This is a genomic window from Actinoplanes sp. KI2 (assembly GCF_025630775.1).
Taxonomy (GTDB): Bacteria; Actinomycetota; Actinomycetes; order Mycobacteriales; family Micromonosporaceae; genus Actinoplanes.
The window spans coordinates 111,466-166,535 of record NZ_JAOSZE010000010.1 but is presented as its reverse complement, the minus strand read 5'-3'; the positions used below and the strand labels follow the sequence as shown (position 1 = coordinate 166,535).

57 protein-coding genes and 1 tRNA gene (1 of these 58 running past the window's edge) are annotated in these 55,070 nt (G+C 70.7%); 11 read left to right on the top strand and 47 right to left on the bottom strand.

The features are described 5' to 3' along the window. From ODJ79_RS12920 to glyA, 11 genes are all read right to left on the bottom strand, one after another. On the bottom strand, positions 1-738 hold the 5' portion of the coding sequence (locus tag ODJ79_RS12920) for an LCP family protein (protein WP_263023626.1). Its footprint begins 369 nt before the window's first position; only the first 738 of its 1,107 coding nucleotides appear in the window; it begins with the start codon at positions 736-738; its stop codon lies off the left edge, out of view. Positions 739-841: 103 nt separating this feature from the next. Next, positions 842-2,284, bottom strand: coding sequence for a F0F1 ATP synthase subunit beta (gene atpD / locus ODJ79_RS12915; RefSeq protein ID WP_263023625.1), 1,443 nt, complete (start codon positions 2,282-2,284; stop codon positions 842-844). Beyond that, on the bottom strand, positions 2,284-3,213 hold the full coding sequence (locus tag ODJ79_RS12910) for a F0F1 ATP synthase subunit gamma (RefSeq protein WP_263023624.1): 930 nt from the start codon (positions 3,211-3,213) through the stop codon (positions 2,284-2,286). The genes atpD and ODJ79_RS12910 overlap by 1 nt, the downstream gene beginning before the upstream one ends. Positions 3,214-3,215: 2 nt before the next feature. Then, positions 3,216-4,862, bottom strand: coding sequence for a F0F1 ATP synthase subunit alpha (gene atpA, locus ODJ79_RS12905; RefSeq protein WP_263023623.1), 1,647 nt, complete (start codon positions 4,860-4,862; stop codon positions 3,216-3,218). Positions 4,863-4,952: 90 nt separating this feature from the next. Continuing rightward, positions 4,953-5,774 carry a F0F1 ATP synthase subunit delta gene (locus tag ODJ79_RS12900; RefSeq protein WP_263023622.1) on the bottom strand — a complete coding sequence of 274 codons (822 nt, stop codon included), beginning with the start codon at positions 5,772-5,774 and terminating at the stop codon, positions 4,953-4,955. Beyond that, on the bottom strand, positions 5,774-6,328 hold the full coding sequence (locus ODJ79_RS12895; RefSeq protein WP_263023621.1) for a F0F1 ATP synthase subunit B: 555 nt from the start codon (positions 6,326-6,328) through the stop codon (positions 5,774-5,776). The genes ODJ79_RS12900 and ODJ79_RS12895 overlap by 1 nt, the downstream gene beginning before the upstream one ends. A 34-nt stretch (positions 6,329-6,362) precedes the next feature. Beyond that, the gene (locus tag ODJ79_RS12890) at positions 6,363-6,587 is read right to left on the bottom strand and encodes an ATP synthase subunit C (RefSeq protein WP_026206045.1); all 225 of its coding nucleotides are present in this window, start codon (positions 6,585-6,587) and stop codon (positions 6,363-6,365) included. An 87-nt stretch (positions 6,588-6,674) separates the two neighbouring features. Continuing rightward, positions 6,675-7,451 (bottom strand): F0F1 ATP synthase subunit A, encoded by a 777-nt coding sequence (gene atpB / locus ODJ79_RS12885; protein WP_263023620.1) that lies wholly within the window; start codon positions 7,449-7,451, stop codon positions 6,675-6,677. Between the two features lie 30 nt (positions 7,452-7,481). Continuing rightward, the gene (locus tag ODJ79_RS12880; protein WP_263023619.1) at positions 7,482-7,643 is read right to left on the bottom strand and encodes an AtpZ/AtpI family protein; all 162 of its coding nucleotides are present in this window, start codon (positions 7,641-7,643) and stop codon (positions 7,482-7,484) included. Positions 7,644-7,925: 282 nt separating this feature from the next. Next, complete coding sequence (locus ODJ79_RS12875) at positions 7,926-8,426, bottom strand: hypothetical protein (RefSeq protein ID WP_263023618.1); 501 nt, start codon at positions 8,424-8,426, stop codon at positions 7,926-7,928. Continuing rightward, positions 8,423-9,712, bottom strand: a complete 1,290-nt coding sequence (glyA, locus tag ODJ79_RS12870; RefSeq protein ID WP_263023617.1) for a serine hydroxymethyltransferase — start codon at positions 9,710-9,712, stop codon at positions 8,423-8,425. The genes ODJ79_RS12875 and glyA overlap by 4 nt, the downstream gene beginning before the upstream one ends. Before the next feature lie 80 nt (positions 9,713-9,792). Here glyA and ODJ79_RS12865 point away from each other — a divergent pair, with 80 nt between their 5' ends. Continuing rightward, positions 9,793-11,277: an SDR family oxidoreductase gene (locus ODJ79_RS12865; protein WP_263023616.1), complete on the top strand. Its 1,485-nt coding sequence runs from the start codon at positions 9,793-9,795 to the stop codon at positions 11,275-11,277. A 41-nt stretch (positions 11,278-11,318) separates the two neighbouring features. On the opposite strand, the gene ODJ79_RS12860 is transcribed toward ODJ79_RS12865, so the two are convergent. From ODJ79_RS12860 to prmC, 6 genes are read right to left on the bottom strand one after another with little or no spacing between them, the layout of a single operon-like run. Then, positions 11,319-12,287: a hypothetical protein gene (locus tag ODJ79_RS12860; protein ID WP_263023615.1), complete on the bottom strand. Its 969-nt coding sequence runs from the start codon at positions 12,285-12,287 to the stop codon at positions 11,319-11,321. Continuing rightward, positions 12,284-12,604: a PadR family transcriptional regulator gene (locus ODJ79_RS12855; protein ID WP_263023614.1), complete on the bottom strand. Its 321-nt coding sequence runs from the start codon at positions 12,602-12,604 to the stop codon at positions 12,284-12,286. Before ODJ79_RS12855 ends, ODJ79_RS12860 begins: the two co-directional genes overlap by 4 nt. Before the next feature lie 47 nt (positions 12,605-12,651). Further along, entirely contained in the window at positions 12,652-13,617 is a 966-nt protein-coding gene (locus ODJ79_RS12850) for an L-threonylcarbamoyladenylate synthase (RefSeq protein ID WP_263023613.1), read from the bottom strand. Continuing rightward, on the bottom strand, positions 13,614-14,198 hold the full coding sequence (locus ODJ79_RS12845; protein ID WP_263023694.1) for a phosphotyrosine protein phosphatase: 585 nt from the start codon (positions 14,196-14,198) through the stop codon (positions 13,614-13,616). Before ODJ79_RS12845 ends, ODJ79_RS12850 begins: the two co-directional genes overlap by 4 nt. Positions 14,199-14,203: 5 nt before the next feature. Continuing rightward, positions 14,204-14,848 carry an L-threonylcarbamoyladenylate synthase gene (locus tag ODJ79_RS12840; RefSeq protein WP_263023693.1) on the bottom strand — a complete coding sequence of 215 codons (645 nt, stop codon included), beginning with the start codon at positions 14,846-14,848 and terminating at the stop codon, positions 14,204-14,206. Positions 14,849-14,885: 37 nt separating this feature from the next. Next, complete coding sequence (gene prmC / locus ODJ79_RS12835) at positions 14,886-15,761, bottom strand: peptide chain release factor N(5)-glutamine methyltransferase (RefSeq protein ID WP_411267308.1); 876 nt, start codon at positions 15,759-15,761, stop codon at positions 14,886-14,888. A gap of 82 nt (positions 15,762-15,843) precedes the next feature. Here prmC and ODJ79_RS12830 point away from each other — a divergent pair, with 82 nt between their 5' ends. From ODJ79_RS12830 to ODJ79_RS12820, 3 genes are read left to right on the top strand one after another with little or no spacing between them, the layout of a single operon-like run. Further along, complete coding sequence (locus ODJ79_RS12830; protein WP_263023612.1) at positions 15,844-17,349, top strand: sensor domain-containing diguanylate cyclase; 1,506 nt, start codon at positions 15,844-15,846, stop codon at positions 17,347-17,349. Further along, complete coding sequence (locus ODJ79_RS12825; RefSeq protein WP_263023611.1) at positions 17,346-18,641, top strand: PQQ-like beta-propeller repeat protein; 1,296 nt, start codon at positions 17,346-17,348, stop codon at positions 18,639-18,641. The genes ODJ79_RS12830 and ODJ79_RS12825 overlap by 4 nt, the downstream gene beginning before the upstream one ends. Next, positions 18,641-19,942: a PQQ-binding-like beta-propeller repeat protein gene (locus ODJ79_RS12820; RefSeq protein ID WP_263023610.1), complete on the top strand. Its 1,302-nt coding sequence runs from the start codon at positions 18,641-18,643 to the stop codon at positions 19,940-19,942. Before ODJ79_RS12825 ends, ODJ79_RS12820 begins: the two co-directional genes overlap by 1 nt. Here the strand turns inward: ODJ79_RS12820 and prfA are convergent. Beyond that, on the bottom strand, positions 19,939-21,030 hold the full coding sequence (gene prfA / locus ODJ79_RS12815) for a peptide chain release factor 1 (protein WP_263023609.1): 1,092 nt from the start codon (positions 21,028-21,030) through the stop codon (positions 19,939-19,941). The two genes, ODJ79_RS12820 and prfA, sit on opposite strands and share 4 nt — an antisense overlap. A gap of 66 nt (positions 21,031-21,096) precedes the next feature. After that, positions 21,097-21,321: a 50S ribosomal protein L31 gene (gene rpmE, locus ODJ79_RS12810; RefSeq protein ID WP_133874661.1), complete on the bottom strand. Its 225-nt coding sequence runs from the start codon at positions 21,319-21,321 to the stop codon at positions 21,097-21,099. A gap of 222 nt (positions 21,322-21,543) precedes the next feature. Between rpmE and ODJ79_RS12805 the strand changes: the two genes are divergently transcribed. From ODJ79_RS12805 to ODJ79_RS12795, 3 genes are read left to right on the top strand one after another with little or no spacing between them, the layout of a single operon-like run. After that, positions 21,544-22,620 carry an RNA ligase gene (locus ODJ79_RS12805; RefSeq protein WP_263023608.1) on the top strand — a complete coding sequence of 359 codons (1,077 nt, stop codon included), beginning with the start codon at positions 21,544-21,546 and terminating at the stop codon, positions 22,618-22,620. Beyond that, a complete protein-coding gene (locus ODJ79_RS12800; protein WP_263023607.1) occupies positions 22,617-23,510 on the top strand; it encodes an AAA family ATPase in 894 nt (297 codons plus the stop codon). The genes ODJ79_RS12805 and ODJ79_RS12800 overlap by 4 nt, the downstream gene beginning before the upstream one ends. A 2-nt stretch (positions 23,511-23,512) precedes the next feature. Further along, complete coding sequence (locus ODJ79_RS12795; protein ID WP_263023606.1) at positions 23,513-24,130, top strand: RNA ligase family protein; 618 nt, start codon at positions 23,513-23,515, stop codon at positions 24,128-24,130. Here the strand turns inward: ODJ79_RS12795 and ODJ79_RS12790 are convergent. From ODJ79_RS12790 to ODJ79_RS12765, 6 genes are all read right to left on the bottom strand, one after another. After that, positions 24,127-24,516 (bottom strand): VOC family protein, encoded by a 390-nt coding sequence (locus tag ODJ79_RS12790; protein ID WP_263023605.1) that lies wholly within the window; start codon positions 24,514-24,516, stop codon positions 24,127-24,129. The genes ODJ79_RS12795 and ODJ79_RS12790 overlap by 4 nt on opposite strands. A 139-nt stretch (positions 24,517-24,655) precedes the next feature. Further along, positions 24,656-25,825, bottom strand: coding sequence for a nitric oxide synthase oxygenase (locus ODJ79_RS12785; protein ID WP_263023604.1), 1,170 nt, complete (start codon positions 25,823-25,825; stop codon positions 24,656-24,658). 140 nt (positions 25,826-25,965) lie between these two features. After that, positions 25,966-27,909 carry a transcription termination factor Rho gene (rho, locus tag ODJ79_RS12780; protein WP_263023603.1) on the bottom strand — a complete coding sequence of 648 codons (1,944 nt, stop codon included), beginning with the start codon at positions 27,907-27,909 and terminating at the stop codon, positions 25,966-25,968. A 335-nt stretch (positions 27,910-28,244) separates the two neighbouring features. Next, positions 28,245-29,156: a homoserine kinase gene (gene thrB, locus ODJ79_RS12775; protein ID WP_263023602.1), complete on the bottom strand. Its 912-nt coding sequence runs from the start codon at positions 29,154-29,156 to the stop codon at positions 28,245-28,247. A 37-nt stretch (positions 29,157-29,193) separates the two neighbouring features. Continuing rightward, complete coding sequence (locus tag ODJ79_RS12770; protein WP_263023601.1) at positions 29,194-30,432, bottom strand: MFS transporter; 1,239 nt, start codon at positions 30,430-30,432, stop codon at positions 29,194-29,196. A 57-nt stretch (positions 30,433-30,489) separates the two neighbouring features. Then, the gene (locus ODJ79_RS12765) at positions 30,490-33,744 is read right to left on the bottom strand and encodes an efflux RND transporter permease subunit (protein WP_263023600.1); all 3,255 of its coding nucleotides are present in this window, start codon (positions 33,742-33,744) and stop codon (positions 30,490-30,492) included. A 119-nt stretch (positions 33,745-33,863) separates the two neighbouring features. Here ODJ79_RS12765 and ODJ79_RS12760 point away from each other — a divergent pair, with 119 nt between their 5' ends. Next, positions 33,864-34,322: a MarR family transcriptional regulator gene (locus tag ODJ79_RS12760; protein ID WP_263023599.1), complete on the top strand. Its 459-nt coding sequence runs from the start codon at positions 33,864-33,866 to the stop codon at positions 34,320-34,322. Here the strand turns inward: ODJ79_RS12760 and thrC are convergent. From thrC to argS, 5 genes are all read right to left on the bottom strand, one after another. Beyond that, entirely contained in the window at positions 34,308-35,357 is a 1,050-nt protein-coding gene (thrC, locus tag ODJ79_RS12755; protein ID WP_263023598.1) for a threonine synthase, read from the bottom strand. The genes ODJ79_RS12760 and thrC overlap by 15 nt on opposite strands. Before the next feature lie 73 nt (positions 35,358-35,430). Further along, positions 35,431-35,802, bottom strand: coding sequence for a VOC family protein (locus tag ODJ79_RS12750; protein ID WP_263023597.1), 372 nt, complete (start codon positions 35,800-35,802; stop codon positions 35,431-35,433). 3 nt (positions 35,803-35,805) lie between these two features. Then, complete coding sequence (locus ODJ79_RS12745; RefSeq protein ID WP_263023596.1) at positions 35,806-37,116, bottom strand: homoserine dehydrogenase; 1,311 nt, start codon at positions 37,114-37,116, stop codon at positions 35,806-35,808. Beyond that, complete coding sequence (lysA, locus tag ODJ79_RS12740; protein WP_263023595.1) at positions 37,113-38,498, bottom strand: diaminopimelate decarboxylase; 1,386 nt, start codon at positions 38,496-38,498, stop codon at positions 37,113-37,115. Before lysA ends, ODJ79_RS12745 begins: the two co-directional genes overlap by 4 nt. A gap of 3 nt (positions 38,499-38,501) precedes the next feature. Continuing rightward, the gene (argS, locus tag ODJ79_RS12735; protein ID WP_263023594.1) at positions 38,502-40,172 is read right to left on the bottom strand and encodes an arginine--tRNA ligase; all 1,671 of its coding nucleotides are present in this window, start codon (positions 40,170-40,172) and stop codon (positions 38,502-38,504) included. Between the two features lie 85 nt (positions 40,173-40,257). Between argS and ODJ79_RS12730 the strand changes: the two genes are divergently transcribed. The 3 genes from ODJ79_RS12730 to ODJ79_RS12720 all read left to right on the top strand — a co-directional run bounded on the left by ODJ79_RS12730 (position 40,258) and on the right by ODJ79_RS12720 (position 41,859). Beyond that, on the top strand, positions 40,258-41,064 hold the full coding sequence (locus ODJ79_RS12730; protein WP_411267307.1) for a DUF3105 domain-containing protein: 807 nt from the start codon (positions 40,258-40,260) through the stop codon (positions 41,062-41,064). Next, entirely contained in the window at positions 41,061-41,738 is a 678-nt protein-coding gene (locus ODJ79_RS12725) for a DUF305 domain-containing protein (RefSeq protein WP_263023593.1), read from the top strand. Before ODJ79_RS12730 ends, ODJ79_RS12725 begins: the two co-directional genes overlap by 4 nt. Positions 41,739-41,787: 49 nt before the next feature. Then, positions 41,788-41,859 (top strand) — tRNA-Arg (locus tag ODJ79_RS12720). A gap of 99 nt (positions 41,860-41,958) precedes the next feature. On the opposite strand, the gene ODJ79_RS12715 is transcribed toward ODJ79_RS12720, so the two are convergent. From ODJ79_RS12715 to ODJ79_RS12635, 17 genes are all read right to left on the bottom strand, one after another. Further along, positions 41,959-43,392 carry a tyrosine-type recombinase/integrase gene (locus ODJ79_RS12715; RefSeq protein ID WP_263023592.1) on the bottom strand — a complete coding sequence of 478 codons (1,434 nt, stop codon included), beginning with the start codon at positions 43,390-43,392 and terminating at the stop codon, positions 41,959-41,961. Positions 43,393-43,397: 5 nt separating this feature from the next. Then, the gene (locus tag ODJ79_RS12710; protein ID WP_263023591.1) at positions 43,398-43,589 is read right to left on the bottom strand and encodes a helix-turn-helix transcriptional regulator; all 192 of its coding nucleotides are present in this window, start codon (positions 43,587-43,589) and stop codon (positions 43,398-43,400) included. 329 nt (positions 43,590-43,918) lie between these two features. After that, positions 43,919-45,868: a DUF3987 domain-containing protein gene (locus tag ODJ79_RS12705; protein WP_263023590.1), complete on the bottom strand. Its 1,950-nt coding sequence runs from the start codon at positions 45,866-45,868 to the stop codon at positions 43,919-43,921. A gap of 33 nt (positions 45,869-45,901) precedes the next feature. Beyond that, on the bottom strand, positions 45,902-46,645 hold the full coding sequence (locus ODJ79_RS12700; RefSeq protein WP_263023589.1) for a DNA cytosine methyltransferase: 744 nt from the start codon (positions 46,643-46,645) through the stop codon (positions 45,902-45,904). After that, entirely contained in the window at positions 46,642-47,589 is a 948-nt protein-coding gene (locus ODJ79_RS12695) for a hypothetical protein (RefSeq protein ID WP_263023588.1), read from the bottom strand. Before ODJ79_RS12695 ends, ODJ79_RS12700 begins: the two co-directional genes overlap by 4 nt. Continuing rightward, on the bottom strand, positions 47,586-47,786 hold the full coding sequence (locus tag ODJ79_RS12690; RefSeq protein WP_263023587.1) for a hypothetical protein: 201 nt from the start codon (positions 47,784-47,786) through the stop codon (positions 47,586-47,588). Before ODJ79_RS12690 ends, ODJ79_RS12695 begins: the two co-directional genes overlap by 4 nt. Further along, complete coding sequence (locus ODJ79_RS12685) at positions 47,783-48,163, bottom strand: hypothetical protein (protein WP_263023586.1); 381 nt, start codon at positions 48,161-48,163, stop codon at positions 47,783-47,785. The genes ODJ79_RS12690 and ODJ79_RS12685 overlap by 4 nt, the downstream gene beginning before the upstream one ends. Continuing rightward, positions 48,160-48,522 carry a hypothetical protein gene (locus ODJ79_RS12680; RefSeq protein ID WP_263023585.1) on the bottom strand — a complete coding sequence of 121 codons (363 nt, stop codon included), beginning with the start codon at positions 48,520-48,522 and terminating at the stop codon, positions 48,160-48,162. Before ODJ79_RS12680 ends, ODJ79_RS12685 begins: the two co-directional genes overlap by 4 nt. Further along, positions 48,519-48,767 (bottom strand): hypothetical protein, encoded by a 249-nt coding sequence (locus ODJ79_RS12675; protein ID WP_263023584.1) that lies wholly within the window; start codon positions 48,765-48,767, stop codon positions 48,519-48,521. Before ODJ79_RS12675 ends, ODJ79_RS12680 begins: the two co-directional genes overlap by 4 nt. Before the next feature lie 141 nt (positions 48,768-48,908). Next, positions 48,909-51,065, bottom strand: a complete 2,157-nt coding sequence (locus ODJ79_RS12670; RefSeq protein ID WP_263023690.1) for a cell division protein FtsK — start codon at positions 51,063-51,065, stop codon at positions 48,909-48,911. Between the two features lie 59 nt (positions 51,066-51,124). Then, positions 51,125-51,514: a hypothetical protein gene (locus tag ODJ79_RS12665; RefSeq protein WP_263023583.1), complete on the bottom strand. Its 390-nt coding sequence runs from the start codon at positions 51,512-51,514 to the stop codon at positions 51,125-51,127. Positions 51,515-51,519: 5 nt separating this feature from the next. Then, complete coding sequence (locus ODJ79_RS12660; protein WP_263023582.1) at positions 51,520-52,134, bottom strand: DUF4097 family beta strand repeat-containing protein; 615 nt, start codon at positions 52,132-52,134, stop codon at positions 51,520-51,522. A 13-nt stretch (positions 52,135-52,147) separates the two neighbouring features. Beyond that, positions 52,148-52,591 carry a DUF3307 domain-containing protein gene (locus ODJ79_RS12655; protein WP_263023581.1) on the bottom strand — a complete coding sequence of 148 codons (444 nt, stop codon included), beginning with the start codon at positions 52,589-52,591 and terminating at the stop codon, positions 52,148-52,150. Beyond that, the gene (locus ODJ79_RS12650; RefSeq protein WP_263023580.1) at positions 52,588-52,764 is read right to left on the bottom strand and encodes a hypothetical protein; all 177 of its coding nucleotides are present in this window, start codon (positions 52,762-52,764) and stop codon (positions 52,588-52,590) included. The genes ODJ79_RS12655 and ODJ79_RS12650 overlap by 4 nt, the downstream gene beginning before the upstream one ends. Positions 52,765-52,862: 98 nt before the next feature. Continuing rightward, on the bottom strand, positions 52,863-53,717 hold the full coding sequence (locus ODJ79_RS12645; RefSeq protein WP_263023579.1) for an ABC transporter permease: 855 nt from the start codon (positions 53,715-53,717) through the stop codon (positions 52,863-52,865). Between the two features lie 16 nt (positions 53,718-53,733). Continuing rightward, entirely contained in the window at positions 53,734-54,108 is a 375-nt protein-coding gene (locus tag ODJ79_RS12640) for an RRQRL motif-containing zinc-binding protein (RefSeq protein ID WP_263023578.1), read from the bottom strand. Continuing rightward, positions 54,108-54,362 (bottom strand): DUF6284 family protein, encoded by a 255-nt coding sequence (locus tag ODJ79_RS12635; RefSeq protein ID WP_263023577.1) that lies wholly within the window; start codon positions 54,360-54,362, stop codon positions 54,108-54,110. Before ODJ79_RS12635 ends, ODJ79_RS12640 begins: the two co-directional genes overlap by 1 nt. Positions 54,363-55,070: the final 708 nt, after the last annotated feature.

Sequence of the window (55,070 nt, the reverse complement as noted above, 5' to 3'; positions counted from 1 at the left end):
GCCGTAGCGCTGCCGGACGTAGTCGAGCGCCTGCCAGCCGGCGAAGTGGTAGGTGCCGACCTTGTACTCGGCCTGCGGCCCGTAGTACGGGTGGGCGCAGGTGTCACCGGCGCACCGGGCGTACCTCGGGCGGGGTTTGCCGTTCGGCTGCAGGTGCTCGGACTTCACGTTCTGGTCGACCGTCAGGGTGACGCCGCCCATGGCGTCCACGATCCGCTTGAAGCCGCCGAAGTTGACGATCGCGCCGGCGTCGAACCGCTGGATGCCGGTGAGCCGCTGCACGGTCTTGGCCAGCAGGTCGAAGCCCTGCGCCGGGTCGTGCTTGCCGTCGCCGACCGCGCTGCCGTACCCCATCGCGGCGTTGATCTTCGAGCGGTCGCCCCGGAACCCGGTCTTCGCGAAGGGCGGGATGTCCACCACCAGGTCGCGCGGGATCGAGAACAGGTACGCCTGGTCCATCCCGGCCGGGACGTGCACCACGATGATCGAGTCGGAGAGCGGGGTCTGCTCGTCGTTCCGCGGGTCGATGCCGGCCAGCAGGATGTTCAGCGGGCCCTTGATGTCGGAGACCTTCTCGGGCTCGTCGAACAGGTCCTTGGTCTGCACGGCGCCGGCGTACCGGGCGAGCACCAACTGGCTGGCGACCAGCGCGCCGCCGCTGAGGAACATCAGGACGCAGCCGACGATCGCGCAGAGCCGGGCCCACAGCGGCGCGCGACGCTTGCCAGGCTTGGCCATCACAGGGTGCCCAACGGCCGCCGGGTACCCCGGGAAACGGATGAGCCGCACCCACCTTCCGGCGGATACGGCTCATCGCGCGAGCGAAGCGGAGCCAGCTAGCTCAGCCCTTCATGAGCTCGTGCGCGTTGCGCTCGAGGTCCTCCAGGCCGCCGCACATGAAGAAGGCCTGCTCGGGGAAGTGGTCGTACTCGCCCTCGCTGATCTTCTTGAACGCCTCGATGGTCTCCTTCAGCGGGACCGTCGAGCCGGGAACGCCGGTGAACTGCTCGGCCGCGTACGTGTTCTGCGAGAGGAAGCGCTCGATGCGGCGGGCCCGCTGCACCGTGACCTTGTCCTCCTCGGAGAGCTCGTCCATACCGAGGATGGCGATGATGTCCTGCAGGTCCTTGTACTTCTGCAGGATCCGCTGCACCTCGCGGGCGACCGTGTAGTGCTCGGCGCCCACGTACTCCGGCGCGAGGATCCGCGAGCTGGAGGCCAGCGGGTCCACGGCGGGGTAGATGCCCTTGTCGGAGATCGACCGCTCGAGGTTGGTGGTCGCGTCCAGGTGGGCGAACGTGGTGGCCGGCGCCGGGTCGGTGTAGTCGTCGGCGGGCACGTAGATCGCCTGCAGCGAGGTGATCGCCTTGCCCCGGACCGAGGTGATCCGCTCCTGCAGCTCGCCCATCTCGTCGGCCAGCGTTGGCTGGTAACCCACGGCGGACGGCATGCGGCCGAGCAGGGTGGAGACCTCGGAACCGGCCTGGGTGAACCGGAAGATGTTGTCGATGAAGAGCAGCACCTCCTGGTTCTGGACGTCCCGGAAGTACTCCGCCATGGTCAGCGCGGAGAGCGCCACCCGCAGACGGGTGCCCGGCGGCTCGTCCATCTGGCCGAAGACGAGGGCGGTCTTGTCGAGAACGCCACCCTCCTCCATCTCCAGGATGAGGTCGTTGCCCTCGCGGGTGCGCTCACCCACGCCGGCGAACACCGACGTACCGCCGAAGTTGCGGGCAACCCGGATGATCATCTCCTGGATGAGCACCGTCTTGCCCACGCCCGCGCCGCCGAACAGGCCGATCTTGCCACCGCGCACGTACGGCGCGAGCAGGTCGAGCACCTTGATGCCGGTCTCCAGCATCTCGGTCTTCGGCTCGAGGTCGGCGAACGCCGGCGGCTTGCGGTGGATCGACCAGCGCTCCTTGATGTCCAGGGTCGACGGGTCGGCGTTGAGCACGTCGCCGAGGGCGTTGAACACGTGGCCCTTGGTCACGTCGCCGACCGGCACCGAGATCGGCGCGCCGGTGTCGGTGACCTCGGCGCCCCGGATCAGGCCGTCGGTCGGCTGCATCGAGATCGCGCGGACCAGGTTGTCGCCCAGGTGCTGGGCGACCTCCAGGGTCAGCTTCTTGGTGCCCTCGGAGAGGGTCACCTCGACATGCAGCGCGTTGAAGATGTCGGGCATGGCGTCACGCGGGAACTCGGCGTCGACGACCGGGCCGATGACCCGGACGACGCGGCCGACGCCGGTCTCCGCCTTGGTGGGCTCAGCAACAGCAGTCATCACACATCACTTCCCGCCGCGGCCAGCGCGTTGGCGCCGCCGACGATCTCACTGATTTCCTGGGTGATCGCAGCCTGCCGCGCGGAGTTCATCTCGCGCGTGTACCGCTTGAGCAGGTCGTCCGCGTTGTCCGACGCGCTCTTCATCGCCCGCCGCCGGGACGCCGACTCGCTGGCGGCCGAGTCCAGCAACGCCGCGTAGATCCGCGTGTTGAGGTACTTCGGCAGCAGCGCGTCGAGCAGCTCGTCGGCGTCCGGCTCGAACTCGTACGCGGGGCGCAGACCCGGCTCCGCCTCGCGCTCCGTGACCTGCATCGGCGCCAGGAAGTGCGCCTCGGCACTCTGGGTCATGAGCGACTTGAACCGCGTGCTCACGATGTGCAGCTCGTCGACGCCCTGGATGCTGTCCGGTCCGAAGTGCGCCTCGGCGTCGTCCGCGCCCGCCACGAAGGCCTCCAGCAGCGCGTCGCCGATCCTCTTCGCGTCCGCGAAGGACGGCCGCTCGGAGAACCCGGTCCAGCTGGCCTCGATCGGCCGGTTACGGAACCGGTAGTAGCCGACGCCCTTGCGGCCGACCACGTACAGCACCGCGTCCTTGCCGTCCGCCTTGAGCCGCTGGATCAGCTGCTCGGCGGTGCGGATGGCGTTGGCGTTGTAGGCGCCGGCCAGACCGCGGTCACTGGTGATCAGCAGGACGCCCGCGCGCCGGACCCGCTCGCGCGGGACCAGCAGCGGGTTGTCGATCGTCGCGTTGGACGCCAGTGCGGTCAGGACCTGAGTGATCGCCTCCGCGTACGGCTTGGAGGCGGCCACCCGCTCCTGGGCCTTGGCGATGCGGCTGGTGGCGACCAGCTCCTGCGCCTTGGCGATCTTCTTCGTCGACCGGACGGTGCGGATGCGCCGCCGGAGGGCCTGTACCTGACCGGCCATGACTAGCCCTCGTCCGAGTGGTGAACCTCGCGGGTCACCGTCTCGCGGGTCTCGCGACCCTCGGCGAGCGCCTCGGCGTCCGGCTCGTTGAGCTTGATGCCGGTGTCGCCCTGCTTGAAGAGCTCCTTGAACTCGTCCAGGCCGGACTTCAGGCTCTCGATGTTGTCGTCGGTCAGGTTGTTCGTCGACTCGATCGCGGTGTACGTGTCCTTACGGTGCCGCTTGATCCACTGCAGCATCTCGGCCTCGAAGCGGCGCACGTCGCCGACCTCGATGTCGTCCAGCTGCCCGGTGGTGCCGGCCCAGATGACGATCGTCTCGTCGGTCACCGAGTACGGCGAGTACTGCGGCTGCTTGAGCAGCTCGACCAGGCGTACGCCCTTCTCCAGCTGGGCGCGGGACGCCTTGTCCAGATCGGACGCGAACGCCGAGAACGCCTCCAGCTCACGGAACTGGGCGAGGTCGAGGCGGAGCCGGCCGGACACGCTCTTCATGCCCTTGACCTGCGCCGAACCGCCCACCCGGGACACCGAGGTGCCGACGTTGATCGCCGGGCGGACACCGGAGGCGAACAGGTCGGACTCCAGGAAGATCTGGCCGTCGGTGATCGAGATGACGTTGGTCGGGATGTAGGCCGAGATGTCGTTGGCCTTGGTCTCGATGATCGGCAGGCCGGTCATCGAGCCGCCGCCCAGCTCGTCGGAGAGCTTCGCGCAGCGCTCGAGCAGCCGGGAGTGCAGGTAGAAGACGTCGCCCGGGTAGGCCTCGCGGCCCGGCGGGCGGCGCAGCAGCAGGGACACCGCGCGGTACGCCTCGGCCTGCTTGGTCAGGTCGTCGAAGACGATCAGGACGTGCTTGCCGGCGTACATCCAGTGCTGGCCGATGGCCGAGCCGGTGTAGGGCGCGATGTACTTGAAGCCGGCCGGGTCCGAGGCGGGGGCGGCGACGATGGTGGTGTACTCCATCGCGCCCTGCTCCTCCAGGGTGCCCTTGATCGAGGCGATGGTGGTCGCCTTCTGGCCGATCGCCACGTAGATGCAGCGCACCTGCTTGGCCGGGTCGCCGGAGGCCCAGTTGGCCTTCTGGTTGATGATCGTGTCGATCGCGACCGTGGTCTTCCCGGTCTTGCGGTCGCCGATGATCAGCTGGCGCTGGCCGCGGCCGATCGGCGTCATGGCGTCGATCGCCTTGATGCCGGTCTGCAGCGGCTGCTTCACCGGCTGCCGGGCCATCACGTTCGGCGCCTGCAGCTCGAGCTCGCGGAAGCCCTCGTTGTCGATCTCGCCGCGGTCGTCGATCGGCCGGCCCAGCGGGTCGACCACGCGACCGAGGAAGCCGTCGCCGACCGGCACCGAGAGGACCCGGCCGGTCCGCTTGACCTGACCGCCCTCCTCGATACCGGCGTAGTCACCGAGAACCACGGCGCCGATCTCGCGGACGTCGAGGTTCAGGGCGACACCCAGCGTGCCGTCCTCGAATTCGAGCAGTTCGTTCGCCATGGTCGAGGGCAGGCCCTCGACGTGCGCGATGCCGTCGCCCGCATCGGAGACGATGCCGACCTCCTCGCGGGAGACCTTGGGCGTAACGGACAAGACGTAGCGCTCTAGCGCCCCCCGGATCTCGTCCGAGGAGATGGTCAGCTCGGCCATCCTCTGCCTTCTCTGTCTAGCTCGGGACGTCGCCGCCGCCGAGGGGCCTGCTCGATCAGCAGCTACGCCGCGGACCGAGGGGAAGAAACACTATTTAGCGAACGCCTGCCGTGCCGCGTTGAGCCGCGACAGGATCGTGCCGTCGTAGAGGTCGGAGCCGACCCGGACGCTGACACCCCCGAGGATCGAGGGGTCGACGTCCACCTTCAGCGAGACCGGCCGGTCGTAGAGCTGCGCGAGCTTGGCAGCCAGCGCCTGCTCGTCGGCGTCGCCCAGCGGGCGGGCCACCGTCACGTACGCGACCTCGCGATCGCGTTTCGCGGCCGTCAGCTCGACCAGCCTGGTCAGCGAGGAGTCGAAGCGGCGACCGAGGAAACCCTCGAGTGCCACCTCGACGAGCCGGAGCGTCGCCGGCTGGGTCTTGCCCCTGAGCAAGTCCTCCACCAGCTTAACCCGGCTCGCCGTCGGCGCACCCGGGTCACTCAGCGTGACGGCAAGCTCGGCGTTGCCATCGACGATCTGCCCGAAGCGGAACAGCTCGTCCTCGACGTCGGCGAGCGTGCCCGCCTTCTCCGCCGACCGCAGCACGGCCTCGACGCCGAGACGCTCGGTGGCGTCCAGCAGGTCGGCCGGCCGGGAGAACCGGCCGGAGACCAGCGTGGTCAGCGTGTCGACGGCCGCCTCGGACAGCTTGCCGGCCAGCAGCGAGCGCAGCAGCTCGGCCCGATCGGCACCGGGCCGCGCCGGGTCGGTCAGCGCCCGGCGCAGCGCGGGCTGGGCCCGCAGCAGACCGGCCACCGACAGGATCTCGTCAGCGACCGTGGCCAGCTGCGCGGCCGTGGCCGAGCCGGTCCCGGCGGTGAGCTTGTCCACCGCCGAGAGGTAGGCCTGCTGGCTGACGCTCGACGCCATCAGCGTCCGCCCGTCGAGCCGGCCGAGTCGAGCTCGGCGATGAAGCGCTCGACCGTGCCGCGGCTGCGCGCCTCGTCGGCGAGCGACTCACCGACGATCCGGCCGGCCAGTTCGACGGCCAGCTCGCCGACCTCGGACCGCAGGTCACGCACGATGCTCTCGCGCTGCGCGGCGAGCTGCTCACGGCCGGCCGTGATGATCCGGTCGGACTCCTCGCGAGCCTTCGCCAGCACGTCCTGGCGGATGCCCTCGGCGTCGGCCCGGGCCTCGTCGCGGATGCGAGCGGCCTCGGTCCGGGCCTCGGACAGCTGCGCCCGGTACTGCTCGAGCAGCTGGTTGGCCTCGGCCTGAGCGGCCTCGGCGCGCTTGATGCCGCCCTCGATCGCGTCCACCCGCGCCGCGAACGTCTTCTCCATCTGCGGGAAGACGAACTTCATCAGCACGAAGCAGAGCACGCCGAACGCGATGGTCCCGAGCAGGACTTCCTGCCAGATCGGAGAGATCGGGTTGTGCTTCTCGGTGGTGGCGGCCTCTGCAAGCAGAGTCGTAATCATTTACAGAACCTCCTTCGAGGCGGAGGAGTGTTGCTCAGCCAGCCCAGATGAAGCCGAAGGCGATGCCGAGGAGCGCGAGCGCCTCGACCACGGCGAAGCCGATCCAGACGTACGGCAGGGTCAGGCGCGAGGACTCGGGCTGACGCGCGGTCGACTGGATGTAGGCCGAGAAGACCAGGCCGACGCCGATGCCGGGGCCGATGGCGGCGAGACCGTAGCCGATGGCGGCGGTGCTACCGGTGACAGCAGCGATATCCATCATTTTCAGTTCCTCCAGGTATCTCGCGTGAATCGGTTTCACGCGGGACGACAACGGGGTGTTACTGGTGGTGCAAGGGGGTGGTGCTCAGTGCTCGTCGGCGAGCGCGCCCTGGACGTAGCTCGCCGTCAGCACCGTGAAGACGTAGGCCTGGAGACAGATCACCAGGAACTCGAGGAAGGTCAGGGCGATGGTCATCACCCACGACACCAGCGAGAAGGGGAGGAACCAGATGTTGGCGTTCAGCATCGCGAAGCCGCCGAGCGTGAACACCAGCAGCAGCATGTGGCCGGCGAACATGTTGGCGAAAAGTCGGACAGCCAGCGAGAACGGCCGGACCAGGAAGTTCGAGAAGAACTCGATCGGGATCAGCAACGGCAGGATGAACCACGGCGCCGGCGGAATGAGCGCGGTCTTGAAGTACTTCACAAAACCGTGGTGCCGGATGCCGACCCAGATGAACAACACATAGCTGATCACCGCGAGAACCGCCGGGAAGGCGATGTGCGAGTTCGGTGAAATCTGAACGAACGGGACGATGCCCCAGAAGTTGTTCAGCAGAATGAAGGAGAACAACGTCGCCAGGTACGGCGCGAAGCGCACGCCGGCGGGGCCGATCATCTCGATCGCGATGTTGTTCCGCACGAAACCGTAGACGCTCTCGGCGAGCCACTGCCTCTTGGTCGGGACCAGCTGCGGCTTCCGGTAGGTCACCAGGAAGAAAATGATGATCAGCGCGGTCGTGAGCCAGACCAGCGCGGTGATCTTGGTGAACCAGGGATTGTCGTGCTCGCCCCACGGCAGGATGCTCGGCAGGTAGAAGTCCTCGACGCTCGGCGGGAACGGAACGTCTGCGAGGACCATCGATTGAACGGCCACCGTAGCCCTTTCCTGTCAGGCGCCCAGACGGCGCACGATGAGGTAGACACCACCGGCCATGCCAACGACCGCGCCGATGCCGGCGAAGATGCCCCTGGTCCCCACCCAGTGGTCGACCAGCCAACCGATCCCGCCCCACACCAACATGCCCGAGATGAGGTAAGCGACGGCCGTCATGCCCATACCCGTATCGGGTGGCTTAGGACCGTCGTCCCCATGGGGATTCTTGGGAGGTTCCTGACCGGTCATGACGGCCCGAACGATATCAGCAGGGGAGACGAGGCTAAGCGGGACCCCCCGCACAACCGCAGTTGTCCAGGCGTCAGGGGTCTCGCAACTGGATGGACACGGTACTCCCCCTTCGCGAGAACCGGACACGCCACGTCGTTTCACGTCACCGTTTCGTGGTCAACAAACCACGAATGAGGCGTTTACCGAGGTTAAACGGTATGTAGAAGATCACTTTGGGGGACGGATCGCGGTGAACCACCAGGCCTGCACACCCGTCCAGGCGATCACCCCGGCCACGATCCCCCAGCCGAGTGCGGTCTTCCCGGTCCACGCGGTGTTCACCCCGTAGGCCAGCGCCACCCCCAGAACCACGCATTTCAGCACGTACGTAAGCATCGCCAGCGGCATCAGCAGGGCCGGGCGCACGGTGTCCGCCCACGCGATGACCAGGGTGGACATCGTGTAGCTGATGGTCACGATCAACACACCGAGCCCAGCGCCGACCGCGGACGCGGCCCCGCCGGCGAGAAATCCGACCGAGGCGGCACAGAGCAGCAGGGCCACCGAGACGGCGCTCAGGAACGGCAGGTGCGCCACCCGCCACCGTGGATCGGCGGGCAACGGCGGCAGATCGGGCAGCGGCGTGTCGTCATCCCCCAGATCAAAACCTTGCCTGGGTACGCCCGGCAGCGTCACCGCCGGCTCGGTGCCGTTAGACCGCTCAGTCATGCCATCACTTCCTGCCGTGCGTACGCCGGGAACCTCTCGGTCAGCGCCGCTACCTCGTCCGCGACGTCGGCCAGGCGGGTCGCCCCCGCCGACGTGTCCGGATCACTGCGTACCGCGGCCCCGATCAGCCGCCCGACCAGCCGCATCTCATCCTCGCGCATCCCCTGCGTGGTCACGCTCGGCGAGCCCACCCGGATGCCGGACGCCACCGCGGGCGGCTGCGGGTCGAACGGTATCGCGTTCTTGTTCAGCGTGATCCGGGCCAGGTCACACCGCGTCTCCGCGTCGCGCCCGGTGACACCCAGGTCGCGCAGGTCGGCGAGCACGAGGTGGGTGTCGGTGCCCCCGGCGACCGGGCGCATGCCCTCGGTGGCCAGCGCCACCGACAGCGCCCGCGCGTTGTCGACGACCTGCTGGGCGTACGCCTGGAAGGACGGGCCGGACGCCTCCCGCAGGGCGACCGCCTTGGCCGCGATCGCATGCATCATCGGACCGCCCTGGCAGAACGGGAAGACCGCCTTGTCGACGCGCTGGGCGAGGCCGGCGCGAGACAGGATCATGCCACCGCGGGGACCGCGCAGCACCTTGTGAGTGGTGCAGGTGACCACGTCCGCGTGCGGCACCGGCGACGGGATCGCCCGCCCGGCCACCAGGCCGATGAAGTGCGCGGCATCGACCATCAGGTAGGCGCCCACCTCGTCGGCGATCTCCCGGAACCGGGCGAAGTCGATCAGCCGCGGGTACGTCGTGGCGCCACAGATGATCAGCTTGGGCCGATGCGCGAGCGCCAGGTCGCGTACCTCGTCGTAGTCGATCTCCTCGGTGTGCGGGGACACCCGGTAGCCGATCGGGTGGAACCACTTCCCGGAGAAGTTGACCCGGCTGCCGTGGGTCAGGTGCCCGCCGTGCGGCAGCTCCATGGCCAGCACGACGTCGCCGGGCTCGGCCAGCGCCGCGAACGCCGCCAGGTTCGCCGAGGCCCCCGAGTGCGGCTGCACGTTGGCGTGCTCGGCCCCGAACAGGTCCCTCGCCCGATCGATGGCGAGAAGCTCGGCCCGGTCCACCTCGCCGCAGCCGCCGTAGTAGCGCGCGCCCGGGTAGCCCTCGGCGTACTTGTCGTTGAGGGTCGAGCCGAGCGCGGCCAGCACGGCCGGCGAGGTGAAGTTCTCGCTCGCGATCAGCTGCAGGCCGCCGCGCTGCCGGGCCAGTTCATCACGGAGGACATGGGCGATCTCCGGATCCTCGCGCTCGAGATACGCGAAATCCGGGCCCCAGAAGGTGTCCACGTGCCCTCCCCCGCTAGGCAACGCCGCCAAAAAAGAAGCATATGGCTTCAAAGGCTCGCCAAAGGGCACACTCTGCGGTTATGCGGTGCTTGGTGACCGGTGCGACGGGATACATCGGCGGCCGGCTCGCGCCCCGGCTGCTCGCCGCCGGCCACGAGGTGCGCTGCCTGTCCCGCAGCGCGGCCCGGCTCCGCGACGTACCCTGGCACGCCCGGGTCGAGGTGGCCGAGGGCGACCTGACCGACCGGGCGTCGCTGCGCGCCGCGCTCGAGGGCATCGAGGTGGCGTACTTCCTGGTCCACTCGCTGGGCCGGCGCGACTTCGAGCGGATCGACCGCTGCGCGGCCGACTGCTTCTCGGCCGCCTGCCGCGATGCGGGCGTCCGGCGCATCATCTACCTCGGCGGCCCCGAGCCACCGGCCGGCGAGCGCGCCTCGGCCCACCTGCGCTCCCGCGCCGAGGTGGCCCGAATCCTCCAGGACAGCGGCATCCCGGCCGTGGTGCTGCGCGCCCCGGTGATCATCGGCTCCGGCTCGGCCTCGTTCGAGATGCTGCGCTACCTCACCGAGCGACTGCCGATCATGGTCACCCCGCGCTGGGTGGGCAACCGGATCCAGCCCATCGCGGTCCGCGACGTGCTCTCCTACCTGATCGCGGCCATGACCCTGCCGCCCGGCGGGTACGACATCGGCGGCGCCGACGTGCTCAGCTACGCCGACATGATGCAGCGGTACGCCCGGGTGGCCGGCCTCCGCCGCCGGGTGATCGTGCCGACCCGGGTGCTCAGCCCGTGGCTGTCCGCGCACTGGGTCGGACTGATCACACCGGTGCCGAACAGCATCGCCCGGCCGCTGGTCGCCAGCGTCGTGCACGAGGCGGTGGCCACCGACGCGTCGATCCGTTCGCTGGTGCCCTCGATCCGGCCGATCGGCTTCGACGAGGCGGTCCGCCTGGCCCTCTGCAAGATCCGCAACGCCGACGTGGAGACCCGCTGGTCGAGCGCGGCCGGCCGGGACGCCGCCGCCGAGCCGCTGCCCAGCGACCCGGACTGGTCCGGCGGAAGCGTCTACGTCGACGAGCGCAGCCGCACCGTGGACGCGCCGGTCTCCGCCCTGTGGCGGGTGATCGAGGGTGTCGGCGGGGAGAACGGGTGGTACTCGTTCCCGCTGGCCTGGTCGGTGCGGGGATGGCTGGATCGGCTGGTCGGCGGGGTGGGGCTGCGGCGGGGGCGGCGCGATCGGCATCGCCTGCGGGTCGGCGAGGCGCTCGACTGGTGGCGGGTGGAAGAGATCGTGCCGGGGTCGTTGCTGCGGTTGCGGGCCGAGATGCGGGTGCCGGGACGAGCCTGGCTGGACATGTCGGCGTCGTCCGACGGCGCCGGCCGCAGCGTCTATCGGCAGCGGGCGGTGTTCCTGCCGCGCGGGCTGGCGGGGCACGCGTATTGGGCGTCGGTGGCCCCGTTCCACGGGGTCGTCTTCAGCGGGATGGCGCGGAACATCGCGTCGCGGGCCGAGGGAATCGCCGCCGAGGCGGTAGCCGAGGAGCCGCCGGACGTTGTCGCGTAGGGCCGGCGCCGGCCCTGGCGCGGCGAGAACATCGGCCGGGACTACCCGGCCCGGACCGCCGGCCGAGGCCACGCCATGATCACGGCGGCGGCGACGGTGAGCAGGCCGGCGACCGCCCAGATCAGCGTGAGCGTCCCACCGTGCGAGCCGTCCGCCATGGTCGGGTCCGGCGAGCCGTGCGGGTAGGCCATCACCTCGTATGCCTGGCGGTAGAACCGGTAGGCGGGCAGCGCGGCGGCGGCGAGGCCGGCTGTGGCCAGGGCCGTCGCGAGTCGGCGGCGGGCGATCGCGGCTATCAGGAGCCAGCCGGCGAGCAGGCCGACGACGGTCCCGGCGACGGTAAGCGGCCGCAGCACGGCGGGCTCGACCGACCACATCTTGATGGTGAAGTGGGCTTCGCCGGTGTTGAGGGAGCCGGTGATGACCGAGCCGTCGGCGTACATCTCCAGCCCGTCGCTGGTCGCTGTCCAGATGCCGAACTTGGTCGGGATGGTGAAGTCCTGGTCTTCGGGCCCGGCGCTGGTCCCGTCGATCTCCCGGAACGACGTGATCCGCCACCCGGCGCCGGTCAGCGCGTCGCGGATTCGGGAGGCCGACCAGTCCGTGGTTCCGTCGGCGAGGATCTCGACGATCGGTCCCCGCTGCGCCGATGTTTCGCGGTAGAGCGGGGCGTCGGCAGGTATGCCGGTCAGGGTGGCGTTGAGGGCCTGCACCTCCCGGTCCGACGGGACGGCGGAGGCGGTCCGCCAGGCGATCCAGGTGCCGGCCGCGGCGCCGACGCCACCCAGCACGGCGGCGGCGAGCAGGGCGGCCACCCAGGCGAGGGGACGCCGGGCGGGCAGTTTGAAGCGCTGCCGCAGGCCGGAGAGGAGCAGGTGGAGGCCGGGCCGGCGGCCGTCCTCGGCCATCTCCAGCAGGGTGGTGAGGATCTCGGTGCCGCGATGGTCGCGGTAGGACCGGGGGTAGGCCCAGAGCAATCGCCGATAGTGCCGTTCGGTGCGGGTGGTCACAGCGCACCCCCGAACGCGGGCCGCAGCCGGGCGGCGGCCGCGTCGGCGTTGCGCCGCAGCCGCTCGACCTGGGCGGTCAGGGCGGCGGCCCCGGACTCGGTGAGCCGGTAGTAGCGGCGGAGCCTGCCGTCGACGGCCTCCTCCCGGTCGATCTCGACGAGGCCCTGGTCGGTGAGCCGGTCGAGCGCGCCATACAGGGTGCCGGGCCGCAGCACGACCTCGCCCTGGGACAGCTGGTCGACGGCACGGATCACGCCATACCCGTGGGTCGGCTCGGCCGCGAGGGCGGTGAGAATGAGAAACGTCGGCTCCTGCATGGCGGCCGATGCTACCTCAGCCGATATATAACGCCAAGCGTCATATGCTAGGGCGCGGCGGCTCGGGTCAGGCGGTCGCGGATGGCCAGCCAGTCCTCGGCGTCCGGGGGCTGCTGGACCAGGATCGTGTCCACGCCGGCGTCGTCCAGGCGGTGCAGGGCCGCGTACAGGTCGGCGGCGTACTCGCGCGGATCGGCCGAGAGCACCTCGGCGTCGGGGACGGCGGCTCCCTCGTACGTGAGGATGCCGGTCTTCTCCGGAACGTCGAGCGCACGCACGTCGGGAACCAGCACCAGCGCGGCCCGCGGCGCGTAGTGGCGGCGGCTCATGCCGGGTGACGGGCGGGCCGTGCCGTCGGCCGTCTCGGCGTCGCGCAGGGCGATCGCCCCGGTCACGTCGCGCAGGGCGCGCAACGCCAGCGCACCGGGGCGCAGCAGGGTCGGCACCGGCGTGGTCAGGTCGAGGACCGTCGACTCGATGCCCCACGAGCTCGGGCCGCCGTCGAGGACCAGGGGCACCTCGGGGAGACTGCGCAGCACGTGCTCGGCGGTCGTCGGCGAGATGCTCTCCGAGCGGTTGGCGCTGGGCGCGGCGAGCGGCAGGCCGACCGCCGCCAGCAGGCGGAGCGCCACCTCGTGGGCGGGGATGCGGATGGCGATCGTGTCGTTGTCGGCGCCCACGCCGGTCAGGTGCGGCGCACGGCGGACCACCATGGTCAGCGGGCCGGGCCAGAACGCGTCGGCCAGGCGGTCGGCCGTCCCGGGCCACTCCGCCGCAAGGGCTCGGGCCGCGGCCACGTCCGCCACGTGGACGATCAGCGGGTTCCAGGACGGTCGGTTCTTCAGGCGGTAGACCTCGCCGATCGCCTTGGCCGAGAACGCATCGGCGCCCAGGCCGTACACCGTCTCGGTGGGGAAGGCGACCACCGACTCGGCGCGCAGCAGGTCGACGGCGGCGGCGATGCCGGATTCGTCGGGCCGGGCGATGCGGCCCGGTACGGACGAGCCGGTCACGAGAGCAGGAGCTTGGCGAACGGGACGGTGGTGTCCTCGATCTCGTCGCCGATGCGCTGGAACGTCTGGTCGCCGCGGCCCCACGGGTCGTCGAGGTCGTCGCCGGGCAGCGGGGACTCGGAGCCGCGCAGGTGGTTGACCGCCTCGGTGATGGCGACGCCGCGGGCGTGCACCGTCTCGGCGTCGTCGCCGGCCGGCGGCAGGGTCGCGGTGTCGACGGCGCCGAGCAGGCGACCGAACTCGCCCATCACGAAGGTGTGGTCGGCCGCGTCGGGGCGCAGGGCCACCACGTAGTCGTACTGGTCGGCGGTGGCGGTGAGGATCAGGTCGGCCTCGTCGATGAAGTCGCCGCGCAGCTTGCGGGCCTCGAAGCCGGAGGTCTCGCCGCCGCGGGCGCGGACCAGGCGGGCGGCCGGGGGGTTCATCTCCTCGCCCTCGTGCCAGCCGCCGGTGCCGGCGCTGACGCTGCGGATCAGACCGTCACCGCCGCGGTCGCGCACGGCGCGGGCGAGCAGTCGCTCGGCCATCGGCGACCGGCAGATGTTGCCCATGCAGACGTGCAGAACGGTGAAGGGAGTCACCGCACTCACGCCTCAGCCGCCACGATATCGGGCGCCACGTCGCGGAGCTTTTCGAAGGGGATCGCGCCGGCCCGCAGCACCCGCGGCACCTCGCCGGTCACGTCGATGATCGTGCTGGGCGCGGGGTCGAGCGCCGGGCCGGCCTCGAGGTAGACGCGGACCGCGTACTCCAACTGGTCGCGGGCCTCCTCGGCGGTGGTGGGGGCCGGCCGGCCGACCTTGTTGGCCGTGGTGACCGCCATCGGGCCGACCTCGCGCAGCACCTCGAGGGCGACCGGGTGCAGCGGCATGCGGACCGCGACGTTGCCGCCGGTCTCGCCGAGATCCCACTGCAGGCTGGGGGTGTGCTCGACATACAGGGTGAGCGCGCCCGGCCAGAACGCGTCGGCGAGCTCGCGCGCCGCCTTGGTCAGCGAGTAGGTCAGGCCGTCGAGGGTGTGCCGAGAGCCGATCAGCACCGGCGGGGGCACCCGGTTGGTCACGCTGCGGGCGTGGTGCAGCGCGGTGATCGCGTGCGGGGTGAACGCGTCCGCGCCGATGCCGTACACCGTGTCGGTGGGCAGCACGGCCAGCTCACCGCTCTTGACCGCCTCGACGGCGGCAGCGATGCCGCGATCGCGGTCCGCGGTGGTACGGCAGTCGTAGAGCATCACACCGTGCAGTCTGCCACGTGGCGGCGCGCCGCGATCAGGTGCGCCGGGCGGTCGCGAACCGTGGCCGGCCGGCCAGATCCTGGTGGGCGGTCACCTCGGTGAATCGGCCGTCCTTGCGAAGCAGCAGGGGCACGACGTCGCCGTGCACGTCGTCGTGCTCGATGCCGAGGTGCCCGCCGGGCTTCAGCAGCCGGGCGGCCAGGGCGATCACCGGACGGATCACGTCGAGCCCGTCGGCGCCGCCGAAGACGGCCGAAAATGGGTCGTGGTCGGCCACCTCGGGCGGAACCGGGGTGCCGTCGGGGACGTAGGGCGGGTTGCAGAGCACCACGGCGACCCGGTGGGACAAATCCGACAGAAGATCCGGGTCGGTGACGTCGCCCTCGACGACCTGGACAGCCGGGTACTCAAAAGCGTTGCGCCGCAAGTACGACAGGGCCTCCGGCGACTTTTCCACGGCGTACACGGAAACGGTTTTGAGCTCCTGAGCGACCGACAGCGCGATCGCGCCGGTGCCGCTGCACAGATCGACCACGATGTCGCCCGATCGGGCATGCTCGATGCCCCAACCGGCGAGCAGCTCGGTCTCCGGGCGGGGGACGAATACGCCGTCGCCGACCGACAGTTCGAGATGGCGGAACGCGGCCGTGCCGAGCAGATGCTGCAACGGAATTCGCCGGGCGCGCGAAGCCACCAGCACCCGGAAGCGGCGTAGCTCGTCCTCGCGGATCGAGTCCACCAGCATCAGCCGGCCGCGCGGGATCTCCAGCACGTGCGCGGCCAGCAGTTCGGCGTCCACCCGGGGCGACTCGACGCCCGCCGCGGACAGTTCGGCGACCGCCTCGGCCAGCGCCGGAGCCAGGCGCGTCCGTACCGATGCTCTCCAGGGGTGTTCGTCGTCCGGGTCCACGGCATAATCATCAAACGTCACGTGCGACGCCGGCCGGCCGGGTCGGCGGATCGACGCGGGGACACGCGGTGGGAGGCGCCCGGTGAGTTGGTTGGACCAGCTCCCTGAAAACGTCGAGGAGCTGAAGCGGGCCGGGCGGCTGCAGCAGAACGGCCGCTCCGCCGAGGCTCTGCCGATTCTCGACCGTGTGCTCACCTCCGCCACCGACCCCACCACCAGGGCGTACGCGTTGGTCCTGCGCTCCGGCTCGCTGATCAACCTGGGCCGCGTCGCCGAGTTGTCGACCGCGATGACGGCCACGGCCAACGCCGTACGCGAGATCCCGGACCCCTACCTGCGTGGTCAGATGCACGCGTTCGCGGCGCTCGGCTCGCATCTGCAGGGCAACATCGACCGCAGTGTCACCCACCTCGTGCAGGCGTCCCGGGCGCTGGCCGCGGTGCAGGAGAACGACTCGGAGACCGCCTGGGGCTGGCACGACCTGGCGATGGCGTATTCGTACCTGGGCTTTCACGGCCACGCGCTGACCGCGATCGAGCAGGCCCGGCAGGTCGGCGCCGCGGTCGGGCTGGCTCCGGAGATCTTCGCGGCGCCGGGCATCCGGCTGCGCAACGCGGTCTCCCTCGATCACCAGGGCGACACCGACGGCTGCCTGCGGGTGCTGCGCGACATCGACGCCGAGCTGACCCGGTACGTAGCGATCGGCGCCGACCAGATGCGCCCGGGCAGCCGCGCCGCGTACGGCTATGCGCTGGCCCGCCGCGCGGCGCTCGGCGAGGAGACCGAGGCGGTTGCGGCCGAGTGGCTGACCGGCGGCGGCGACAGCGTGCGCACCCGCGACCTCAACCACCTCGGCCACGTCTGCCTGTCGATCGCGGCCGGCAAACCCGAGCACGCACTGACCATGCTGGACGCCGTGCCGGTCTCGCCGGAGATCCTCGGCGCGGCCGAGCCGGCCCGGTTGCGCAGCATCTGCTACGCCGCGGCCGGCGACCACGCCGCCGCGCACGCCGCCGACCGGTACGCGTTCCGCCTCGCCGCCCAGCGCATCGACCGCCTCCGGGACGGCTACCTGGACGGGGTCGCGGCCCGGCTGGACGCCCAGGAGACCCAGCGGGACGCCGGCCGGTACGGCGACGAGACGCTCACCGATCCGCTCACCGGCCTGCCCAACCGCCGCCAGCTGGAGCGGTACGTGGGCTCGATGCTGGACCGCGGCGAACGGGCCGCGATCGGCGTCTGCGACCTGATCGGCTTCACCGCGGTCAACGTGCGGCACGGCCGGCACTGCGGCGACCTGGTGCTGCAGCGGATCGCCGGCGTGCTCAACCGGGTGATGCGCCGCGGCGACTTCGTGGCCCGGTTCGCCGGTGACGAGTTCGTGGTGGTGCTGCCGGGCGCCGGCACCGCCCAGGCCGCCGAGGTGTCCCGGCGGATCACCGCCGCGACCAACGCGGAGAACTGGCAGGTGCTGGTGCCGGGCACGCCGATCAGCCTGGCGGCGGGCTGGTCCGAGGTGGGCGCCAACGGGCGTACGCTCAGCGCCGCCCTGGCGGCCGCCGCCGCCAACCGTGCCCCCACCAGATGAGCACGATCGAGCTCGGTGAGATCTCCTCGGCTCCCGACGCCGAGCCGTCCGCCGAGTTCGACCTCCGGTTGCTGCGCGAGCTCGCGCTCGCCTTCGCGCTGCTGCTCTGCCTGATCGGGGCGACCGGTTCGGCCCGGCCGGCGCCGCCCGGCGTCCGCCCACTGTGGAGTGTGCCGGCCACCGATGCCGACGGCACGACGCTCGGCCCGGACACGCTCTATCTGCACCACGGGCCGGCGCTCACCGCGTACGACCTGGCCACCGGCGCGATCCGGTGGCAGACGACGATCGCGGACATCGTCGGCTACGCCCAGCTCGCCGGCGGCCTCCTGCTGCTGCCGGCCGACCCGCAGACCGGCCACCTGGGCGACGTCTACACCCAGTTCAGCCGCTCCACCGTGGCGCTCGCCGCGGACACCGGCGCCCGGCTGTGGAGCGCGCCGGGCGAGCCGATGATCGTGGCCGGCGGCACGGTGCTGATGGCCGACTACACCGACACCGCCTCGTACGCCCGGCTGCGGTTGATCCGGCTCGACGATCAGCGCACGGTCTGGCAGCGGGACACGCCCGGGGTTCTCAGCCTCTCGTTCGCCATGGCCGGTGGCACCCCCACCGAGGTCATCACGGTGACCGACGCGGGGCAGGCCGAGGTGCTGCGATTCGCCGACGGCTCGGTGACCGCGAGCGCCCGGATCGACTGGGCCCGGCAGGCACCCGACCAGGGGCAGTTCAACGACGTTGCCGCCAGCGGCGATCACCTGATGGTGAACCGCAACGAACAGGGCCACGCCGAGCTGACCGTGTACCGGCTGGACACGCTGGCCCCGCTGTGGCGGACCGACGGCACCGACGGGTTCGCCTTTCCCTGCGGCAGCGGCATCTGCTTCAGCAACGGGCTGGGCCTGACCTCGTACGACCCGGACACCGGCCGGGTGCGGTGGCGGGTGCCGGGCGCCGGGAGCGGCTGGTCGGCCACCGCCGGCCGGGTGGTGGTCGACAAGCCGGGCGAGGTCGGCGAGCAGTACCTGATCGACGCGGAGACCGGCGCCCGGGTCGGCGTGGACAGCCCCGGCGAGACGGTCTGGACCACCGAACCGGACGAGGCGCTGCTGGTCCTCGAGCCGACCGTGTCGACGCCGCAGCGCACCTCGATCACCCGGTGGGACCTGGCCACCGGGCAGCGCGACCTGCTCGGCGCGATCGACCGGATCGTGGTGAACCGGTGCCAGGCCGTCGCGCGGTACCTCGGTTGCTACCAGAACGCCGCGTACACCATCACGGCGGTGGGCTGATGGCGGTCATCGACCTCGGCGAGGTGACCGCCGAGGAGGACGCGCCCGCGGTCCCGCTCGACCATCGTCGGCTGCTGCGGGCGGCGCTGGGCGTGCTGTCGATCGCCGGGCTGCTGGTGATCGCGGGGTCGGCGCCCGGTGACGCGGCCGGCGTCCGTTCGCTGTGGACCATCGACGACTTCCGCGGCGACGACTCGGTGGTGCTCGCCGGGCGGACCGCGTACGTCTCCCGGCCCTTCGACGGCCGGCCGCGGGTCGCCGCGTACGACCTGTCCGACGGACGGCTGCGGTGGACCACGGTGACCGGCGTGCAGATCACTACCCAGCCGCCCCGGCCGGCCGGCGACACGGTGCTCGCCCCGACCGACCCGATGCTGGCCAAGGTCGTGCTGCCCGATGGCGGCGGATACGTGTACGAGGGCCCGCAGAACACGGTCGCGCTGGACGCGGCGACCGGCCGGGAGCTCTGGCGCACCGTGGGCAACGCCATGCCGTCGGCCGGCACCGGCACCGCGCTGGTCGTCGGCGGCGGCGTGCTGCGGGTGGTCCGGCTGCGCGACGGCGGCGAGATCTGGCGCCGGGCGATGCCACCGCTGGCCGGCTGGACGCCGCTGCCCGACTATCAGCACCCCGTGGCGATCGCCACGGCCGACCAGGACGGCCTGCTGAGCGTTTTCGGGTACGCCGACGGGAAGCTGCGCGCGACCAGCAGGGTGCCGTGGGAGACCAGGACCCGCTCGGCCACGCTGATCCCGGCCGGCCGGAACCTCGCGGTGGTGCGCGACGACCCGTCCCGGCAGACCGCCACGACGGTGTATTCGGCCGACGACCTCGAGCCGCTGTGGTCGGCGAGGGATCTCAGCCCGTGCGGCGAGCTGCTCTGCTCGGTGGGGATCGACGGGGTCTCCGGCCGTGACCCGGCCACCGGCCGCGAGGTGTGGACGGTGCCGGACGCGCGGATCATGTTCCCGGTCGGCCCCGATCGCATCCTTCTCGGGGAAAATCTCATGGCGACCCGGCTACGGCTCGCCGACAGTCGCACCGGGCGGGCCCTCGGGCCGACGATCACCGGGGCACAGGCCTACACCGAGGATCCGGGCGACCGCCTCTATTTCGTTCGCCCGAGCGTCAGCGCGCCGGGCCGGCTCGTGGTCACCCGGCTCGACCTCGCCGACGGCACGCAGACCCCGCTCGGCGTGTTCGGCACGAACGGGAGCGACCGGTCGTTCTGCGTGGCGACGCGCGGCTACCTGGCCTGTCCCCGGGTGGACGGCCTGCACGTCATGGCCGTCGGCCCTTAGGCCCGGCGGCTCAGCTCCGTCTCGCCGGACAGGCGGGCCTGCCGGTCGGCCTCGGCCAGCGCGTCCAGCACCCCGTCCAGCTCGCCGCCGAGCGCCAGGTCGAGGTTGTAGGCGGTGTAGCCGATCCGGTGGTCCGTGATCCGGTTCTGCGGGAAGTTGTACGTCCGGATCCGCTCCGAGCGGTCCACCGTCCGCACCTGCGCCTTGCGCGAGTCGGCGGCCGCGGCGGCCGCCTCCTCCTGCGCGATGGCCAGCAGCCGGGACCGCAGGATGCGCAGCGCCGATTCCTTGTTCTGCAGCTGGCTCTTCTCGTTCTGGCAGCTCACCACGGTGCCGGTGGGCAGGTGGGTGATCCGCACCGCCGAGTCGGTGGTGTTGACCGACTGGCCGCCCGGGCCGGACGAGCGAAACACGTCGATCCGCAGGTCGTTCGGGTCGATCTGCACGTCGACGTCCTCGGCCTCGGGCAGCACCAGCACGCCCGCCGCCGAGGTGTGGATCCGGCCCTGCGACTCGGTGACCGGGACGCGCTGCACCCGGTGCACGCCACCCTCCCACTTGAGCCGCGACCAGACGCCGTGGCCGCCCTCGGGCACGCCCTTGGTCTTGACCGCCACCGAGATGTCCTTGACGCCGCCGAGGTCCGACTCCTGCGAGTCGATCACCTCGACCACCCAGCCGCGGCGCTCCGCGTACCGGGTGTACATGCGCAGCAGATCGCCGGCGAACAGGGCCGACTCCTGGCCGCCCTCGCCCGCCTTGATCTCGATGATCACGTCCTTGGCGTCGTTCGGGTCGCGCGGGATCAGCATCTCGCCGAGTCTCTCCTCGAGCGGCGGCAGCGTGGCGGCCACGGCCTCCACCTCGGCGCCGAACGCCGGGTCCTCGGCGGCCAGCTCCTTGGCGGCGACCAGGTCGGCGCGCGCGGCCTCCAGCTCGGCGTTGGCCGCGTAGATCGGGGCCAGCTCGGCGAAGCGACGGCCGACCCGGCGTACGAGGGCCTGGTCGGCGTGGATGGAGGGGTCCTCCATCCGCTTCTCCAGTTCCGCGTACTCCTCGAGAAGCGTGGTCAGCCGGTCGTTACTCACAGTAATGTCTCCCCACGCGAACGACGCCCGCCCCCGATCGACCGGGTGCGGGCGCCGTCGAAGCAGTTACTTCTTCTTGGCCGCGTTCACCTTGGCGTACTTGGCCTGGAACTTCGCGACCCGGCCGGCGGTGTCCAGAACGCGCTGCTTGCCGGTGTAGAACGGGTGGCAGGCGCTGCAGGTCTCGACGCGGATCTCGCCGCCCTTGGCGGTGCTGCGGGTGGTGAAGGTGCTGCCGCAGGAGCAGATGACCTCGGTGGTCGTGTACTCCGGGTGGATGCCGGACTTCATGTCTCTCGGTCCCTTTCGATGATCTGGTCGCCGGGTCGCTGTCAGCACCGCGCCGCCCCGCCAGGGCGGTGGGCTCGGGCGTGAACCGGAACCTTTTACTGGCCGATGGACCAGTCTGCCATGTGACACGGCCGCGCGAGAAATCGACGCGACTTTCCTGATCCACGGTCGATAACGTGAGCACCCCTCGCGGCATTCCCTCGATCAGGAAAGGAACGTGTCATGACGCTGCTCGCCGACGTCCTCGATCCGGCCGAACTGGCTTCCGCGGTCGAAAAAGGCCTGGTGCGCACGCAGCGTCACCCCTCGCGGCCCTTCGTGATCTACAACTACACCGAGGCGTGCCAGTACGCCGGGGCCTGGACCCCGGTGACGCTCGCCTGCCGCGGCCTGGTCGTCGACGCCGGCGGCAAGATCGTCGCGCGGCCGTTCACCAAGTTCTTCAACCACTCGGAGTCGCACGCGCCGAGCTTCGACCCGGCCGCCGCGGTCACCGTGACGGACAAGTCGGACGGGTCGCTCGGGATCATCTACCACGACGGCGACGGCCTCGCGGTGGCCACCCGGGGCTCGTTCGCCTCCGACCAGGCGCTGCACGCCACCGCCCTGCTGCGTGCCCGATATGCCGGGTTCGCCCCGCCGGCCGGGCTCACCGTGCTGGTCGAGATCATCTACCCGGGGAACCGGATCGTGGTCGACTACCAGGGCCTGGACGACCTCGTGCTGCTCGGCGCCGTGGACATCGCGACCGGCCGCACGTACGGGCCGGAGGCGGTGCCGGACTGGCCCGGGCCGGTGGTGGAGACCTTCGGGTACGCGACGTTCGCCGAAGCGCTCGCCGCGCCGCCCCGGGACGGCCGGGAGGGCCTGGTCGTCCACTTCACCGGGGCGGACGCGCGGGTGAAGATCAAGTACGCCGACTACGTACGGCTCCACCGGCTCGTCACGGGGCTCACCGCGCGTACGGTATGGGAGGTCCTGGCCAACGGCGGCGACCTGGACACGCTCATCGCGCCGCTGCCCGACGAGTTCCACGTCTGGGTGCGCGCGATCGCCGCCGAGCTCACCGCGACGGTCGACGCGCGCGCCGCCGCGATCGAGGCGGCCTACGCGGCGATCGTCGCCGGTCTGCCCGAGGGCTGGGGCCGCAAGGAGTTCGCCGCCCGGGCGGTGCGCAGCGAGCACAAGTTCGCGCTGTTCCTGCGGCTCGACGGCAAGGACTACCGTCCGGTCCTGTGGCAGCACGCCCGCCCGGCGGCCGACCAGACCATGCACGGGACCAAGGTGACCGAGGAATGACGAGACTGCTGATCACCCGCGGGCTGCCGGCGTCCGGGAAGACGACGTTCGCCCGGAAGCTGCAACCCCGGGTGGTCCGGGTCAACCGGGACGACCTGCGGCGGATGCTGCACGGCGAGCGGCTCTACACGCAGTGGGCCGAGGGGCAGGTCACGCACGCCCAGCGGGCCACCGTCGAGGCGCTGCTGCGGGCGCACGCCGACGTGATCGTGGACGACACCAACCTGCGCAACAAGACCGTCCGGGAGTGGGCCGAGCTGGCCGCCCGGCACGGCGCGCAGTTCGAGGTGCACGACTTCACCGACGTGCCGCTGGAGGAGTGCATCCGGCGGGACGTGTCGCGGCCGGAGTCGGACCGGGTCGGCGAGGAGGCGATCCGGCGGATGCATGCTCGCTACCTGGCGGGCCGCAATCTGCCGCTGCCCGTCCCGTACGTCTCCGAGATCTCGGCCAATGTCTACGAGCCGGACCCGTCGCTGCCGGCGGCCGTTCTCGTGGACATCGACGGGACGGTGGCGCTGATGGGCGACCGGTCGCCGTACGACTGGCACCGGGTCGGCTCGGACCTGCCCAACCCGGCGGTGATCACCGCGGTTCAGGCCATGCACGCGGCCGGAAACGCGATCATCTTCTGCTCCGGGCGGGACGCGGTGTGCCGGCCGGAGACCGAGGCGTGGCTCGATCTGTACGTCGGCGTCCCGTACCAGGCGTTGTTCATGCGGCCCGAGGGCGACGGCCGCAAGGACGCCGTGGTCAAGCGCGAGATCTTCGACCGGGAGATCCGCGAGAACTGGCTGATCGTCGGGGTTTTCGACGACCGCCAGCAGGTGGTACGCATGTGGCGGGCGCTCGGCCTCACCGTGTTCCAGGTTGCGGAGGGAGACTTCTGACCTTGAAGTACCCCCGCACCCACCACCTGCCCGACTCGCCCGGCGCATCCGCCGATGACAAGATTCAGCGCGATCTGTCCTGGTTGGACGGCGAGCTGGTGGTGACCGAGAAACTCGACGGCGGCAACCTGACCTACACCCGCGACGCGATGTACGGCCGCTCCCCCGACTCCGGCACGCAGCCGTGGGACCGGCCAGCGAAGGCGCTGTGGGCGATGACCGCATACCGGATCCCGGACGACTGGCGGGTGTGCGGCGAGTCGATGTGGGCGCGGCGCAGCATCGCCTACTCCGACCTCCCCGGCGTGTTCATCGTCTTCGGCATCTGGGACGAGACCGACACGCTGCTGGGCTGGGACGACACGGTCGACTGGGCGCGCCGCCTGGAACTGCCGGTGGTGCCGGTGCTGTACCGCGGCGGCAGCCTCTCCGAGGCCCGCGCCGCCTGGGCGGCTCAGCGCACGACGGAAAACTCCGAGGGCTTCGTGGTGCGCGCGGCCGGCCGCATCCCCGCCGCCGAGTTCCCGTACAAGCTCCTCAAGTGGGTACGCGCCGACCACGTCCGCACCGACGACGCCTGGCGCCACCGCGACGACTTCGCCGTCAACGAGTTCGCCTAGGACGCCTCAACTTCGGCCTGGCTGCGGAGGATGCAGAACTCGTTGCCCTCGGGGTCGGTCAGCACCACCCAGCCGGTGCCGTCCGGGCGCCGGAGGTCGTCGATCGGCTTGGCGCCGTGGTCGATCAGGCGGGCCAACTCCTCGTCCCGGGTGCCCTCGGCCGGGCGCAGGTCGAAGTGGATCCGATTCTTGCCCTGTTTGATGTCCGGCACGTCGATGAAGAGCACCTTGTGCGATCCGTCCCGCGACATGATCAGGCATTCCTCGTGCCCCGGCAGGTTCGGGTCGTCGGCATCCTCGACGTAGTCCAGCACGCCCTGCCACCACCGCGAGAGCGTGTACGCGTCGGCGCAGTCGACGGTCGTGTGCGAGATGAACGAAGTCATCACAGCATGATCTCAAATGGGGTTCGTGGCTCACGCAGAATGAAGGGCCTCGGGCCGGCGCAGCTGGGCCCCAGGCCCGGCCTCGGCGTGAGCGACGGTCCGCACCTTGCAACCAGGCACGACATGAATTTGATCTTCTTCAAGGGTGGGGATACGGACACCTCGAACCGTCGCGGGCCAGGGAGATCGCCTCGTCGTCGAGGTAGAACGCGGGGCGGAGATCCATCTCCTCGTAGTAGCGGTGAAAGACGCCGGTGAGCGAGCCGGACATCGGCGGGACGATCCAGGTCCAGTCGGCCGGGACCGAGCGGCCGGCCTTCTCCTCGTTGCGCAGGTGGGTCAGGAAGCGCTCCGACTCGGTGTGGTGGTCGGTCATCTTGACGCCGGCCCGCTCGAAGCTGAACAGCACCGCGCGGTTCAGCTCGACCAGCGCCCGGTCGCGCCACAGCGTCGACTCGCGGCTGGTGTCCAGGCCCAGCCGGGCGGCGACCGTGGGCAGCAGGTCGTACCGGTCGGCGTCGGCGAAGTTGCGGGCGCCCACCTCGGTGCCCATGTACCAGCCGTTGAACGGCGCCAGCGGATAGTGCACGCCGCCGATGGTGAGCCGCATGTTGGAGATCGCGGGGACGGCGTGCCAGCGCAGGCCGAGCTCGGTGAACCAGCCGTAGTCGGGGTGGGTGATCGGCACTTCGCGGATCGCCCGCTCGGGGAGGTCGTAGAGGCGTACGCCCTCGGCCGGGGTCTCGATCGCCAGCGGGAGCACGTCGAAGTGCTCGCCCTTGCCCCGCCAGCCGAACCCGCGCATCGCCGACGTGAACCCGATCTGCCGGGCGTCGCCGACCGTGCGGCCGTCCTCGTCGCGATATCCGGCGTAGCGGATCAGCTGCTCGTTCCACACCCGGGCGTGCGGCTGGCCCGGCTGCGCGGCGGCGAAGATGCTGATCACCGGCCGCAGCTGACCGTCGCCGGCCGTCTGCAGGTGGCGCACGAGCAGCGAGAAGATCTCGTCGGCGGTACGTGCCCGGCGCCGGTCGAGAACGAGCAGGCTCTTCCAGTACAGGCGCCCGATGCAGCGGCCCGCGTTGCGCCACGCCATCTTCGCGCCGTGCGAGAGTTCCTCGGTGGTGTGCACGTAGCTGCCGGTGGCCGCGATCTGCGCGCGGACGATCGCCAGGCGGGGCTCAACCGGCCCGAGCCGCGGGTTCTCCAGGTAACAGCGGCGCAGGAAATCCTCGGCCTCGCCGGGATCGACCGGCGCTACCGGATCCCACTGCTCGGTCGGTTGATCCCGGTACCCGGGCACGATCATCGAAGCGCCTCCCACGGTCGACCGACGTGTCCTCGGAGGTTGGCACCCCCCGGGCTCATCGACCACACACCGTGTGCGACAAAAAGGACGCAGCCCCGTCGCTGAACGGGGCTGCGTCCGGAAAAGCCGGTTTGCCGCGGTTACTCGCCCGGCGTCGACTTCGCGATCTGCATCAGGAACTCGACGTTCGTGCGGGTCTGCTTGAGCCGGTCGAGCAGCAGGTCGAGCGCCGCCGACGAGTCCAGCGAGTGCAGCACCTTGCGCAGCTTGTGGATGATCGCCAGCTCCTCCTTGCCGAGCAGGATCTCCTCCTTGCGCGTGCCGGACGGGTCGATGTCGATCGCCGGGAACACCCGCTTGTCCGCGATCTTCCGGTCGAGCTTGAGCTCGGCGTTACCCGTGCCCTTGAACTCCTCGAAGATCACCGTGTCCATCATCGAGCCGGTCTCGACCAGCGCGGTCGCGAGAATGGTGAGCGAGCCACCGTTCTCGATGTTGCGCGCCGCGCCCAGGAACCGCTTGGGTGGGTAGAGAGCGGTCGAGTCGATACCACCCGACATGATCCGGCCGGAGGCCGGCGCGGCCAGGTTGTACGACCGGCCGAGACGGGTCACCGAGTCGAGCAGCACAACCACGTCGTGGCCCAGCTCGACCAGCCGCTTGGCCCGCTCGATGGCGAGCTCGGCGACCGTGGTGTGGTCCTGCGGCGGACGGTCGAACGTGGCCGCGACGACCTCGCCCTTGACCGAGCGCTGCATGTCGGTGACCTCTTCGGGCCGCTCGTCGACCAGCACGACCATCAGGTGGCACTCGGGGTTGTTGTGGGTGATCGCGTTGGCGATCGCCTGCAGCACCATCGTCTTACCGGCCTTCGGCGGCGAGACGATCAGCGCGCGCTGACCCTTGCCGATCGGCATGACCAGGTCGATGACCCGGGTGGTCAGGATGTGCGGCTCGGTCTCCAGCCGCAGGCGCTCCTGCGGGTAGAGCGGGGTGAGCTTGTAGAACTCGGGGCGGCGCCGGGCCTCCTCGGGCTCCATCCCGTTGATGGTGTCCAGCCGGACCAGCGGGTTGTACTTGTCCCGCCGGTTGTCGCTGCCGCCGTCGCGCGGGGTGGCCCGCACGGCACCGGTCACCGCGTCGCCGCGGCGCAGGCCGTACTTCTTGACCTGGGACATCGAGACGTAGACGTCGTTCGGCCCGGAGAGGTAGCCGGTGGTGCGCACGAACGCGTAGTTGTCCAGCACGTCGAGGATGCCGGCCACCGGGACCAGCACGTCGTCCTCGCTGACGTGCGGCTCGCGGCCGCCGCCCTCGCGCTGACCGTCCCGCTGGCCGCCGCCGTCGCCGTCCCGGTCGCGGCCCCGACGCCGGTCCCGGAAGCGGCTGCGGCGGCTGCGCCGGCCGCCATCGCCCGAGTCGTTGTCGTCGTCGTCGTGACTCTGGTCACTGTTGCGCGGACCGCGGTCGTCCCGCTGGCCGCGATCGTCCCGCTGGTTACGGTCGTCCCGCTGGTTACGGTCGTCGCGCTGACCGCCGTCCCGCTGGCCCTGGTTGCGCTGCCGGTCGCGGTTGCGGTCGCCCCGCTCCGGGCGCTCGGTGCGCTCGCCGGCCTCCGGCTGCGCGGCGGGCTGAGCCACCGGCTGCTCGGCGACGGGCGCGCCCTCGGTCGGCGCCGCGTCGCGGCGGACCCGCTCGCGGTTGCGACGGCTGCCACCCTCGGCGACCGGCGCGGACTCCGGCTGCACGGCGGTCGGCGCGGTGACGACCGGCGCGGCGGCGGAGGCCGCCGCCTTCTCGGCGATCGGCGCGGCCGTCGCGACCTCGCTGGCGCGCGGGCGCGGCGCGGCCTCGGCCGCCGACGCGCCACCGCTCTGCCGCTCGGTAATCGCGGTGATCAGTTCGCCCTTGCGCATCCGGGCGGTGCCCGAAATGCCGAGAGAAGCGGCGAGGCTCTGCAGCTCGGGCAGCAGCATCGCGGACAGCCCGGTGCCGCCTCGGCGGCGCTTCGCGGCGGTCGCGGTGGTGCCGGCGCCGTCAGCGACGTCAGAAACACCCGACGTCACGTCGGTGGTGTCGCTCAATGGATTCCTTCCGTCGGAAAAAGCCCGAGGCGCCCGGTCTGCAGCCTGGTGGCCGGGTGACTCGGATCCCGCTTCGCCGAAGCGACGCGGGTGGTTGTTGCAGCACGGCAGCTCGACGGTTTCCCTGCCCGTCTCACATTGACGGGTAGGTCTCGGCGAGTGCAGCGATCTGGGAGACTGCTGCTCGGCGTGTGCCTTGCTGAGAATTGAGACGACCTGCTGAGGTCTTAAAGTCTCGTGGGGGTGCGCGCCGAACCGCAAAAGATCGCTTGCTTCGCGGCTGTGCTTGGTCTTGAGCGTAGTCAACTCATGCGACCTGCGGCAACAGGGCCCCGCTAGGCGAGTACCACCATACTCCCTTTGACAAGTGCACCGCGCGCATCCACGCGCAACGTCTCGGCGTGCCATTCCGCGCCGGGGTAGAAGTCGGCCGGGACCTCGGACAATGCCAGGACGGTCGGTCCTGCGCCGCTCACCACGGCGGCGACGCCCACCGATCGCAGCGAGGCGACGAGCGACGCGGTGCCCGGCATCGCCTCCGCGCGGTAGCCCTGATGCAGCCGATCCGCGGTGGCCGGAAAGAGCAGCGCCGGGTCGGCGGTGATCGCATGGGTCAGCAGCGCGGCGCGCCCGGCGTTGAAGGATGCATCGCGGTGCGGCACCGCGTGCGGGAGCGCAGCGCGCGCCGAGGCGGTGAACCCACGCTCCGCGGGCACAAAAACCTTGGGGTGTACGCGTTCGTGCACCCCCAGCCGCACGGCCCGCGCGCCCGCCCCCTCGGTCCAGGCGATGGTGAACCCGCCGAGCAGGCAGGGCGCGACATTGTCCGGGTGGCCCTCGAGCCGTGCGGCGATGCGCAGCGCGTCCTGGTCGCCGATCAGCCGCATGCCGTCCTTGACCAGCCCGCGGGCCAGCTGGACGCCGCCGACGATGGCCGCCGACGAGGAGCCCAGCCCGCGCGCCTGCGGAATCCGGTTCACGCAGGTCACGGCCAGGCCGGGCGGGCGCTCGCCGAGCTCGTCGAAGGTCGCCAGCATGGCCCGGACAACCAGGTGCTCCTCGTCCCCGGGCAGCTCACCCGCACCCTCGCCGGTCACCGTGACGGTGCAGCCACCGTCGGTGACCGCGGCCTCGAGATCGTCGTAGAGGCTCAGCGCGAGGCCCAGGGCGTCGAATCCGGGGCCGAGGTTGGCGCTGGTGGCCGGCGTGCGCACGGTGACCGGGTCGGTCGCGAAGGTCAGGCCCATCGGCACATGCTAAGCGTTGATCATTCGGGCGCCGGGCTCAGTCCCGGCCCGCCGCGTCGACGGGCTCCTCGGTCAGGGTCAGCTTGCGGGTGGCGATGCGCCAGCCGATCGCGTACGTGAGGGTGACCAGCCCGCAGCCGGCCAGGATCACCCGGGGGTCCACCCGGTCGACGAACGCGGTAGCGACGAGCTGACTGACCGTGATGGCCAGGGTGGCCAGCATCAGGTCGGTGGCGAAGACCCGGCCGCGCAGCTGGTCGGGCACCTCGCCCTGCAGGGCGTAGTTGGAGAGGGTCCAGTTGGTGCCACCGGCGAAGTGCGCGGCGAAGACCAGCACGAGCACCAGAGCGAACCACGGCGTCACCGAGATCGCCAGGTAGCCCGCGCCGTACAGCGCCATCGACAGCGCCAGGCTCGGCAGCAGCCAGCCGCGGTGGTTCAGCACCGGACGCAGCGCGAACGGACCGACCAGCGCGCCCAGGCCGCGCACCGCGAACAGCAGGCCGGCGCCGAGCGCGCCGACGCCGTACGACTGGGCGATGAGCGGAAAGACGATCAGCACGCCGTTGCCGAGGCCGGCCGCCGACTTGACCGTGACCAACGCCCGGATCCGCGGCCGGGCGCCGATGTAGCACAGCGCCTCGAGCAGCGCGTGCCAGGTCTGCGCGGCCACCTCACCGTCGGCCCGGGCGGCCTGCAACGGGCGGCGGACCGAGGCGTTCAGCGCCGCGGCGGTCAGCAGCAGGGCGGCGGTGACCGCGAAGCTCCAGTACGGGCCGGCGGCCTCGCCCATCACGCCGCCCAGCGACGCGCCGACGATGGTCATGGTGCCCCAGGCCGAGCCGGAGATCGCGTTGGCGGCCGGCAGGTCGGCCGGGTCGACGACGTTGGGCAGCGCGGCCGAGGCGGCCGGCGTGTAGAAGGCCTTCGCCACCGACATCGCGCCGATGGCGACCAGGGCCAGCGGAGCGGTGGCCGCGGAGCGAACGGCGAACAGCAGCAGCGCCGCCAGGAACGCGCAGACGTTGGCGGTTACCAGAATCTTGCGGCGGTCGAACCGGTCGGCGATCGTGCCGGTGAACGGCAGCAGCAACGCGCTGATCCCGGTGTCGGCGGCGAGCACCAGCCCGCCCCAGACGCCGCTGCCGGTCAGCTTCGGCAGCAGGACGAGCAACGGCACCATGACGAACCAGTCGGCCCCGAAGACGACCAGTTCGGCCCCGAGCAGGCGACGGAAGTCCCGGTTACGGCCGACGACCGCGAATGTTGCTGGCACGTGAGGAAATCTTACCAACGGGCGAGGCCGGCCCGGCTGGGCCGGCCTCGCCGTCGATCACTCCGCCTGGTTCGGGCGCTTCGAGACCTTCAGCACCTCGAACTGGTCGGTATAGCCGCGCAGCGCGGCGTTGGGCTGGGCCGGCGCCTCGTGCGCGCCGCCGCTGGAGTCGGGCGCCACGGCGACCGGGATGTCCGCGCCCGGGTCGTCGGCCGCGTGCTTGGGCATCTCGACCGGAAGGCCCTTGGCCGCCCGCCGCGCGGCCCGCTTGGCCCGCCGCTTCTCCTTCCGGTTCTCCACCATGGTGTAGAGGGTCGGCACCAGCACCAGGGTCAGCAGCGTCGAGCTGACCAGTCCGCCGATGACCACAATGGCCAGCGGCTGGGAGATGAAGCCGCCCTCGCCGGTGAGGCCGAGCGCCATCGGCAGCAGCGCGAAGATGGTCGCGATCGCGGTCATCAGGATCGGCCGCAGCCGGTGCCGGCCACCCTCGATCACCGCCTCCTGCACGCCCATGCCCTGCGCCCGGTAGTGGTTGATCAGATCCATCAGCACGATCGCGTTGGTGACCACGATGCCGACGAGCATCAGCACGCCGATCAGCGAGGGCACGCCGAGCGCGGTGCCGGTGAGCAGCAGCAGCACGATCGCGCCGGTCGCCGCGAACGGGATCGAGACCAGCAGGATGATCGGCTGGATCAGGCTGCGGAACGTCGCCACCATGATGATGAAGACGATCGCGATGGCCGCCAGCACGGCGAGACCCAGCTGCTTGAAGGCGTCCGCTTGGTCCTGGCTCACGCCGCCGACCGTGTACGAGGCGCCGGCCGGCAGGGTGAGCGCCGACAGGTTCTTCTTCAGCTCCTTCGTGGCGGCGCCGACGTCCGAACCGGTGGCGGTGCCGTTGACCGTGGCGCTGCGGTTGCCGTCGATCCGGGTGACCTTCTCCGGGCCGGCCACCTGGTTGATGTCGGCCACCTGGTCGAGCCGGACCACGCCGCGCGGGGTGACGACCGGCATGGCCTTCAGCGCGGCCGGGTCGGCCGGGGCGGTGCCGTAGGACACGACCACGTTCTGGCTGGCGCCGTCGACCGTGATCTGCCCGGCCGGGGCCGACCGGAAGACGCCGGCCACGGTCTGCGCGATCTGCGCCTCGGTGATCCCGTACTGGGCGGCGACGTCGCGCTTCACCTTGACGTCCAGGCGCGGGACGCTGGCCGCCAGCGTGGTGGTCACGTCGGCGACGCCCTTGGTCGACGCCATCGCCTGCTGCACCTGCTGGGTGGCCTGCTGCAGCACGTCCTGGTCGGCGGCCCGCACGTCGACCGAGAGCCCGCTGCCGCCCAGGCCGGAGTTGGCGTCGCCGAAGGTCACCTCGCCGATGCCGCTCATCGAGTCGAGCTTGGCGCGCAGCTTGTCGGTGACCACCTCGGCGTCGGCGTCCTCGGCGAGCCCGACCTGGTAGCTCGCCTGGCTGGCGCCGGAGCTGCCGACGAACGGGTTGAAGGTGCCGTTGCCGACGGTGACCTGATAGGTCCGCACGTCCTTGTCGCCGGCGAGCACCGCCTCGACCTGCTTGGCCGCGTCATTGGTGGCGGCGAGGCTGGTGCCGACCGGCAGCTCCTGGGTGAACCTGATCGCGTCCTGCCCCGACTGGTCGAGGAAGTTGGTCTTCAGGAACGGGGCCAGGGAGAGGGTGCCGATCAGGACGGCCACGCCGATGGCTACCGTGATCCAGCGCCGCGTGGTGGCGAACCGGATCACCGGGAGGTAGGCGCGCTGCAGCGGGTTGCGCCGCTCCTTCTCCTCGGCAGCCTGGCGGACGGCCTCGGTGTCGGAGCCGGGCGGAGGTGGCTTGAGGAACCAGTACGCGAGCACCGGGATCACCGTGAGCGCCACGAACAGCGACGCCAGCAGGGCGACCGTGACGGTGATCGCGAACGACGAGAAGATCTGCCCGATCAGGCCGCCGACCAGGGCGATCGGCAGGAACACCGCGACCGTGGTCAGGGTCGAGGCGGTGACCGCGCCGGCCACCTCCCGGACGGCCGTGATGATCGCGTGGCCCTTTTCCTCGCCGTACTCCAAATGTCTCTTGATGTTTTCCAGCACGACGATCGAGTCGTCGACGACACGGCCGATGGCGATCGTCAGCGCGCCCAGGGTGAGCAGGTTGAGGGTGTAGTCGCCGATCCACAACGCGATCAGCGCGATCAGCACGGACAGCGGGATGGAGACGGCGGTGACCAGCGTCGAGCGCACCGACATCAGGAAGACCAGGATGACGATGACGGCCATCAGGAGGCCGAGCAGGCCCTCGGTGGTCAGGTTCTTGATCGACCGCTCGACGTAGGGCGCCTGGTCGGTGACCACGGTGAGCTTGGCGCCGGTGTCCTGCTCGAGCTTGTCGAGCTTGCTGCGGACCTCCTTGGAGATCTGCACGGGGTTCCCGGTCGGCTTCGCGGTGACCTGGATGCCGAGGCTGTCGACCCCGTCGGTCCGGGTGTACGAGGTCGCCGCCGGCAGCTTGCTCTCCACCGCGGCGACGTCGCCGAGCTTGACCGGACCCTTGCTGCCGGTGAGGTACAGGCCCTTGAGGTCGTCCACCGAGGTGATCGGGTTGCCGACCTGGACGTTCAGCGACTTGTCCCCCTCGGTGACCGCGCCGGCCGGCACCGAGACGCCGTTGGCCTGCAGCACCGTGGCGATCGACTGGGGTTTGACCCCGGCCGCGGCGAGCTTCGCGAAGTCGGGCGTGATGACGACCTGCTTGGCGCGGGCGCCGGTCACCTGGGTGTCCCGGACTCCCTCGATCGCGTTGAGCTCGGGCACCACGGTCTGGTTGAGCTTCGCGAGCAGGTCACTCTCGTCGGCGCCACCGGACGCGGCCAGCACGATCGCCGGGATGTCGTCGGTGCTGCCCGCGATGATTTGCGGCTCGACGTTCTGCGGCAGGGTCGGCTGGATCCGGTTGATCGCGGTGGTCAACTGGTTGACCGCCTGGTCGAGGTCGGTGCCGTAGTCGAACGTCACGGTGACCGTGGCCGACCCCTCGGACGTGGTCGAGCTGACGCTCTCGATGCCGTCGACGCCCTTGACCGCGTTCTCGATCGGCTCGGTGACCTGGTCCTGGATGAGCTCGGGACTGGCGCCGGGCAGAGTCGCGCCGACGAACGCGGCGGGGAACTCGATCGACGGGAACAGCTGCTGCTTGAGCGAAGGGATGGCGAAGATCCCGAAGCCGGAGATCACCAGCGCGATCAGGGCTACGAGTCCCCGGTTGGCGAGACTGAGCCGGGTCAGGTATGACATGGGCACTCCCCCGGTAAAAGTTCGGCCTGTGTGAATAGTTTGCCTGACGCGAACAAATGGTTTTCCACCGGGGTGCGGTAGCGTCCGGCCATCAGCGCGTTACAGCAGAAGGGTTGGCGTTGACCGGGAACGAACAGCTCATCGCGGACATTATGGGCGCCCAGGAGCGGCTCCAGCAGATCTTCGGGTACGACCGCTCCGATCCGCTGTTCTCGTCCCACCTGACGTTGTCGCAATTCAAGATCCTCATGCTGCTCGCCCGGCACGGCAATGTATCGGGCGGCGAGCTGGCGCGGATGCTCGGTGTCGGGCTGGCTGCGCTCAGCGGCATGATCGATCGACTCGTGCAGCAGGACCTGGTGACCCGCACCGAGGACCAGCGCGATCGGCGGGTACGCCGGATCGGGCTCACGAGGAAGGGCGGCGAACTCATCGCCAGCATCTTCAACGCCGGGGAGGCGAGAATGCGCGCGATCCTCAGCCGGCTCTCAGCCGAGGAGCTGGACGCGGTCGCCCGGGCGTCGCTGCTGCTGGTGAAGGCCGCCGAGGAGGAGTCCGGAGAGTCAGGCCAGGCCTAGCTCACGGGCCGCGACCAGCACGTCGTTCTGGATCGTGGTCGGGGACGGCGCGGTCGAGATGGCCCACTCCGGGTCCTTGAGGCCGTGACCGGTCACCGTGCAGACCACGGTCGCGCCGGCCGGCACCCGGCCCGCCTCGGCCTGCTGCAGCAGGCCGGCCACGCTGGCCGCGCTCGCCAGCTCGACGAAGACGCCGACCTCGCGGGCGAGCAGCCGGTACGCCGTGAGGATCTCGCGGTCGGTGACCGCCTCGATCAGGCCGCCGGACGCGTCCCGGGCGTCCAGCGCCTTGGTCCAGCTGGCCGGGTTGCCGATCCGGATCGCGGTGGCGATCGTCGACGGTTCGGGGACGACCTGGCCGTTCACGATCGGGGCGGCGCCGGAGGCCTGGAAGCCGTACATCTTCGGCAGCTTGGTGGCGTTGCCGGCCGCGCTGTCCTCGAGGTAACCCATCCAGTACGCCGAGATGTTGCCGGCGTTGCCGACCGGGAGGCAGTGGATGTCGGGGGCGTCGCCGAGCGCCTCGACGATCTCGAAGGACGCGGTCTTCTGCCCGTGCAGGCGGAAAATGTTCACCGAGTTGACCAGCGCGACGGGGAAGTCCTGGGAGAGCTTGGCGGCGAGCGCGAGGCAGTCGTCGAAGTTGCCGTTGACCTGCAGCAGCTTGGCGCCGTGCACGAGCGCCTGGGCCAGCTTGCCCAGCGCGATCTTGCCCTGCGGGACGAGCACGGCGCAGGTCAGGCCGGCCCGGGCCGCGTACGCGGCGGCGGACGCGCTGGTGTTGCCGGTGGAGGCGCAGATGATCGCCTTCGAGCCGTCCTCGACCGCCTTGGACACGGCCATGGTCATGCCGCGGTCCTTGAACGAGCCGGTCGGGTTGGCGCCCTCGACCTTGAGGTAGACGTCGGCGCCGACCCGCTGGGACAGCACCGGCGCGGGCACCAGCGGCGTGTTGCCCTCGTGCAGCGTGACCACCGGGGTGGCGTCGGTGACCGGCAGGCGGTCCCGATAGCGCTCGATCAATCCCCGATACATGGTCGACTCCTCCGTTATTGGGTGGCGGCACCCAGGGTGCCCCAGGGCACCGAATCTTGGGACCGAAAGTCCATTACTCGGGACGGTGGCTGACCGCCTCGACGTTGTTGCCGTCCGGGTCGCGAACGAACGCGCCGTAGTAGTTCTCGTGGTATTCGTCGTGGATCCGCGGCTCGTGCAGCACCTCGGCGCCGTTCGCCACGGCCGCCTGGAAGAACGCGTCCACCTGGGCGCGCGAGGCGGCCGCGAACGCGATGTGCGACTCGCGGAAGCCGTCGCCCTCGCTGAGCTCGCTGATCCAGAAGTCGGCGTGGCCGCCCGTGCCGTAGCCGATGGCGACCTTGAAGTCCATCAGCCGGCTGCCGCCCAGCGGGGCGAGCACCGCGTCGTAGAAGGCCGCGCTCGCGGCCAGGTCGGCACATTGGAACCCCACGTGGTCGAGCACGGCTCAGACCCCTCCCTCGACGCGCAGCACGCTGGCGATGGACCGGACAATGCCCAACTGCGACAGTGCGTCGACGGTAGCCGCGAGGTTGGCGTCCGGGGCGCCGTGGGTCACGATCACCAGCTTCGCGTCCTCCTCGCGGCCCGACTGGCGGACCGTCGCGATCGACACCTCATGCTTCGCGAAGACCCCGGCGACCGCGGCGAGCACGCCCGGGCGGTCGTCCACGTCCAAGTTGACGTGATAGCGGGTCACGGCCGCGCCGATCGGGCGGATCGCCAGGTGGGCGTAGTTGCTCTCGCTCGGCGCCCGGGTGCCGGAGAGCCGGTTGCGGGCCGCCGCCACGATGTCGCCGAGCACCGCGCTCGCGGTCGGCGTGCCGCCCGCACCGCGGCCGTAGAACATGAGCTGGCCGGCCGCCTGCGCCTCGACGAAGACCGCGTTGAACGCGTCGCCGACGCTGGCCAGCGGGTGGCTGCGCGGGATCATCGCGGGGTGCACCCGCACGCTGACCGACTCCACGCCGTTCTCGTCCGGGCCGCGCTCGGCGATGCAGAGCAGCTTGATCGTGCAGCCCATCTCCTTGGCGCTGGCCATGTCGCCGGCGGTCACCCCGGTCATGCCCTCACGGAACACGTCCGCCGCGGTGACCCGGGTGTGGAACGCGAGCGAGGCGAGGATGGCCGCCTTGGCCGCGGCGTCGAAGCCCTCCACGTCGGCGGTGGGGTCGGCCTCGGCGTACCCGAGCTCGGTCGCCTCCTCCAACGCCTCGCTGAAGCCGGCCCCGGAGGCGTCCATCGACGACAGGATGAAGTTGGTGGTGCCGTTCACGATGCCGGTGACCCGGGTGACGCTGTCGCCGTGCAGCGACTCGCGCAGCGGGCGCAACAGCGGGATGGCGCCGGCCACCGACGCCTCGTAGTAGAGGTCGGCGCCGCCGTCCGCGGCCGCGTCGTGCAGCGCGGCGCCGTCCTCGGCGAGCAGCGCCTTGTTCGCCGTGACCACGCTCTTCCCGCCGCGCAGCGCCTCGACCAGCCAGGTGCGGGCCGGCTCGATGCCGCCGACGACCTCGACGACCACGTCCACGTCGTCCCGCTTGATCAGGCCGAGGGCGTCGGTGGTGAACAGGTCTTCCTTGATGGGAAGATCACCGCGCTCGCGGCCGGGGCGCCGAACCGCGATGCCGACGATCTCCAGCGGGGCGCCGATCCGGGCCGTCAGGTCGTCGGCCTGGTGGTGCAGCAGGCGGACCACCTCCGAGCCGACGGTGCCGCAGCCGAGAAGGGCCAGACGGATCGGTTTACTCACGCTCATCCAACATCCAATGCGAGCAGGTCGTCCTCGGTCTCGCGGCGCACGATCACGCGCGAGGCGCCGTCGCGCACCGCGACCACCGGCGGCCGAGGTACGTGGTTGTAGTTGCTGGCCATGCTCCGGCAATACGCGCCGGTGCCCGGCACGGCAAGAAGATCTCCGGGCTGCACGTCGGCGGGCAGGAATTCATCCTTCACGAGGATGTCCCCGCTTTCACAATGCTTTCCCACGACGCGGGCCAGCATCGGCTCGGCGGCACTGGCCCGGCCGGCCACCGTCGCCGAGTAGGAGGCGTCGTAGAGCGCGGTGCGGATGTTGTCGCTCATCCCGCCGTCGACGCTCACGTAGGTGCGGATGCCGTCGACGTCCTTGACCGTGCCGACCTCGTACAGCGTGAAGACGGCCGGCCCGACGATCGCCCGGCCCGGCTCGACCGACAGGCGCGGCTTGCGGAGGTTCGCCGCCTCGCACTCGCCCTCAACGATCTTGTTGATGCGTTTGGCCAGGTCACCAGGGGTGGAAGGGTCGTCCTGCGTGGTGTACGCGATGCCGAAGCCGCCACCCAGGTCGAGCTCCTCGAGCTCCACGCCGCGGGCGTCGCGGATCTGGGCCTGCAACTCCAGGACGCGGCGCGCCGCCACCTCGAAGCCGGACGTGTCGAAGATCTGCGAGCCGATGTGCGAGTGGAGCCCTCGGAGATCGAGAACGCCCTCGTCGAGGATCTTGACGGCGGCCGCGAACGCCGCCCCGCCGGCCAGGGAGAAGCCGAACTTCTGGTCCTCATGGGCGGTCGCGATGAACTCGTGGGTGTGAGCCTCGACACCGACCGTGACGCGGATGAGAACACTTGGCCGCTTGTGGAACCTTTCGGACAAGTCCGTTAAGCGGGCTATTTCGTCGAATGAGTCCACGACTATCCGACCCACGCCCGCCTGCAGTGCGCGGGACAATTCGGACACCGACTTGTTGTTGCCGTGGAAGCCGATCTTTTCCGCCGGGAAGCCGGCCGCCAGGGCCACCGCCAGCTCGCCGCCCGAGCAGACGTCGAGGAACAGGCCCTCCTCCTCGACGATCCGCACCACCGCCTTGCACAGGAACGACTTGCCCGCGTAGTAGACGTCCGCATCGCCGAACGCCGCCGCGAACTCCCGGCACCGGGCCCGCAGGTCGTCCTCGTCCAGCAGGTAGGCGGGTGTGCCGTGCTCGGTCGCGAGGTCGGCCACGCTCACGCCGCCGATCTGCAGGACCCCGGCGTCCGTACGAGTCACGGTGCGTGGCCAGAGCTGCGGCACGAGGGCGTTGACGTCCTCGGGCGTACGCAACCAGGCAGGCCCCCGGTAACCGAGGTCGCCGTGCAGCGCCCCGGCCTCATGAGCTCGCATGCCCTACATCCTTTCGGGGGCCGAGACCCCGAGCAGACCCAACCCGTTAGCGATCACCGTACGGGTGGCGTCGTTCAGCCAGAGCCGGGCACGGTTGCCGTCGCCGATCGGCTCGTCGCCCTTCGGCAGCACCCGGCACTCCGGCTCGTCGTAGAAGCGGTGGTACTCCCCCGCGATCTTCTCCAGCAGGCGGGCCACGTGGTGCGGTTCGCGCAACTCGGCCGCCCGGCTCACCGTCTCCGGGTATTCCTCCAGGGCCTTGAGCAGCTCGGTCTCCTTGGTGTTGACCAGCAGCTCGGGCCGGAAGTCGCCCTCGTCCCCGCGGCGCAGCCCGACCGCCTCGGCCTGCCGCGCCACGCTCGCCGTCCGCGCCGCCACGTACTGCACGTAGTAGACCGGGTTCTCCCGGCTCGCACTGGTCCACAGGTCGATGTCGATGTCGATCGGCGAGTCGCTCGAATAGCGGGCCAGGGCGTACCGGGTGGCGTCGACGCCGAGGGCGTCGACGAAGTCCTCCAGCGTGACGACCGTGCCGGCCCGCTTGCTCATCCGCATCGGCTCGCCGTCGCGGACCAGGTTGACCAGCTGGCCGATCAGGATCTCGATGTTCTTCGCCGGGTCGTCGCCGAAGCAGGCGGCCATCGCCTTCATCCGGCCGACGTAGCCGTGGTGGTCGGCGCCGAGCATGTACACGCAGCGCTCGAAGCCGCGCTTGCGCTTGTCGAGGTAGTAGGCGCAGTCGGCGGCGAAGTAGGTCCAGTCGCCGTCGGACTTGCGCAGCACCCGGTCCTTGTCGTCGCCGAACTCGGTGGTGCGCAGCCAGACGGCCCCGTCGGTCTCGAAGACGTGTCCCTGCTCCCGCAGGCGGTCGAGGGCCTCCTGCAGCTCGCCCCGCTCGTGCAGGTCCTTCTCGTTGAAGTACGTGTCGAACTGCACGCCGAAGTCGCCGAGCGACGCCTTGATCTCCGCGAACATCAGCTCGACGCCGATCCGCCGGAACGTCTCGACCGCCTCGGCCTCGCCGAGCTGCAGCACGTCGGGGGCCTGGGCCCGGACGGCGGTCGCGATCTCAGCGATGTACGCGCCGCCGTAGCCGTCCTCGGGGGCCGGGTCGCCCTTCGCGCTCGCGTACAGCGAACGGGCGAAACGGTCGATCTGCGCGCCGGCGTCGTTGAAGTAGTACTCCGTGCCGACCTCCGCGCCGGCGGCGCGGAGCAGGCGGGACAGCGCGTCGCCCACCGCGGCCCACCGCACGCCGCCGATGTGCACCGGACCGGTCGGGTTCGCCGAGACGAACTCCAGGTTGATCCGCTCGCCGGCCAACGTGTCGGAATGCCCGTAGTCCGCGCCGGCGCGGAGGATGTCGCGGGCCGCCTTGGCGATCTCCGCGGGGTCGAGCCGGATGTTGAGGAAGCCCGGACCGGCGATGCCGACCTCCTGGACCGCCGGGTGCTTCTCCAGCTCCTGGGCGAGGGCCGCGGCCAGCTCACGCGGCGCCACCCCGGCCTTCTTGCCCAGCTGCAGGGCGAGCGTCGAGGCGTAGTCGCCGTGCTCGGGGTTGCGCGGTCGCTCCATGGTCGTCGTCTCGGGCAGAATCGAGACATCAAGCCCACGCGTTTCGAACAGGGCACGAGCAGCTGAGAGAACGGTGGAAGCAAGGTCGGCGGGAGTCACCCAACCATGCTATCGGGGGTAGACTTTCGCACTCGGCGGCCACCCGAGCCCCGCCCTTCCGCAGATAACGAATCGACGAGGCACGATGAGCATGAGTACGCCGGGTCCCGAGCGGGTCCCGTCCTCCGTCAAGGTCGGTAAGACAACCGGCCAGGGCAAGCCGCCCACGGGTCCGGCGAAGACCGGCGCCGCCAAGAAGACCACCCCCGCCAAGAAAGCCGGCGGCGGCAAGGGCAAGAAGCCGGTCACCCCGGTCAAGGTCAGCGGCGGCCGCAGCATGGGCCCGATCCTGGTGATCGGCGCCGTCGCGCTGATCGCCATCGCCATCATCGGCTTCGGCGTGTACAGCGTCATCCAGGGCTCCCGCAGCTGGGAGGACAAGGTCGCCGACATCAAGGGCGTGGTCGACTACCGCGCCCAGAAAAACCCCAAGATCGACGACCGCACCCACAAGGACGGCACGCTCACCTACGTGACCAGCCCGCCGGTCGGCGGCGCGCACAACCCCACCCCGCAGAACTGCAACGGCGACGTGTACGACGCGCCGATCGCCAACGAGCACGCGGTGCACAGCCTCGAGCACGGCGCCGTCTGGGTCACGTACAAGCAGGGTCTCCCCGCCGACCAGGTCGCCGTCCTGGCCAAGAAGGTGCAGGGCAAGGACTACACGCTCATGTCGCCGTACGCCGGCCTCGACAAGAGCGTCTCCGTCCAGGTCTGGGGCTACCAGCTCAAGACCGACGACGTGAACGACCCGCGGATCGACGAGTTCATCAAGGACACGCGGGTCGTGGCGGCCCTCGAGCCCGGCGTCTCCTGCTCCGGCGGCAACACCACGACCGGCCCGGTCACCGCGGCCTCCAACGGCACGAGCATGGGCAACGGCAAGTGACCTCGGTCCCCACCGAGTCGGAGACGGCGGCCGAGGCCGCCGCCCCCGACGACACACCCACAGCCGGCCGCGGCGGCCGCCGCGGCTGGCTGCTGGCGATCGCGGCACTGTTCGTCGGCGCCCTCCTCGGCCTCGGCGTCGGCCTGCTGGTGCCCCGCCTCACCACGCCGGGCGACGACTCGGTGGAGGCCGGCTTCCTGCGCGACATGGCGGTCCACCACGCCCAGGCGGTCGAGATGTCGATGATCGCCCACGAGAAGTCCGACAACCCGGAGATCGTGTACCTGGCGTCCGACATCGCCCTCACCCAGCACGGCCAGATCGGCTACATGCAGGCCTGGCTGCGCGACTGGCACCTGAGCCCGACCAGCACCCAGGAGCCGATGGCCTGGATGCCCGACTCGGCCGGCTCGGTGGTCAACGGCCTGATGCCCGGCATGGCGACCCCCGAGCAGCTGGCCGACCTGCGCAAGGCCACCGGCAAGGACCTGGACGTGCAGTACCTCACGCTGATGCGCCAGCACCACCTGGGCGGCATCCACATGGCCCAGGAGGCCCAGAAGCTCTCCCACAACAGCGACGTGAAATGGCTGGCCGGCACGATGGTCACCTCCCAGCAGGGCGAGATCACCGTGATCGACAACCTCCTGAAGAAGATCCAGGGCACCGAGTAGCCCCGTTGGCGGTGGTTCCGACCGGCCTGCTAGGCTCTGGAACCACTGAGCCCCCGTAGCTCAGGGGATAGAGCGTCGCCCTCCGGAGGCGAAAGCGCAGGTTCGAATCCTGCCGGGGGCACTCAATTCGGACATCATGATCTACCTGCGCCAACAAGGCCGCTGACCAGCACGAACATAGGTCAGCGGCCTTCCTCGTCAGTCCGGCTGTGTCCGGCCGTCACCGGCCCTCTACGGTGATCCGTACCGAGGACGTACCGGAGCGCGGCGCGGCTGGCCGCCCGCCGAAGCCCGCTTCCATCCGACGGCGCAGCTCGGCCACTCCCCCATCGAGGCACTTGGCGTAGTTGCGCCATAGCACCTCAGGTGACTGACCCGCCATCTCGGCGACGTCGGTCGGGGAGATCCCCGCGTTCAGGTTCGTCGAGACGAACGCGTGCCGCAGGTCGTACGGCGTCTCGGCGAGCGGCGAGGCGTAGACCTCGGCCGTGAACACCGCTTGGCGGGCCTGCCGCCAGACTCGGTTGATCGTGAGAATCGGCAGTTCGTCCTTGTTGCGTTCCCCCACGAACAGCCGGCCGCCGGGTCCGAGGCCGAACGCTTCGATGTGCCACCGGATGATCGCGGTCAGGATCGGCGGGCAGGGCACCCGGCGGACATCGCCGATAGCGCGCTGCTTGAGCTGTCGCCGGTCGCGGTTCTTGCCGGAGTCGGTCCATGCCTTCCCGGCGTGCGGCTCGGCGACGTCCAGGACGAATTCGCCCCACTCGTCATCACGGCTCGGCAACTCGAAATTGCGAGGTACGTGGATGCCGACCGCCTCTTCCGGCCGGAGGCCGGCGTAGTACAGGCACGAATAGAACGCGACCATGCGAGGGCCGATCCTGCCCTGCTGGCGCACTGCCACGAGCAGGGTGCGCGCCTGCATCGGATTCGCCACGCTTCGGCGATCGATTCCGCCGCTAGCGGTCCGAGGCGGTGTCCATTTGAACGCGGGCCATGGGTTTTCGGACAGGGCGTTGATCTCCGCCCCGTATTCCAACATGCCCGTGAAGATCTTCCGGCGGCGCGTGACCACGACCGGCGAGCCAGGCTTTCCGTCCAATCTGAGCGTCAGTCCGTCGAGGACGGTGCGGAGCACCTTGGGGTCCGTGAGATCGGCCGCCGGTCGACTGTTGCGCTCGACCCACGTGAGGACGCGCCGGATCTCGTCCGGCTGATCCTCGGCCGCACGTGCCGTGGTGTTGAAGGCCCATCGGCGCAACGCTGTGCGGATGAGCCTGTCGTCCGGCTTTCCCTTGGTACCTATGAAGAGCAGCGGTAGAACGGCGGTCAGCGCTTCAGCGTTGGTCTTGCGCGTCATGGCTGCTGCCCGGGGCCACTTAAGATCGATGTACCTGCACGCCAGCTCATAGCAGCTCATGTCCTGCAGTTCGCGACTCATCGAGACCGGCTTGCCGGTGACCACGTCGAACGCCTCGCCTTTGCGGGCCGCCGCGATGAGGTCGGACCGGAAGCTGACGGCAAGAGCTTTCTGTTTGAAGGGCCGTTTCCTGAGCGGAAGTTTCCCGGCGATCTTCCATTGCACCCAATAGGTTGTGGTGGTCTTGCCCTTGTAGACATCGATCTCGTAGATGCGGACGTCGTACGTCACCGGCACTAGGCGGCCCTCTCTTCCAGCGCGTCAAGCCAGCGCTCGTATTCGGCACGGCGGATTCGCAGTTCGCCATTGGGCAACTTGATGCAGCGGGGCGCCCGGCGCTTCGTACGCCAGTCGTAGAAGGTGGAACGCCCGATACCGATCTCTTCGCAGAATTCGACGATGGTCAGGTGCGCGCGGCGGGTAGCCACACCTACCTCCTAGATGAGCAACGGGGGCCGCGGAACGGCCCTGTGCGCCCGTTCCGCGCGTGAGGGGTGTTCGGGGGACCGTGGCGGTCCCGGGTCGGCAGAACAGCTCAGGACGGCCCGCTGAGAGCGCCATGGAGCCAAGATCTGTGTAGGGTTGGTATGACTGGATGCACCGATGTCCCTGCGTGCTTCTCAGGCGGCCGGTTTTGGGCGGCCGGGCGGTGCGGCGTGTCGGGCGGGGGTGCGGTGTGTGGCTGACAGAACTGACAGAACTGACAGAACCTCGGTCGGGCAGGGGTTGTGTCAGTTCTGTCAGTTCTGTCAGGCCGTTATGAGGCGCGGCGTGCGGTGATCGGGTGCACGGTGGCGGCCGGTCGGTGCACGTCGGGGTGGACGAGGTAGCTGGGTGAGGGCGGCCGGCCGCCGGCTCGTTTCGGCGCCGGGGGGTCGAGTTGGCGGAGGTAGCCGTGTGTTTCGAGGACGGCGAGGGCGGGTTCGAGGTCGGTCATGGTTTTGATCTGGGCGGTTTGGGTGGCCCGGAACGCTTCGCGTTTGGTGAATGCGCTGGTGGTGGTTCGTTCGATCCAGGCGAGTAGGTGTCGGGCGTTGCGGGTGGCGGTGTCGGCGCCCATGTCGTCGAACGCGGCGAGGGCGTGAGCGGCGTAGTAGTCGCCGATGGCGGCGGCGCGGGTGAGGGTGTCGGCGTTGATGGGTTTGCCCCAGCCGTCGCGTAGGTGTTCGGCGAGGTGGAGCAGCCCGGCGATCCGGACGACGGCGCCGGTGTATTTGCTGCCCCAGTCGACGATGTGCGCCCACGCCCCACCGGCCGCGAGTCGGGGTTCCACCTGTCGTTCGATGTCGAGAACGAGTTCGTTCGCGTCGGGCGTGAGCACGAGGACGGCCGGGTCGGTCCATTCGGCCAGGGACAGGATCAGGGCGGTCAGGGCGGCGTGGTATTGCTCGGCGACCTGGGTGGGGATGGGGTCGGCGCCGATTTTCCGGCGGCCGACGGTGTTTTCGGGAAGCGCGAACAGGATCCGGGCGAGTAGGCCGAGGCCGCGGAAGCCGGGCATGCCGGCGATGTCGCGCAGGATTTCCGGTTGGACGGCTAGGCCCATGGTTAGGGCGGGTTTGTCGACGTGTTCGGCTTGCCGGGAGCGGCGGTCGACGCGCATCAGGTCCCCGGCGTGGCCTTTCAGGAACACTTCCAGGTTGGGGGTGCCGGAGTAGCGGCCGGCGATGGTGGCGAAGATTCCTCCTTCCGGGGAGAGGACGGCGAGCCGGCCGCCCTGCTCGGCCAGCAGGGAGGCGGCCATTTCGCTGGTCACGTCGTCGGCGACCAGCCGGGGTTTGGCGGGCACGGTGATCGCGTCGGCGTTCATCGCTGCGGCGGCGGCCTCGGCGATCAGCGCATCCCGCCCGGATGCGTCCGCGGATGCGGCGGTGATCGCGGCTCGTTCGGCGGCTTTCCCGGCGACCTTGGCCGCTAGTTCGGCCTCGATGATCGCGGGTGCGGTCTGCTCGATCAGGGCTTTTTCGGCGGCCAGGATCGGGGCGACCATGGCCGCGAACACCGCGCTCTTGCGGGAGCCGGGTGGTAGCACGACGACGGTGTAGAGGTTCGCCGGTTCCCGCCAGGATCCGCGTACCTCGATCTCGGCCCGGCCACCCGCGGCCGTGGACAGGCAGGCCAGGGCGAGACTGCCGGGCAGGTCGGGCGGGGTTTGGGTGAACTCGGCGACCGCGTGCACGTGGTCGCCGAGCCAGCCGGGCAGCAGCTCGGCCGGAAACGGCGGTAGGTGCCGGGCCTGGCCGAGCGGGATCAACGCGGGCCAGCCGCCGGGCGCTTGAGCGCCGTCGAGCAGCGCCCGCCCAGCCGCGAGCAGCTCGGCCGGGTCGTCCCCGGTGGTCGCGAGCTGGGCGAGTTGGGCGCCGAGGCCAGCGACCTTCCGCCGCTTCGCCAGGTCGGCGACGATGTCCGCGTAGTGGGCGGCGTTGCCGGCCGCGGGTACCTCGGCGGTCAGGGTGTGCAGGTAGGGTGCCCCGCCCATCCGGCCGAGGTCGCCGGTGTCGGCCAGGTGCGCGGTGACGGTGATCGGATCCGTCGGTGTTCCGGCGGCGTGCATCGCGCACATGGCCTCCCACAACACGCGGTGTGCCGGGCGGCCGAAGTCGCCCGGGGTCAGCACGGCGGCGAGGTCGGCCATCAGGTGCGGTGCGAGCAGGGCGGCACCGATGACGGCCTGCTCGGCGGCCAGGTCGTACCCGGCTGAGGTCACGGTCGGCCTCCTCTCGGTCAGGTGGTGGATCGGTCAAGCAGCTGCGGCCAGGGAGCCGCCGAGTTGTGTGAGGATCTGCTCACCGAGGTATTGGGTGTAGGCGGGCGGGATCCCCAGGGCGAGGCCGCGGGGACTGGCCCACGGCGCGCCCATCAGCCGGCGGGCGCGTTCGACGCCGGCCCGGAGGCCACCACCGGGGCGGCGGCGGCCACCGCAGGAGCGGTCGTTGCTGGTCAGGTCGCCGTAGACGCCGATGATCCGACCCCGCAGCGCACGAGTGCGACAGCGGTGCGGGCCGGGCGCCATCAGCGCCGCGTTCGACTCGAACAGCCGGTGTCGTTCCAGGTACCAACCCTCGTCGGCGAGGCCGAACATGGTGCCGCACAGCACCAGTGGGCTACCCATGACGGGTTTGGCGCCCTCGACGTTCTCGATCACGAACAGGCCACCGGTCGAGTCGGCCCACGCCCGAACCCGGCGCAAGGTGTGCGCGAGCATCCAGCCAGTGCCCGCGGTTCCGCCGCGGGCCTGAGCGGCCAGAGGCGCCTGTTCGCTGTGATCGGTGCACGGCGGGGAACCGGCCACCAGGTCGAACCCGTCGAGCGGGTAGGTGGTGGCATCTCCTTGGGTCACGTGCACGTGCGGGTGGGTGACGTGGTGGGCGAGGCGTTCGGGGTCGATCTCCACGGTGGTGACGTCGAACCCGGCGCGGGCGTAGCCGAGGGCGGCCAGCCCTTCTCCGCCGAACAGGTCGAGGGCACGCGGTCGGGTCGTCATGCTGCCCTCCTGCAAGCCGTCGCTTCTGCCGGGGTATTCGACGCGTCGTGTCTCGCGGCCGCGGTACGCGACGCGTCGTTCCCAGCTCGAACCGACGTGTCGGGCCGGGACTTGGACGACGGCTGGCCGGCGTAGGCGGCCCACGCGCGGGCGACGGCGCCGGACCCGGGGAACAGGTCGTCAAGGCTGTCCTCGCTGGTCGCGCCGAGCAGGTCGAATACCCACCGGCAGAACGCGGCCGGTTTCGCCCCGACCACCCGGCCCGGGAGGGTGGTCATCGGGGCGATGCCGTGAACGAGGGAGTCGACGCGTCGCGCCGCGAGCGGGTGCTCGGCGTGCGACGGGTCCGCGGGCCGGCCGCCCGAGTAGATGACCGGTTCCCAGGCGTTGAGCGGCCACCGGCTCGGGGTGGGCCGCTCGCCGCGGTGCCACGCCGCTACCCGCACACCGGGCGGGCACAGCGCCAGCACCGCAGGCAGGGCCGCGGCGGAGGTGGACAGCGCCCACCCGTCGTAGGACGCGAGCCGAGCGATCAGTGAGGCGTGTTCGACCTCGCCCGCGTAGTCCGGGTGATCGCGGTAGAGCCACGCCTTGCCCGGGTAGGGCGGATCGGCGTAGGCCAGCCGTAGCGGGCGGCCGTCCGCGACGGCTACCGGCCGCCCGGCGGCCCGGGTGAACCGGTGCCGGGCCTGCCGACAGCGCACCGAGCAGCAGATCGAGTCCCGCCGGGCGGCGGCCGGGACCGGGCCATGACACCACGCGCACAGCCGTCGGGTCTCGCCGGTGGCACACGACGCGTCGTGCGTCGACCGGGCGCTGCAGGCGCGACGCGTCGCGTCCGGATCCGGGCGCGACGCGTCGATCCCGGCCCGGGCCGACGCGTACGCCGCGGCGGAAACCGACGCGTCGCACCCGCCGGGGAGCACGACGGCTGTGGTGGTCATGCCGCCCACCGATCCACGGCCGGATGGTCGTGGACAGCTGCGGTCACCTCGGCGTCGAGGTAGATGCGCATCTGCTCGGGGTCGCGACGGTTGGCGTACGGCCGGGACACCGTGACGATGCGCAGGCCGGGTGTGGTCTCCAGGGCGGCGACGGCGGCGGCGACCTGGTCGCCGTCGCCCATCAGGCGGATGTTCATGCGCTGGCCTCCTGCTCTTCGTCGGCGCGGACGTTGCCGCGGTAGCTCATGTGCGCGTCGTAGTCGGCCATCCATGCGTTGGTGATGTAGCTGGCCTCGTAGACCGCCGGGCCGAACCGGCGGCGGGCGAGGAAGTGGGTGGTTCCCGCGGTCGGGTTGCCCCCGCCGATGTCGGTGACCTCGACACCGAGGGCGGCGGCGATCTCGGCTACCCGCTCGATGCCGGCCTGGTCGCTGTCGGCGAACACGCAGTAGCCGACGGTGCCGCCACCGTCGGCGGGCACGTCGGGGTGCTCGGCGAGGAAGTCGGCCAGGGCGTGCAGGCCGGCGGCGAGGGCCTGCCGGCGCGTGTCGGTCGGGGTGTTGGTGGTGGTCATGCTGCGGGTCTCCGATCGAGGGCAGGGCGAGGGGTGGGTGGGATGGGGGTGCCGTCGCGGACGACGCCGGGGCGGATGGCGAGGTGGTTCAGTAGCCGGGGCAGACCGGCCAGCAGCTGGCGGAGCTGCCAGCGGGCGCCCGCGTCGGTGGTGTGCAGCCGGACCAGCCCGCGGATCTCGGCGTACTCGAAGCCGTCGCGGCCCAGGACGCGGGTGACGATGAACTCGCCGTGGCCGGGCAGCTTGACGATCGTGTCGGTCGAGCGGTGCTCGATCAGCCCGCACCGGTGCCCGCGGGCGCACCAGTCGGTGTGCGGTGTCTCGGCCCGGCCGGTCCGGGCCATCGTGCGGGCCTTCATCGGGCGTCCCGGCGGATGCCGGAGAGCCGGTTGTAGATCCAGCGCCCGGCGCGTACCCGGCGGCCGGTGCCCTCGCAGCGGCGGCAGAGCCGGAACGCCTTGCGGGACGGGGAGCGCTTCTTGCCGGTGCCGTGGCACTTGCCGCAGTTCTTGAAGGGCCACACCCAGCACGCGAACGCGTAACCGAGCGTGATGGCGATGAGGATGATCGGGACGGCGATTGCGCCGCTGAGCTGGGGGTTCAAAACAGCCTCCCGGGCCGGTTTTTGGGTGTGCGCGGCCGTGAGCTGCTATCTGCGATCGGGCAGCTCATGATTCGATCGGGGTGCTAGCGGGGCTGCAATCGATAGCAGGCTCAGCTGCTATCGATTGCAGCCCTCGGCCGGTCAGTCAGCCGACCGCTTGCGGTCACGTTCGGTGATCGCGGTGAGGAGTTCGGCGTGGACGATGCCGCGCTTGGTGGTCTGCTCCCCGTCGATCCGCTTGCCGACCGCCGTGACGGTGATCGCGGTGTGCGGCTTGAGCGCGGCGGTCAGCTGCGCGGCCTTCCAGCCGCCGTAGGTGTCGGGACGCAGCTCGGCGAGCAGCCCGCACAGGGTCTCGTTCCAGACGGACTTCTCGTCGCCGGGCCACACCCGCGCGAGGTCGTCCAGCACGCTGTGCGCCGGGCCGATCTCACGCTCGGCGGGGAAGGTCGGGACGTTGCCGGCCGCCGTGCGCAGCGCGACCGCCCGGGCGACGATCCGCCCGGCCGCCGTGGTGTCCACGTAGAACGAGCGGACCGACTGCACCGCGCCGAATCCGCGCAGCACACCCCAGCCGGCCTCGGTGACCGGCTGGAACACCGTCGCCCGGTAGCCCTGCTTGTAGGCGGAGGTGCCCAGGATCATGTCGTTCGCGGTCTGGTCGGCCACCGACAGGCAGAACCGGGAGTTGACGTTGCGGGTGATCCCGGTCGGCAGGCTGTCCTTGTCCGGGATCTGGGTGCCGATCAGGATGACGATCCCGAGCGCCCGACCCAGCTTGATGATTTTTTCCAGCAGCTCGCCGGCTTCCTTGCCGAACTTGCTGGTCATCAGCTCCTGCAGCTCGTCGAACCAGGCGATCAGCGGGTGCAGCCCGGATCCCTTGAGGCTGGCGAGTTCGGGGGTGACCTTGTTCTCTGGGGCCTTGCCCATCCGGGCGTAGTGCTCGATCCGCTTCGACCGGCGGCGGCACTCCTCGTAGAGCCACTCGATGAACGCGAAGCAGCGGGCCAGGGTCTCGTCGTCGAAGCCGTTGCCGTACTCGGCCATCACCGGTTCCAGCACGGCGAAGTCCCCGACACCCTTGAGTTCGTAGCCGCGGATCTCGGCGCGCGGGTCCAGGGACGCGGCCAGCAGCAGCAGCCGCAGGGCGAACGTCTTACCGGATCCCGGCTGGCCACCGAACAGCCAGTTGCGGTACATCAGCTCGGCGAAGATCTCGTCGAGCTTGGGGGTGGTGGCGAACGGGAACGGCTTGAACAGGTCCACCTTCGCCGAGTCGGACAGCAGCGGGCAGGCCGGCTGCTTCATCTGCGAGGCGGGCTCGTAGCCGACCCACAGCGCCAGCCGGCCGGTGTGCCCGGGGGCGGGTGAGGGCCAGACTTGATCCAGCGGTAGCCGCATCGCTGAGGCCAGCCGCCCGCGTCGGGCCACGACCTCGGACGCCTCGACCCCGAAGGGCAGGTCGACGATCGCGATGTGGCCGGGGCCGTCGCGGTGGATGTCGAACGGGAACGCGATGGCCTTCGGGTCCTTCGCCACGGCCGAGTTGATGGCGGCCAGTTGCAGCGAGGTCAGCGCCCGGCGGACCAGCTCGGCGGTGAGTTTGCGGTAGCGGGTGCCCTCGGTTACCCGGTCGGTGATCGGCTTGTCGGCCGGCCGGCCGAGGGTGGCCAGCAGCGGCAGGAGCAACACGAACGTGACGTATCGCCACCACGTCGGGCCTAGCAGGATCACGACCAGGGCGACGGTGTTGATCACCGTGCCGATGGCGAGTACCCACCAGCGCCACACCGACTGGCGTTGCCGACGGGCGTCGAGCTTGAGCCAGGTGTCGGCCTCGCCGCGCTGCGCGGCGGCTTGCCGCAGGTTCCAGTTGCCCTCCTCGGCGGACGCCCAGTGCAGCGCCCGACCGAGTCCGCGGAACAGCCCGATCGGCGCCCACAGGGCGGTTTTCGCCGCGTACTTCGGCGAGCGGACCGCGTGGTACGCCAGCACGTAACCGGCGTCCTTAGTCTGGTGCTTGACGGCCGCCCGGAACGCCCGGCGCGAGCGCGCCCACTCGGCCAGGATCGGCCGGCGGTCCTTCTGCCGCGCCAGCACGTCGGCCGGGATGTCCTCGGCCGCGTCGACCGGGGCACCCTCGGCCGCCGGGGTGTCGTCGTACGACTCGGCATCCTCGTCCACCTCGATCCCGTCGGTCTCGGGCTGGTCGGGTTTGGGAGTGGCCGGGATCGCGGTGCGGCGGGTCCGGGCCTCGTCGAGGTCGACTACCTCTGCGGTCTCGCCGGTCACCATCCGGGTGATGTCTGCCGACGACGGGAAGTCGTCACCGGCGTAAAAGCTGACGTTGGCGCTCACGGGCGGTCCTCCTTCCGGATCGTGGTGCCCGGGTTTGCGAGGGGGTTGGGCTGCTCGGACGCGTCCAGCCGGGGGTAGCGGCCGATGTCGAAGCAGGCGACGAACGCGCTGATCCGGTTCGGGGTGGGCACGGTGATCTCGGCGCCGGTGCCGGTGCAAACCTCGATCACGTCGCCGAGCACGTTGACCGCGTACAGCGACGGATCCAGCCGGAACAGGTAGCGGGCGATCGGGCACCGGTCCGACTCGGTCCGATGTCCGGTGATGCCGAGCGCGGCGAGCCGGTCGGCGATCGCGTCGGTGGTCTCGCCGAGTGCGGCGAGCTGACCGGTGATCGCGTCGGCGATCTCATCGGGGAGCAGGTTGTCCGTGAGGGCGGTGGTCATGGCGATCACGCCACCTGCCGCACTCGGCCGGACATGCTGCGGGCGTTCAGGTCGACCGCCTTGCCGGTTACGTCGCCGGACATGGTTGACGCGGTGACGCGCGGCCGGCCGTCGCCGGTCACCCGGATATCGCCGGACATCGACTTGAGCGAGGAGTCCCGGGTGAGGCCGTCGGCCTTGATGTCCCCGGACATGGTCTGCGCCCGGACGGCGCCGACGTTCTTGGTGGTCACGTCGCCGGACATGGTCTTGACCACGACCGCCGAGCCGGGCTCGGTGATGGCCCGGACGGTGATGCCGGAAGAGGCGAAGTTGCCGCTCGCACCGATCACCACGCCGTTGACCACGGTCATGCTGCTGTAGTTGCCGATGGTCACGCTGCCGAGGTTGTTGACGATGTTGGTGCCCTCGGTCAGCTTCAGGTGCACGTCGCGGCCGTCGTCGCGGAACTCGGCGGCCCGGATCGCGTCCACGGCCGGGCCGCTGGTGTCGGGGGTGGACAGCTCGATCCAGGTGCCGGACACCCGCGGGTCGGCGACGATCTGCACGTCGGCAGCCTGGGTGGTGATGTGCAGGGTGATCGGCCCGCTCAGGTGGGCCGTGTGCTCGATGGTGGTCACGGGATCTCCTGGTTCAGGCGATGATCAGCGCGGCGACGAACAGCCACGCGTAGTGGAAGGACTGATCGAGCGCGTAGGCGCCGGTGCCGAGGCACGGCTTGTCGTCGCGGCCGTTGCGGCAGGTGCCCAGCGCGTAGAACCCGGCGTGGCCGGTCAGCGCGGCGAGCCGCGCCAGCGGGGTTCGCCGGTCGGCGAGGTAGTGGCTGATCGCTGAGACGGCCAGGCCGGCGGCCACCCGTCCCGGGGTCAGCGGCAGGTCGAGCGTGTGCCTCAACACGGCCAGGGCGACCAGCGCCGTGGCGGTGTAGGTGGCGACGTGGGCCGCGCAGGCGATCCGGCTGGGCCAGCCAGGTGCGCCCTTGGTGCGGGCCTGGTGGTCGGTCTGGATCCAGTGGTCGGCGACCTGATGCGCGACGAACAGGGCGACGAACACCGCCGCGAACGTGGCGGCGGTCATCGGCCGAACGCCCGTCGGGTCACGCCGATCGAGCGGCGGTCCTGCCCGGCGGCGTGCGCCGCGCGGATCTGCCGGGAGTCGGCGGTCATCGCGGCGTCGCGGCGGGCGGTGTTCTCCGCCTGGCGGGTGAGGTTGGCGACCGCGTCGGCGATCGGGTTCGGGTTGCTTGCCATGATGGGGGTCTCTCCTCCGAGGTCTTGCGGGACTGACGGGGTGGGACCGGCGGCACAGCACGGGTTTCCAGGCCATAGGGCTGTGCCGCCGGGCGGGGCTACTTGTGCATCAGGTGCGCGAGCGCGGCGCCCATGCCGAGCACGGCGACCGGGATGCAGGACACGAACGCGGTGATCGGCCACGGCGCCGAGGTCCAACCCCACGCGTTCATCAGGTGGTAGGCGATCTGGCCGAACGCGCCCACCAGCAGCGAGGCGATCGCGGAACGCTTGGCGAACTTGCGGGCGTCGCCGGTCGCCCGGCCAGACAGCCACACGAACAGCGCGTACGCGGCGTAGGTCTCCACCCCGATGGGCAGCGTGATTGCGGTGTTGAGCTGGAAGTGATCGGCGATGCCCGGCAGCAGGGTGACCTTCCCGAAGCCGGTCAGCCGGCCCATCTCCACCCAGCCGCCCCAGATCGCGACGAACGCGGGCAGACAGAGGATCAACACGGGCCAGGTGACCGGGCGGCGTTGCGGTGCGGCGACCGGCTCGGCCTCGGCGCCGGGCGAGGTCACGTCGGTGCTGGTATGCGTCGTTTGCGCCAGCGGGTGCGACGCGTCGTTCTCAGCTGGAGCTGACGCGTCGGGCAGGGCCTGGGGCGACGCGTCGGCGACCGGCTCTGCGTCGGCCGGTGCGTCGGGAACGAGGGTCAGCGGGGGCCGCTCGGCGAGGCTGCCCCGGGCCACCATGCCGCGCCAGTGATCGGTGCGGTTGGCGTCCTTCTCGGCGATCGCGGTCAGCTCGGCGAGCACGGCCTTTGCCTTCTTGTCGCCGATGTGCAGGTCCTTCATGAGGCGGTTGCGGGACGGCAAGTCGCCGTCGGTCGTCTTGGCTAGCTCGATCGCCCGGGGCATCAGGTCGGCGATCGCGGGCGGGTAGGCGCTGCGGACAGCGGTCGCGGCGGTCATGGGCGGGGTGCTCCGTTCAGGCGGCGGTCAGGGGCGAGTTGGTGCAGGTCAGGCACTCGCCGAGCGAGCGCGGTATGTAGTAGGGCTGCACCCGGCGGCAGGTCGGGCAGGTGCGCCGGGCCAGCAGCGCCCGGGCGACCGCGCGTAGCTGCGCGGGGGTTGCGGTGCGCTTGGGTCGGGCCAGGTCGAGCCGGTACAGGTACGCGGTACGGGTGCCGCCGGTACCGGCCCACAAGATCTGCGCGGCGATCGGCTGACCGCCGGGCGAGAGGCCGCGTTCACGTAGTTGGCGGCGGGTGGCGTAGCCGGCCGGGGCGCCCTGCCACCAGTAGGTGGGGATGCCGTACCGGGTACCGTCCGGGTCGTTGAACGCGGCCCGGATCCGGGCCATCAGGCCGCGCGGCGCGGCGAGGTCGAGCGGGTCAGCCGGGCGACGTAGGCGAACGTCTCACGGATCACCCGCGCCTCGGCGCGGCGGAGCCGGCGGTGATCCAGGTCGGTGACCGCACCGCGGTCGATCGCGTCCAACATGCTGATCTCGGCGTCTAGCCACAGCATCTCGGCGGCGAGCAGGGGCTGTTCGGTCTCGATCGCCGCGAGGTCGGCGGGTGACGGCTCAGCGTCGGAGAAGTCGAATTCGTCCATGGTTAAGCGGGTGTCCTTCCGGAAGGTCAGGCGGCCCGCGACGCGCGGCGGGTGCTTACCCGACGGCGCTCGGCGCGGCAGTCCTGGCAGTGGGTCTCGTCCGGCGCCAGCGGCGCCAGGTCGGTGCAGCCGTCGCACTCGCGCCAGACGGCGCTCTGACGTGCGGAAATCCTGACGAGCGAAGCGAGAGAAGCCATGACAGGTATCTCCTAGCACTCGATCGGAAAACAAGGGAATGAGGCACAGAAGCTGCCCGGCCCGCAGGCCGGCTCTCTCATCGAGGAACCGGCCCGCGGCAGGCAATAGGAAATGTCATCGCCGGGCCACGCGCTACGTCAGCGCGACCCACGATGCCGGGGGCATTCGCCCTTCTCCGGCGCCCGCTCACCCTGGGACCACCAGGGGTCGGCCGCGTCACGGCGGCTCAATGCGACGACGCAGGGCGCTAACCCAACGCCGGACCCTCCGCAGCCACACCACGAAGAGCCGCTCAACCCGGAGGGCGACACCGCCCCGCGGCACTACCGGCACCGCCCGGGCCTTCCGGGTAGGGCACCTGACCGGTTCGACGTGCGCGGTTCGGTCAACACCGCCTCTATGGAATTGGCCTACGAGCAGGCCTAGTTGCATGGCCTTCGATCATCTGCCTAGCTTGCCTAGGCATATTTTCGATAGCTTGACGGTAGGCTGGCCTGCCTAGGCAAGTCA

Coding starts and splice junctions, on each gene's coding strand:
- ODJ79_RS12650 (WP_263023580.1), bottom strand. CDS start 52,764: ATGGCAAGCAACCCGAACCCGATCGCCGACGCGGTCGCCAACCTCACC.
- ODJ79_RS12840 (WP_263023693.1), bottom strand. CDS start 14,848: ATGCTCTACGACTGCCGTACCACCGCGGACCGCGATCGCGGCATCGCT.
- ODJ79_RS12880 (WP_263023619.1), bottom strand. CDS start 7,643: ATGACGGCCGTCGCTTACCTCATCTCGGGCATGTTGGTGTGGGGCGGG.
- ODJ79_RS12765 (WP_263023600.1), bottom strand. CDS start 33,744: ATGTCATACCTGACCCGGCTCAGTCTCGCCAACCGGGGACTCGTAGCC.
- ODJ79_RS12635 (WP_263023577.1), bottom strand. CDS start 54,362: ATGGACGAATTCGACTTCTCCGACGCTGAGCCGTCACCCGCCGACCTC.
- thrB (WP_263023602.1), bottom strand. CDS start 29,156: ATGGGCCTGACCTTCGCGACCGACCCGGTCACCGTGCGCACGCCGGCC.
- ODJ79_RS12875 (WP_263023618.1), bottom strand. CDS start 8,426: ATGACTGAGCGGTCTAACGGCACCGAGCCGGCGGTGACGCTGCCGGGC.
- ODJ79_RS12730 (WP_411267307.1), top strand. CDS start 40,258: ATGAGCATGAGTACGCCGGGTCCCGAGCGGGTCCCGTCCTCCGTCAAG.
- ODJ79_RS12640 (WP_263023578.1), bottom strand. CDS start 54,108: ATGGCCCGGATCCGGGCCGCGTTCAACGACCCGGACGGTACCCGGTAC.
- ODJ79_RS12655 (WP_263023581.1), bottom strand. CDS start 52,591: ATGACCGCCGCCACGTTCGCGGCGGTGTTCGTCGCCCTGTTCGTCGCG.
- atpA (WP_263023623.1), bottom strand. CDS start 4,862: ATGGCCGAGCTGACCATCTCCTCGGACGAGATCCGGGGGGCGCTAGAG.
- ODJ79_RS12820 (WP_263023610.1), top strand. CDS start 18,641: ATGGCGGTCATCGACCTCGGCGAGGTGACCGCCGAGGAGGACGCGCCC.
- ODJ79_RS12695 (WP_263023588.1), bottom strand. CDS start 47,589: ATGACCACCACAGCCGTCGTGCTCCCCGGCGGGTGCGACGCGTCGGTT.
- ODJ79_RS12900 (WP_263023622.1), bottom strand. CDS start 5,774: ATGGCGTCGAGCGTCAGCCAGCAGGCCTACCTCTCGGCGGTGGACAAG.
- rpmE (WP_133874661.1), bottom strand. CDS start 21,321: ATGAAGTCCGGCATCCACCCGGAGTACACGACCACCGAGGTCATCTGC.
- atpD (WP_263023625.1), bottom strand. CDS start 2,284: ATGACTGCTGTTGCTGAGCCCACCAAGGCGGAGACCGGCGTCGGCCGC.
- ODJ79_RS12785 (WP_263023604.1), bottom strand. CDS start 25,825: ATGATCGTGCCCGGGTACCGGGATCAACCGACCGAGCAGTGGGATCCG.
- ODJ79_RS12665 (WP_263023583.1), bottom strand. CDS start 51,514: ATGACCACCGCCCTCACGGACAACCTGCTCCCCGATGAGATCGCCGAC.
- ODJ79_RS12855 (WP_263023614.1), bottom strand. CDS start 12,604: ATGCAGGAGCCGACGTTTCTCATTCTCACCGCCCTCGCGGCCGAGCCG.
- lysA (WP_263023595.1), bottom strand. CDS start 38,498: ATGCGAGCTCATGAGGCCGGGGCGCTGCACGGCGACCTCGGTTACCGG.
- atpB (WP_263023620.1), bottom strand. CDS start 7,451: ATGGTCCTCGCAGACGTTCCGTTCCCGCCGAGCGTCGAGGACTTCTAC.
- ODJ79_RS12805 (WP_263023608.1), top strand. CDS start 21,544: ATGACGCTGCTCGCCGACGTCCTCGATCCGGCCGAACTGGCTTCCGCG.
- ODJ79_RS12800 (WP_263023607.1), top strand. CDS start 22,617: ATGACGAGACTGCTGATCACCCGCGGGCTGCCGGCGTCCGGGAAGACG.
- ODJ79_RS12865 (WP_263023616.1), top strand. CDS start 9,793: ATGCGGTGCTTGGTGACCGGTGCGACGGGATACATCGGCGGCCGGCTC.
- ODJ79_RS12890 (WP_026206045.1), bottom strand. CDS start 6,587: ATGGATATCGCTGCTGTCACCGGTAGCACCGCCGCCATCGGCTACGGT.
- ODJ79_RS12700 (WP_263023589.1), bottom strand. CDS start 46,645: ATGACGACCCGACCGCGTGCCCTCGACCTGTTCGGCGGAGAAGGGCTG.
- ODJ79_RS12670 (WP_263023690.1), bottom strand. CDS start 51,065: ATGGTGACCGGCGAGACCGCAGAGGTAGTCGACCTCGACGAGGCCCGG.
- ODJ79_RS12895 (WP_263023621.1), bottom strand. CDS start 6,328: ATGATTACGACTCTGCTTGCAGAGGCCGCCACCACCGAGAAGCACAAC.
- ODJ79_RS12745 (WP_263023596.1), bottom strand. CDS start 37,116: ATGAGCGTGAGTAAACCGATCCGTCTGGCCCTTCTCGGCTGCGGCACC.
- thrC (WP_263023598.1), bottom strand. CDS start 35,357: ATGTATCGGGGATTGATCGAGCGCTATCGGGACCGCCTGCCGGTCACC.
- ODJ79_RS12690 (WP_263023587.1), bottom strand. CDS start 47,786: ATGAACATCCGCCTGATGGGCGACGGCGACCAGGTCGCCGCCGCCGTC.
- ODJ79_RS12685 (WP_263023586.1), bottom strand. CDS start 48,163: ATGACCACCACCAACACCCCGACCGACACGCGCCGGCAGGCCCTCGCC.
- ODJ79_RS12825 (WP_263023611.1), top strand. CDS start 17,346: ATGAGCACGATCGAGCTCGGTGAGATCTCCTCGGCTCCCGACGCCGAG.
- ODJ79_RS12680 (WP_263023585.1), bottom strand. CDS start 48,522: ATGAAGGCCCGCACGATGGCCCGGACCGGCCGGGCCGAGACACCGCAC.
- ODJ79_RS12910 (WP_263023624.1), bottom strand. CDS start 3,213: ATGGCCGGTCAGGTACAGGCCCTCCGGCGGCGCATCCGCACCGTCCGG.
- ODJ79_RS12790 (WP_263023605.1), bottom strand. CDS start 24,516: ATGACTTCGTTCATCTCGCACACGACCGTCGACTGCGCCGACGCGTAC.
- ODJ79_RS12645 (WP_263023579.1), bottom strand. CDS start 53,717: ATGACCGCCGCGACCGCTGTCCGCAGCGCCTACCCGCCCGCGATCGCC.